This window comes from Pseudomonas sp. PLMAX, from assembly GCF_046042685.1.
In the GTDB taxonomy this organism is placed as follows: domain Bacteria; phylum Pseudomonadota; class Gammaproteobacteria; order Pseudomonadales; family Pseudomonadaceae; genus Aquipseudomonas; species Aquipseudomonas putida_AE.
Genome location: NZ_CP064949.1, coordinates 5,987,470 through 6,044,605 on the forward strand (window position 1 = coordinate 5,987,470; position 57,136 = coordinate 6,044,605).

At 61.0% G+C, this 57,136-nt stretch carries 51 protein-coding genes and 1 pseudogene (2 of these 52 running past the window's edge); 25 read left to right on the plus strand and 27 right to left on the minus strand.

Annotated features, from left to right (window positions below; all coding sequences use genetic code 11):
- Positions 1-308, minus strand: the beginning of a protein-coding gene (purU, locus tag DKB71_RS27270; RefSeq protein WP_323626967.1) for a formyltetrahydrofolate deformylase. Its footprint begins 541 nt before the window's first position; only the first 308 of its 849 coding nucleotides appear in the window; the start codon lies at positions 306-308; its stop codon lies beyond the left edge, outside the window.
- A gap of 349 nt (positions 309-657) precedes the next feature.
- On the opposite strand from purU, the gene mvaT reads away from it, so the two are divergent.
- Complete coding sequence (gene mvaT, locus DKB71_RS27275; RefSeq protein WP_008058684.1) at positions 658-1,035, plus strand: histone-like nucleoid-structuring protein MvaT; 378 nt, start codon at positions 658-660, stop codon at positions 1,033-1,035.
- Positions 1,036-1,130: 95 nt separating this feature from the next.
- On the opposite strand, the gene sbcB is transcribed toward mvaT, so the two are convergent.
- Positions 1,131-2,561, minus strand: coding sequence for an exodeoxyribonuclease I (gene sbcB, locus DKB71_RS27280; protein WP_408598622.1), 1,431 nt, complete (start codon positions 2,559-2,561; stop codon positions 1,131-1,133).
- 184 nt (positions 2,562-2,745) lie between these two features.
- On the opposite strand from sbcB, the gene DKB71_RS27285 reads away from it, so the two are divergent.
- The 6 genes and pseudogenes from DKB71_RS27285 to DKB71_RS27310 all read left to right on the plus strand — a co-directional run bounded on the left by DKB71_RS27285 (position 2,746) and on the right by DKB71_RS27310 (position 9,465).
- The gene (locus tag DKB71_RS27285; protein WP_274074342.1) at positions 2,746-3,471 is read left to right on the plus strand and encodes an RDD family protein; all 726 of its coding nucleotides are present in this window, start codon (positions 2,746-2,748) and stop codon (positions 3,469-3,471) included.
- Positions 3,468-4,445 (plus strand): stage II sporulation protein M, encoded by a 978-nt coding sequence (locus tag DKB71_RS27290; RefSeq protein ID WP_408598625.1) that lies wholly within the window; start codon positions 3,468-3,470, stop codon positions 4,443-4,445. Before DKB71_RS27285 ends, DKB71_RS27290 begins: the two co-directional genes overlap by 4 nt.
- A complete protein-coding gene (locus tag DKB71_RS27295) occupies positions 4,432-5,979 on the plus strand; it encodes a DUF4129 domain-containing protein (RefSeq protein WP_408598627.1) in 1,548 nt (515 codons plus the stop codon). Before DKB71_RS27290 ends, DKB71_RS27295 begins: the two co-directional genes overlap by 14 nt.
- Positions 5,976-7,139 carry a DUF4350 domain-containing protein gene (locus DKB71_RS27300; RefSeq protein WP_408598629.1) on the plus strand — a complete coding sequence of 388 codons (1,164 nt, stop codon included), beginning with the start codon at positions 5,976-5,978 and terminating at the stop codon, positions 7,137-7,139. The genes DKB71_RS27295 and DKB71_RS27300 overlap by 4 nt, the downstream gene beginning before the upstream one ends.
- The gene (locus DKB71_RS27305) at positions 7,136-8,137 is read left to right on the plus strand and encodes a MoxR family ATPase (RefSeq protein ID WP_323626972.1); all 1,002 of its coding nucleotides are present in this window, start codon (positions 7,136-7,138) and stop codon (positions 8,135-8,137) included. Before DKB71_RS27300 ends, DKB71_RS27305 begins: the two co-directional genes overlap by 4 nt.
- A pseudogene (locus DKB71_RS27310) lies at positions 8,134-9,465 on the plus strand (DUF58 domain-containing protein). Before DKB71_RS27305 ends, DKB71_RS27310 begins: the two are co-directional and overlap by 4 nt.
- Positions 9,466-9,505: 40 nt before the next feature.
- Here DKB71_RS27310 and DKB71_RS27315 read toward each other — a convergent pair.
- Positions 9,506-9,865, minus strand: coding sequence for a PilZ domain-containing protein (locus tag DKB71_RS27315; protein WP_408598631.1), 360 nt, complete (start codon positions 9,863-9,865; stop codon positions 9,506-9,508).
- Positions 9,866-10,105: 240 nt separating this feature from the next.
- A complete protein-coding gene (locus DKB71_RS27320; protein ID WP_408598633.1) occupies positions 10,106-10,480 on the minus strand; it encodes a tetratricopeptide repeat protein in 375 nt (124 codons plus the stop codon).
- Between the two features lie 172 nt (positions 10,481-10,652).
- On the opposite strand from DKB71_RS27320, the gene pyk reads away from it, so the two are divergent.
- Together pyk and DKB71_RS27330 are read left to right on the plus strand one after the other, a co-directional pair.
- The gene (gene pyk / locus DKB71_RS27325) at positions 10,653-12,104 is read left to right on the plus strand and encodes a pyruvate kinase (protein ID WP_274074334.1); all 1,452 of its coding nucleotides are present in this window, start codon (positions 10,653-10,655) and stop codon (positions 12,102-12,104) included.
- A 238-nt stretch (positions 12,105-12,342) separates the two neighbouring features.
- Complete coding sequence (locus tag DKB71_RS27330; RefSeq protein WP_408598635.1) at positions 12,343-13,725, plus strand: hypothetical protein; 1,383 nt, start codon at positions 12,343-12,345, stop codon at positions 13,723-13,725.
- 199 nt (positions 13,726-13,924) lie between these two features.
- On the opposite strand, the gene DKB71_RS27335 is transcribed toward DKB71_RS27330, so the two are convergent.
- Together DKB71_RS27335 and DKB71_RS27340 are read right to left on the minus strand one after the other, a co-directional pair.
- Entirely contained in the window at positions 13,925-14,860 is a 936-nt protein-coding gene (locus DKB71_RS27335) for an iron-sulfur-binding ferredoxin reductase (RefSeq protein ID WP_408598637.1), read from the minus strand.
- On the minus strand, positions 14,853-15,959 hold the full coding sequence (locus DKB71_RS27340; protein ID WP_408598639.1) for a GGDEF domain-containing protein: 1,107 nt from the start codon (positions 15,957-15,959) through the stop codon (positions 14,853-14,855). The genes DKB71_RS27335 and DKB71_RS27340 overlap by 8 nt, the downstream gene beginning before the upstream one ends.
- 311 nt (positions 15,960-16,270) lie before the next feature.
- Here DKB71_RS27340 and DKB71_RS27345 point away from each other — a divergent pair, with 311 nt between their 5' ends.
- From DKB71_RS27345 to DKB71_RS27370, 6 genes are all read left to right on the plus strand, one after another.
- Positions 16,271-17,794 (plus strand): fumarate hydratase, encoded by a 1,524-nt coding sequence (locus DKB71_RS27345; RefSeq protein ID WP_008061943.1) that lies wholly within the window; start codon positions 16,271-16,273, stop codon positions 17,792-17,794.
- 135 nt (positions 17,795-17,929) lie between these two features.
- Positions 17,930-19,696, plus strand: coding sequence for an ATP-binding protein (locus DKB71_RS27350; protein WP_408598642.1), 1,767 nt, complete (start codon positions 17,930-17,932; stop codon positions 19,694-19,696).
- Positions 19,690-21,015: a sigma-54-dependent transcriptional regulator gene (locus DKB71_RS27355; RefSeq protein ID WP_408598644.1), complete on the plus strand. Its 1,326-nt coding sequence runs from the start codon at positions 19,690-19,692 to the stop codon at positions 21,013-21,015. The genes DKB71_RS27350 and DKB71_RS27355 overlap by 7 nt, the downstream gene beginning before the upstream one ends.
- A 307-nt stretch (positions 21,016-21,322) precedes the next feature.
- On the plus strand, positions 21,323-22,642 hold the full coding sequence (locus tag DKB71_RS27360; protein WP_274074327.1) for an MFS transporter: 1,320 nt from the start codon (positions 21,323-21,325) through the stop codon (positions 22,640-22,642).
- Positions 22,643-22,961: 319 nt separating this feature from the next.
- Positions 22,962-23,177 (plus strand): hypothetical protein, encoded by a 216-nt coding sequence (locus tag DKB71_RS27365; protein WP_323626980.1) that lies wholly within the window; start codon positions 22,962-22,964, stop codon positions 23,175-23,177.
- A 252-nt stretch (positions 23,178-23,429) separates the two neighbouring features.
- Entirely contained in the window at positions 23,430-24,059 is a 630-nt protein-coding gene (locus tag DKB71_RS27370) for a flavin reductase family protein (protein WP_323607838.1), read from the plus strand.
- Here DKB71_RS27370 and DKB71_RS27375 read toward each other — a convergent pair whose 3' ends face one another.
- Entirely contained in the window at positions 24,060-24,290 is a 231-nt protein-coding gene (locus DKB71_RS27375) for a hypothetical protein (RefSeq protein WP_323626982.1), read from the minus strand. It abuts the gene before it with no gap.
- Between the two features lie 41 nt (positions 24,291-24,331).
- Positions 24,332-24,685: an antibiotic biosynthesis monooxygenase family protein gene (locus DKB71_RS27380; protein WP_274074323.1), complete on the minus strand. Its 354-nt coding sequence runs from the start codon at positions 24,683-24,685 to the stop codon at positions 24,332-24,334.
- Positions 24,686-25,089: 404 nt separating this feature from the next.
- Here DKB71_RS27380 and DKB71_RS27385 point away from each other — a divergent pair, with 404 nt between their 5' ends.
- Positions 25,090-26,019: an AraC family transcriptional regulator gene (locus DKB71_RS27385; protein WP_274074322.1), complete on the plus strand. Its 930-nt coding sequence runs from the start codon at positions 25,090-25,092 to the stop codon at positions 26,017-26,019.
- A 103-nt stretch (positions 26,020-26,122) separates the two neighbouring features.
- Here the strand turns inward: DKB71_RS27385 and DKB71_RS27390 are convergent, their stop codons facing one another.
- The 6 genes from DKB71_RS27390 to DKB71_RS27415 form a co-directional block, all read right to left on the minus strand.
- The gene (locus tag DKB71_RS27390; protein ID WP_274074321.1) at positions 26,123-27,178 is read right to left on the minus strand and encodes an ABC transporter ATP-binding protein; all 1,056 of its coding nucleotides are present in this window, start codon (positions 27,176-27,178) and stop codon (positions 26,123-26,125) included.
- 16 nt (positions 27,179-27,194) lie between these two features.
- Positions 27,195-28,043: an ABC transporter permease gene (locus DKB71_RS27395; RefSeq protein ID WP_007986104.1), complete on the minus strand. Its 849-nt coding sequence runs from the start codon at positions 28,041-28,043 to the stop codon at positions 27,195-27,197.
- Complete coding sequence (locus tag DKB71_RS27400; protein ID WP_323626984.1) at positions 28,040-28,948, minus strand: ABC transporter permease; 909 nt, start codon at positions 28,946-28,948, stop codon at positions 28,040-28,042. The genes DKB71_RS27395 and DKB71_RS27400 overlap by 4 nt, the downstream gene beginning before the upstream one ends.
- Before the next feature lie 193 nt (positions 28,949-29,141).
- On the minus strand, positions 29,142-30,245 hold the full coding sequence (locus tag DKB71_RS27405; protein WP_274074319.1) for an extracellular solute-binding protein: 1,104 nt from the start codon (positions 30,243-30,245) through the stop codon (positions 29,142-29,144).
- A 218-nt stretch (positions 30,246-30,463) separates the two neighbouring features.
- The gene (locus DKB71_RS27410) at positions 30,464-31,912 is read right to left on the minus strand and encodes an aldehyde dehydrogenase family protein (RefSeq protein ID WP_408598649.1); all 1,449 of its coding nucleotides are present in this window, start codon (positions 31,910-31,912) and stop codon (positions 30,464-30,466) included.
- Positions 31,909-33,546, minus strand: coding sequence for a 5-guanidino-2-oxopentanoate decarboxylase (locus DKB71_RS27415; protein WP_408598651.1), 1,638 nt, complete (start codon positions 33,544-33,546; stop codon positions 31,909-31,911). Before DKB71_RS27415 ends, DKB71_RS27410 begins: the two co-directional genes overlap by 4 nt.
- A gap of 159 nt (positions 33,547-33,705) precedes the next feature.
- On the opposite strand from DKB71_RS27415, the gene DKB71_RS27420 reads away from it, so the two are divergent.
- Positions 33,706-34,587: a LysR substrate-binding domain-containing protein gene (locus tag DKB71_RS27420; protein ID WP_323626987.1), complete on the plus strand. Its 882-nt coding sequence runs from the start codon at positions 33,706-33,708 to the stop codon at positions 34,585-34,587.
- A 103-nt stretch (positions 34,588-34,690) separates the two neighbouring features.
- Here the strand turns inward: DKB71_RS27420 and DKB71_RS27425 are convergent, their stop codons facing one another.
- The gene (locus DKB71_RS27425; RefSeq protein ID WP_408598654.1) at positions 34,691-35,569 is read right to left on the minus strand and encodes an MBL fold metallo-hydrolase; all 879 of its coding nucleotides are present in this window, start codon (positions 35,567-35,569) and stop codon (positions 34,691-34,693) included.
- 113 nt (positions 35,570-35,682) lie between these two features.
- On the opposite strand from DKB71_RS27425, the gene DKB71_RS27430 reads away from it, so the two are divergent.
- Both DKB71_RS27430 and DKB71_RS27435 read left to right on the plus strand, forming a co-directional pair.
- Entirely contained in the window at positions 35,683-36,588 is a 906-nt protein-coding gene (locus tag DKB71_RS27430) for a LysR family transcriptional regulator (RefSeq protein ID WP_408598656.1), read from the plus strand.
- Between the two features lie 207 nt (positions 36,589-36,795).
- The gene (locus DKB71_RS27435; protein WP_162837843.1) at positions 36,796-36,972 is read left to right on the plus strand and encodes a hypothetical protein; all 177 of its coding nucleotides are present in this window, start codon (positions 36,796-36,798) and stop codon (positions 36,970-36,972) included.
- An 8-nt stretch (positions 36,973-36,980) separates the two neighbouring features.
- On the opposite strand, the gene DKB71_RS27440 is transcribed toward DKB71_RS27435, so the two are convergent.
- Complete coding sequence (locus DKB71_RS27440; protein WP_408598658.1) at positions 36,981-37,877, minus strand: helix-turn-helix domain-containing protein; 897 nt, start codon at positions 37,875-37,877, stop codon at positions 36,981-36,983.
- 181 nt (positions 37,878-38,058) lie between these two features.
- On the opposite strand from DKB71_RS27440, the gene pobA reads away from it, so the two are divergent.
- The gene (gene pobA, locus DKB71_RS27445; protein WP_408598660.1) at positions 38,059-39,252 is read left to right on the plus strand and encodes a 4-hydroxybenzoate 3-monooxygenase; all 1,194 of its coding nucleotides are present in this window, start codon (positions 38,059-38,061) and stop codon (positions 39,250-39,252) included.
- A gap of 77 nt (positions 39,253-39,329) precedes the next feature.
- Positions 39,330-40,847: an MDR family MFS transporter gene (locus DKB71_RS27450; RefSeq protein ID WP_408598662.1), complete on the plus strand. Its 1,518-nt coding sequence runs from the start codon at positions 39,330-39,332 to the stop codon at positions 40,845-40,847.
- Between the two features lie 96 nt (positions 40,848-40,943).
- On the opposite strand, the gene DKB71_RS27455 is transcribed toward DKB71_RS27450, so the two are convergent.
- The 4 genes from DKB71_RS27455 to DKB71_RS27470 form a co-directional block, all read right to left on the minus strand.
- Positions 40,944-41,792, minus strand: coding sequence for a cache domain-containing protein (locus DKB71_RS27455; RefSeq protein WP_274074383.1), 849 nt, complete (start codon positions 41,790-41,792; stop codon positions 40,944-40,946).
- 100 nt (positions 41,793-41,892) lie between these two features.
- Entirely contained in the window at positions 41,893-42,765 is an 873-nt protein-coding gene (locus DKB71_RS27460; protein WP_323626991.1) for an ATPase, read from the minus strand.
- 108 nt (positions 42,766-42,873) lie between these two features.
- Complete coding sequence (locus DKB71_RS27465; protein WP_323626992.1) at positions 42,874-43,866, minus strand: NAD-dependent epimerase/dehydratase family protein; 993 nt, start codon at positions 43,864-43,866, stop codon at positions 42,874-42,876.
- A gap of 96 nt (positions 43,867-43,962) precedes the next feature.
- Complete coding sequence (locus tag DKB71_RS27470; protein ID WP_274074309.1) at positions 43,963-44,862, minus strand: LysR family transcriptional regulator ArgP; 900 nt, start codon at positions 44,860-44,862, stop codon at positions 43,963-43,965.
- 96 nt (positions 44,863-44,958) lie between these two features.
- Here DKB71_RS27470 and DKB71_RS27475 point away from each other — a divergent pair, with 96 nt between their 5' ends.
- From DKB71_RS27475 to DKB71_RS27485, 3 genes are all read left to right on the plus strand, one after another.
- On the plus strand, positions 44,959-45,360 hold the full coding sequence (locus DKB71_RS27475) for an ACT domain-containing protein (RefSeq protein ID WP_274074308.1): 402 nt from the start codon (positions 44,959-44,961) through the stop codon (positions 45,358-45,360).
- 5 nt (positions 45,361-45,365) lie between these two features.
- A complete protein-coding gene (locus DKB71_RS27480; RefSeq protein ID WP_274074307.1) occupies positions 45,366-45,968 on the plus strand; it encodes a LysE/ArgO family amino acid transporter in 603 nt (200 codons plus the stop codon).
- Positions 45,969-46,145: 177 nt separating this feature from the next.
- A complete protein-coding gene (locus DKB71_RS27485; RefSeq protein ID WP_274074306.1) occupies positions 46,146-46,742 on the plus strand; it encodes a superoxide dismutase in 597 nt (198 codons plus the stop codon).
- Positions 46,743-46,858: 116 nt separating this feature from the next.
- Here the strand turns inward: DKB71_RS27485 and DKB71_RS27490 are convergent, their stop codons facing one another.
- Together DKB71_RS27490 and purL are read right to left on the minus strand one after the other, a co-directional pair.
- On the minus strand, positions 46,859-47,170 hold the full coding sequence (locus DKB71_RS27490) for an NGG1p interacting factor NIF3 (protein ID WP_408598666.1): 312 nt from the start codon (positions 47,168-47,170) through the stop codon (positions 46,859-46,861).
- Positions 47,171-47,175: 5 nt separating this feature from the next.
- The gene (purL, locus tag DKB71_RS27495; protein ID WP_408598668.1) at positions 47,176-51,072 is read right to left on the minus strand and encodes a phosphoribosylformylglycinamidine synthase; all 3,897 of its coding nucleotides are present in this window, start codon (positions 51,070-51,072) and stop codon (positions 47,176-47,178) included.
- Positions 51,073-51,357: 285 nt separating this feature from the next.
- Between purL and mltF the strand changes: the two genes are divergently transcribed.
- Positions 51,358-52,818: a membrane-bound lytic murein transglycosylase MltF gene (gene mltF / locus DKB71_RS27500; RefSeq protein ID WP_323607851.1), complete on the plus strand. Its 1,461-nt coding sequence runs from the start codon at positions 51,358-51,360 to the stop codon at positions 52,816-52,818.
- Between the two features lie 125 nt (positions 52,819-52,943).
- Here mltF and pdxJ read toward each other — a convergent pair whose 3' ends face one another.
- From pdxJ to lepB, 5 genes are all read right to left on the minus strand, one after another.
- A complete protein-coding gene (pdxJ, locus tag DKB71_RS27505) occupies positions 52,944-53,690 on the minus strand; it encodes a pyridoxine 5'-phosphate synthase (RefSeq protein WP_223458629.1) in 747 nt (248 codons plus the stop codon).
- 49 nt (positions 53,691-53,739) lie between these two features.
- Positions 53,740-54,423 (minus strand): DNA repair protein RecO, encoded by a 684-nt coding sequence (gene recO, locus DKB71_RS27510; RefSeq protein ID WP_408598671.1) that lies wholly within the window; start codon positions 54,421-54,423, stop codon positions 53,740-53,742.
- A gap of 172 nt (positions 54,424-54,595) precedes the next feature.
- Complete coding sequence (gene era / locus DKB71_RS27515) at positions 54,596-55,498, minus strand: GTPase Era (protein ID WP_020799458.1); 903 nt, start codon at positions 55,496-55,498, stop codon at positions 54,596-54,598.
- Positions 55,491-56,180 (minus strand): ribonuclease III, encoded by a 690-nt coding sequence (rnc, locus tag DKB71_RS27520; protein WP_018927089.1) that lies wholly within the window; start codon positions 56,178-56,180, stop codon positions 55,491-55,493. Before rnc ends, era begins: the two co-directional genes overlap by 8 nt.
- A gap of 184 nt (positions 56,181-56,364) precedes the next feature.
- Positions 56,365-57,136 carry the 3' portion of a signal peptidase I gene (lepB, locus tag DKB71_RS27525; RefSeq protein WP_180205237.1) on the minus strand. The gene runs 83 nt beyond the window's last position, so only the last 772 of its 855 coding nucleotides appear in the window; its start codon lies off the right edge, out of view; it ends in the stop codon at positions 56,365-56,367.

Sequence of the window (57,136 nt, forward strand, 5' to 3'; positions counted from 1 at the left end):
AAGTCGGCGAGGCAGTGAGACTCGCGGCTGGCCATCAGCACCACGCGCTTCTTCTGCTCGGTATCGGTGATACGCCAGTCCATCGAGAATTCTTCGGCAATCGGCGCAAAGGCCTCGCGCAAGGCCTCGATACCGAAAGGCAGCGAGTCGGCACGAATTTCGTGACGCATGAAGAACCAGCCACTCAGATTGTCCGAGTGGTGGCTCGCTTCAGTGATCCAGCCGTTGTGTGACGCCAGAAAGTTACTGACTTTGGCAACGATGCCGACGCGGTCCGGGCAAGAAATCACCAGCCGAAAAGTGCGCATGAGGGGGAAACTCCAGAACTTCGCAAAGTCGGCCATTCTAACGATTGCGCAGCAAATCTGCAGTATTGATCACGTGTTGCCTTGGCCGTTGCCTTGGCCGATGGCTTGCGCCAGGGTTCCCACGCCACCGGGTTGACGCCCGCCACACTGTACTTGGCCCATCGACAAGCAGCGGTTTGTAAATAGGTGTAGCACAAGCATTGAACTATTTAACTGCGTATCCAATGCGTACTGACTTCACTGGATTTTAATTAAATAAACTCCAGTTTAATGTTTACTTGATGATACACCCTGACTATTATTGCCGCACTGTCACCTGCCATCCAGCGTTCTACATAAGGTAGTAATCATGTCCTTGATCAACGAATACCGTGCCACCGAAGAAGCTATCAAAGAGCTGCAAGCCCGTTTGAAGAACCTGTCCCAAGACGACAAACTGCAGACCGAGCTGGAATTCGAAGGCAAACTGCGCACCCTGATGGGCGAATATTCCAAGTCCCTGCGCGACATCATCGCGCTGCTGGATCCAGAAGCCAAAACCAAAGCCCCACGTGGCGGCGCAGTAAAAACTACCGGCACCAAGCGTGCCCGCAAAGTTAAACAATACAAAAACCCGCACAACGGCGAAGTCATCGAAACCAAAGGTGGCAACCACAAGACTCTGAAAGAGTGGAAAGCCAAGTGGGGCGGCGACGTGGTTGAAGGCTGGGCTACCCTGCTGGGCTGATCCTGCGCGCTTGCCGCGAATCGATTGCGAAAAAAAACGCCAGCCTGCGCTGGCGTTTTTTATGCCCGGCATTTAACCCTTGGACATTTTCGATTTCAAAGATTCAAACGTTTGCGTAAAACCTGAACATATTCCTGCCAATCATTGAGCACCGCCTGCTGCATCGATGTCGCTGTAAGGGCCAATTGGGCTGCGGCCTCTACGAAACTATCCAGCGTATTGGGCGCGCCGTATTCAGGCGCTGACAAACGTTTCTGGCAGAATATTCGCCAGCGTTCCTGCTCATCGAGACTCAAGGTATCGGGAAAGTTACGTGCTCGATATCGAAACAACAGCTCGGGCAAACGTTCATCATCGAAAGGCCATTGCTGTTGTGCCAATTGCAGCGGATCGGCTGTTCTGACTTGCTCGCAGAGACGCCGATCACGGTCGCCGATAAATCCGTCGTATAACTGTTGTTCCGGATCCTCGCTCAAGGAGAAATCTTCACGGGCATAAATCGCCAGAACTTTAGCTTGCCAATCTTGCTGCGCGTCACTTAGTCGCAGTGCTCGTGCCCGGTAAAGCGCAACATCCATTCCCAGGCGCAGCTGATCTTCCGGACGAAGTACCGATAAAGGCGCCACCACGGGGCATTTATTGACGTGGATAAGCTTGAGCGGTACTGGCAACTCCCCCTCTGCCAGGTCTTCGTGACGGGTATACAAGCGCTGACGCAAGGTTTCGGCATCGAGATCGAGCAAGCCCTGCGGGTCGAGGTGCAGGTCGCAGACGATCAGTGCGTTCTTGTTGCGCGGGTGCCAGGCCAGGGGCAACACCACGCCGACATAGTTGCGCGCCGCAGAAAAGCGTCCCGACACATGCACCATGGGCTGCAGCAGCCGTACCTGGTCCAATACCTTTTGCTTGCTGCGAAGCTGAAATAACCACTCATACAATTTCAGCTGTTTTTCCCGGATCAGCCGCGCCAGGGCGATCGTGGCGCGAACGTCCGACAGCGCTTCGTGGGCATTGCCATGATCGATGCCGTTGGCGGCGGTCAGGCGCTCAAGCTTGAGCGTCACCCGCCCCTCAGCGTCCGTCGGCCAGACAAGGCCATCGGGGCGCAAGGCATAGGCCGCGCGCACGACGTCGATCAGGTCCCAGCGGCTGTTACCGCCCTGCCATTCCCGCGCATAAGGGTCGAAAAAATTTCGGTACAGGCTGTAGCGGGTCATCTCATCGTCGAAGCGCAACGTGTTGTAGCCCGCGCCGCACGTACCTGGCGCGGCCAGTTGGGCATGGACCCGGGTCATGAAGTCGGCTTCGCTCAACCCGTGCTCGGCCAGTTGGGCGGGCGTGATGCCAGTAATTGCGCAAGCCGCGGGATGCGGCAGGATGTCGTCGCTGGGCCGGCAGAAGAGGTTGACCGGCTCGTCGATTTCATTGAGGTCGAAGTCAGTACGCAGCCCCGCCATTTGCAGCGGGCGGTCGCAACGGGGATTGATGCCCGTCGTTTCGTAGTCGTACCAGAAGATGGAAGTCACGGGCTATTCCTGAACTGAAGATTGGCCAAGTCTAGGCGTTCCCGTCCCGCTCCGGCCAGCAATCCTGCCATTCAATCATCCCCGGTTACTCAATGTGCAATACATAGTTATGTCGTTTTGACCGGCGAGGCTGCTAGCATCCGGTACAGAGACAAACCGATCAGGCCACACCATCAGGTTGCCCATGCTCGACGTCACAGCACTGCCACGGAAAGCAACGCTGCCCCCGCCACTGGACACGCGGTATCAGGTCGAAACGCCCGAAGGCATCGACTTGCCACTGCGCCCGGCTGGGTTGATGGTGCGCGCCCTGGCATTTTCCATCGACCTGGTCCTGCGCGGGTTGATCCTGGGCCTGTTGTTCATCGTCCTGGCGATGCTCGGAAAACTCGGTGCCGGCCTGGTTTCGATCCTGCTGTTCGGCGTGAGCTGGTGGTACATGGTGCTGTTCGAAGTCTTCAACCAGGGCTGTTCGCCGGGCAAACAATGGATGGGCTTGCGCGTCATCCAGGACGATGGCACGCCTGTTGGCTGGTCCGCGTCACTGTTGCGTAACCTGCTGCGATTTGTCGACATGTTGCCGTTCGGCTACTTCCTCGGCGCCATCAGTTGCCTGCAACACCCCAACTTCAAGCGCCTCGGTGACCTGGCCGCCGGTACACTGGTGATCTACCGCGAACAACTGCTCACCCGCCCGCAACTGCCCCCCGCGCAACCCCGTCGCCCGCCCTTTGCCCTGACACTGTCCGAGCAACGCGCCATCCTCGGGTTCGCCGAACGCCAGGCCGGACTGTCCGACGCCCGGGTCAACGAGTTGGCAACGATCCTCGCGCGCCCCTTGCAGGTTACGCCACCCCGGGCCGTCGCCGAACTCAACGGCATCGCCCACGGCTTGTTGGGTCCGGCATGAAACAAAGCCTTTTCGAACATCGGCACATGGCCGAATGGGAGCAGTTTTCCCTCATGCTGGACAGGCTGGAGCGTGGCAGGAAAGCCGATGGGGCCGTTCAATTTCCAGCCGATTATCGGCGCATGTGCCATCACCTGGCGCTGGCCCGCGAGCGTGGTTACAGCAGCTTCCTGATCGACTCGTTGCAGCAACAGGTGTTGCGCGGACATCAACAACTTTATCGGCATCGCAGCCAGCTCGGAGCCAATGCGCTGGGTTTCATCCTGGCCGGCTTCCCGCGGCTGGTACGCGAACAATGGCGCTTCGTGCTCGCCGCCAGCCTGCTGTTTTTCGGTAGCCTGATTGCGTTTGCAGGGCTGGTGTATCTGTTTCCGGACCTGGTCTATAACCTGATACCGGCCGACCGGGTCAGCGACATGCAAAGCATGTACGACCCCGAGGCCGGTCACCTGGGGCGCTCGATGGAGCGGGCGGCCAGTGAAGACTGGGCGATGTTCGGCTACTACATCATGCACAACATCGGGATCGCCTTTCAGACGTTCGCCAGCGGCTTGCTGTTTGGCCTGGGCAGCGCGTTTTTCCTGGTCTTCAACGGCTTGATGATCGGCGCGGTGGCCGGGCACCTGACGCATATTGGCTATGGCCAAACCTTCTGGTCATTCGTGGTGGGGCACGGTGCCTTTGAACTGACGGCCATTGCCCTGGCGGGTGCCGCCGGCCTGCAACTGGGCTGGGCGTTGATCGCACCGGGCCCCCTGCCCCGTGGCGAAGCCTTGCGCCTGGCGGCCCGCAAAAGCGTGCTGCTGATTTGCGGCGTGATGCTGTTTCTGCTGATTGCGGCATTTATCGAAGCCTACTGGTCTTCGATGACGGCCCCGGCGCCCCTGACCAAGTACCTGGTCGGTGCGGCCCTCTGGGTGCTGGTGGCGGTTTACCTGTTATTCGCCGGAAGGACCCGCCATGCGCCTGAGTGACACCACCGTGGTCATTCGCCCCAGACCCACCTTCGAAGCCATGGACCTCGGCGTGCTGCTGAGCCAGCGCCACCGACGCCTGCTGATGACCAGTTGGGCGATTGTCACCTTGCCGGTTTTCGCCTTGCTGACATGGTTGCTGTGGGATTCGCCGACACTCGCCGTGTTCATCTTCTGGTGGCTGAAGCCGGCCTTCGAACGCTTGCCGCTGTACATCCTCTCCAAAGCCATCTTTGGCGAAACGCCCACCCTCAAACAGGCACTTTACCAATGGCCACGGTTGCTCAAGCCGCAACTGCTGGCCAGCCTGACCTGGCGCCGCCTGAGCCTGAGCCGCAGCTTCCTGCTGCCCGTGTTGCAGCTCGAAGGCCTGGGCGCAGAGGCACGCCAGCAACGATTGCAAGTGTTGTTGCAGCGCGACGCCGGCGCGGCACGCTGGCTGACCGTGATCGGTGTGCTCCTGGAAAGCGCGTTATGGATTGGCTTGATGGTGCTGTTCTACCTGCTGCTGCCACCACAGGTCGCACTCGACTGGAGCTGGCAGTCGCTGATCAGCGCCGCGACGCAGGATTGGCACTGGCTGGAGCACCTGTCCAACGGCTTCTACGCCCTGGTGCTGGTGGTGTGGGAACCGGTCTACGTGGCCGCAGGCTTCAGCCTGTATCTGAACCGGCGCACCGCGCTCGAGGCCTGGGATATCGAGCTGGTGTTTCGCCGACTGTCCCAGCGTTTGAGCGGCACAACCCTTGCCCTGTTGCTGGCAGTGTCCTTGCTGTTGCCCATCGCACCCACTGTCCTGGCGGTCGAACAGGCCCCGGCGGCGCCAGACAGCCCGCGCCTGCTGGAGCAATCCCTGACCAGCCAGGCGTCCCGGGACAGCATCAAGGCGATCCTCGATCAGCCACCATTCAAGAACCGGGAAACCGTCACCCGCTATCGATTCGGCGAAAACCAGGCCGGCGACGAAAGCGCGGACGACGACAACATGCCTCAATGGCTAAAGAGGCTGCTGCAGATGTTTGACCAGCAGCACTTCGGCGCCTTGGCCACGCTGATCGAAGTCACGCTGTGGGCCGTGCTGCTCAGCGCCATCGGAGCATTGATCTGGTACTACCGTGAGTGGTTGCAGGCGTTCGTCAGCCGACGCCCGCGCCCCGTCGAAAAAGCCCCACGCGCGCTTCCTGCGCAGGCCTTCGGCCTGGACCTTGACCGCGAAACCCTCCCGCCCGACATCGCGGCCAGTGCCGAAAACCTCTGGCAGAGCAACCCGCGCGCAGCCCTTGGCTTGCTTTATCGCGCCCTGCTCAGCCGCTTGTTGCACGACTTCGACCTCCCGCTCAAAGCCGCCGACACCGAAGGCCAGGTCCTGGAACGCATCGAGCAACTGCAGCAACCGGCCCTGTTGGCCTTCAGCAAAGACCTGACCGCGCACTGGCAAAACATGGCCTACGGGCACCAACTGCCGCCCGCCCATGCGCAGCGCCAACTGTGTGACGCCTGGCGTGGTGTATTTGGCCCGGGAGCCGCCCGTTGAACCGGCGCACCTGGCCGATCATCGGCGTAGTGAGCGCTGCGCTGCTGGGCGCGCTGATGATTTATCTGTACCTGAAGGCAACGCCCTACCCGGTCGAAATCGACCACGGCCCGGCGCCGGAGGCCCAGGCTAATCCCTATCTGGCCGCCGAGCATTTCCTGCGCAAACAGGGCTTGAGTGTCAGCCATGCCAACAGCCTCGATATCCTGCCGAGCCTCACGCCAAAGCATCACAGCCTGTTGTTGCTCGGTGACCGCTACAACATGACGCCCAGGCAGATCGATCAGGTGCTGGACTGGACCCGGGCCGGCGGGCGCCTGCTGTTCGTTGCACAGTCGTTATGGGATGAACAGACCGGGCAAAGCAATGACCTTTTGCTGGATCGGGTGCAACTGCAGCAATCGCTGAGCAAAGACCTCAAGGACCCGCCACCCGGTACGCCTGGCGACCCCTTCGCGCAATTGACCAAACTCTATCTGGAAAATGAGGACGCACCGGCCTACGCCGGCTTCGATACCGCGTTCCATCTCGAAGATCCGAAGAACCTCGCCCAGGCCTGGGCCAACAGTGGCAAGGCCACCCATATGATGCAGCTGAACCACGGACTCGGTTCGATCATCGTGGTGACCGACGCCGATCTGTGGAAAACCCCGGCGATCGATCAATACGACAATGCCTGGCTGCTCTGGTACCTGACTGTCGATACCGCTGTGACCCTGCTGTTCAACACAGAACACGACAGCCTGTCTACATTGCTGCTGCGCCATTTCCCCCAGGCGCTGGTCGCCTTGACCGCCCTGGTCGGACTGGCTTTCTGGCACTTCGGCGTGCGCCAGGGCCCTCTGCAGCAACCACAACCGAAAGCCCGGCACCAATGGCAGGAACATCTGCGCGCCAGCGCCGATTTCATGCTGCGCCACAATGGCCAGGACAGCCTGCTGCAAGCCTTGCGGCAAGACATACTGTGTCGTGTGAGACATCGCCATCCTGGCTACGAACGACTCGATGCCACCGAACAATGGCGGGTGCTCGCCCGCCTGGGCGGGCAACCCGAGAGCACCGTCAGCCAAGCCATGAGCCCGCGGCCGAAGCAGCGGCTTTCCAGTGCTGAATTCAGCCGCCAGGTCGCCCGTCTGCAAATTTTGAGGAATGCGTTATGAGTCAACCGACCGAGCCCGATGCAATCAACCACGCCACTGCGCAACGCCAGCGCGCCAGCCAGCTGGCCCAGGCCGTGCGCCATGAATTGCAAAAAGCCGTGATCGGACAGGACACGGTCATCGACGACGTGCTGACCGCGCTGCTTGCCGGCGGCCACGTATTGCTCGAAGGTGTGCCGGGCCTGGGCAAGACGTTGCTGGTCAGGGCGCTGGCCCGCTGTTTCGGCGGCGAGTTCGCGCGTATCCAGTTCACCCCGGACCTGATGCCCAGCGATGTTACCGGGCATGCGGTGTACGACTTACAGACCGAGCAATTCAAACTGCGCAAAGGTCCGTTGTTCACCAACCTGTTGCTGGCCGACGAGATCAACCGCGCCCCGGCAAAAACCCAGGCTGCATTGCTCGAAGCCATGCAGGAACGCCAGGTCACCCTCGAAGGCCGCGCCCTGCCGATCGCGCAACCGTTCATGGTGCTCGCCACGCAAAATCCCATCGAACAGGAAGGCACTTACCCGCTACCGGAAGCCGAACTCGATCGCTTCATGCTCAAGGTGCGCATGGACTACCCCGACGCCGAGCAGGAGCTGGACATGGTGCGTCAGGTCAGCCGCTCGACCCGCGCCGACATGCTCGATGTGCAACCGCTGCGCACCGTGCTGCAAGCCAAGGACGTGCTGGTCCTGCAACGCATAACCAGTCATTTGCCGTTGGACGAACAAGTCCTCGATTACGCCGTGCGCCTGGCCCGAACCACCCGCAGCTGGCCCGGCCTGACCCTCGGCGCCGGGCCTCGTGCGTCGATCGCGCTGGTACGCTGCGCACGGGCACGAGCCTTGTTGCGCGGCGGCGAGTTCGTGATACCAGATGACATAAAAGGCTGCGCTCTGGCGGTGTTGCGCCATCGCGTGCGCATCGCGCCGGAGTTGGATATCGAAGGGCTGGACGTCGATCACGTGCTGCAGCAACTGCTCGATCAAGTACCGGCGCCACGGCTGTGAAACCTTCGCGCCTGCTGCTGATCTGGCTCGCGATCCTGCTGGTCATCGGCATCGTGCCGGGCACATTGCGGGCGCTGGACATGGCTGTTCCCCCAACGCTGTTCTCGATCAACTGGGGCTTGCTGCTGGCGCTACTGGCCCTGGCCATAATCGACGCGATCCGCCTGCAACGCCTGCCCTCCCCCCGCGTACAACGACAAATGCCCGGCAGCCTGGCCCTCGGCCGCTAGAGCGAAGTACGACTGCAAGTCGAGCACGACTTTGCCCTGCCACTGAACATCCAGATCCATGACCACGTACCCGATGGCCTGAGCTTCGAGAACCTGCCCCTGTCGGTCGAACTGCAACCCGGCCAGCACAGCCACGTCGGCTATCGCCTGCGACCCCTCAAGCGCGGTCACTTCACCTTCGATCACTGCGAAATCAACCTGCCGAGCCCACTGGGCCTGTGGTCCGGCAAGCGCCTGCTGCACGTGACGGACAGCACCCGCGTCTACCCGGACTTCGCCCGACTCTACGGCGGCCAACTGCTGGCGGTGGACAACTGGCTCAGCCAACTCGGCGTGCGCCAGCGCCAACGACGTGGCCTGGGCCTGGAGTTTCATCAGCTACGGGAATTTCGCGAAGGCGACAGCCTTCGCCAGATCGACTGGAAGGCCACCGCGCGCCAACGCACACCGATTGCCCGGGAGTACCAGGACGAGCGTGATCAACAGATCATCTTCATGCTCGATTGCGGTCGACGCATGCGCAGCCAGGACGGTGAGTTGGCGCATTTCGATCACGCGCTCAACGCCTGCCTGTTGCTGAGCTACGTAGCGCTGCGTCAGGGGGATGCAGTGGGCCTCAGCACCTTTGCCAGCGATCACCCGCGCCACCTCGCCCCGGTGAAAGGCGCTGGCCAGCTCAACGTGCTGCTCAACACGGTCTACGACCTGAACAGCACCCAACACAACGCCGATTATCAAGCGGCTGCCACCCAGCTACTGGCTCGGCAGAAACGCCGGGCGCTGGTGCTGCTGATGACCAACCTGCGCGATGAAGACGATGAAGAACTGCTGACGGCCGTCAAGCGATTGAGCAAACAGCATCAGGTGCTGGTCGCCAGCTTGCGGGAAAGTGTCCTCGAGACTACACGCCTGTTGCCGGTGCAAACCTTGTCGGAGGCACTGAGCTATTGCGGGACCGTTGAATACCTGAATTCACGCGCAGCACTCCATGAGCGTTTGAACGCCCATGGAGTACAGGTAGTGGACATGCAACCCGAGGCGTTGGGGCCAGCATTGGTCACGCGTTACCTGAACTGGAAAAAAGCAGGAATGATTTAGAGGTCTCCCTGTTCCAGAACACAGCAAACTGTTTGCTGTATCAGGCCGAAGCCGGCAACGGCTGAAAACTGAAGTATCGCTTCAATGCCTGCACCAACTGGCCATACTCCGGCGGTGCCCGTTGCAGGCTGAACCCGGCGTCGTAATGGTGGGGGGTTTCGTCCTCGTGGCACCACAGGCAACACGCCTGCAAATCGATGACTTGCATACCCCCGTCGCTCGCGGGGATTTTCAGGCGCAAACCGAAATCGGCACCGATCATCATCGGCAACTGACTGACGAGCATCAGCCCGTCTGCGGAGACGTTGCCCAGGAAGCCGATCGGCTTGTCGGTGACGCTGTTGAACACTTTCAGAAAATACGGCAGTTGATGCCGCTCGATACGGCGGTCAGTGAACATGCGCAATTCGCCCAGCAAGGCCCTTAAGCAGGGCCGCACTAATGCTTCGGAACGGTCCTGCCTGCGGTTGAATCAGACATGGGCGCGCTCTCCCCGCTCCTGGTGCGACAGTCCATGAACCGCTGCCGCTTACTCCTGCCGATCACGGGTGTTACGTCGGTCTGGAGGCGAGGCTCCAAACCGCTTTATTCGACTATAGCTCACCGTCGTCGCTGAGCCAGCGCTGAATGGGTAACGTAATCAGAAGCGGGTAGGACGCACCGCCGCCGCACTGCGCAGCGGATAGTGACCCAGCGCCTGCAAGGTTTCCAGGCGCGCCTGGGCGCGGTAGGCATATTCGCTTTGCGGGTACGACGCGATGATGAACTGGTAGGTTTGCGCCGCATCGACAAACAGCTTCTGCCGTTCCAGGCACAGACCGCGCAGCATCGACACTTCCGGCCACACATTAGGCCGCGCGCGGCTGGCGCGTTCGACCTTGGACAGCTCGAGCGTCACCTGCTCGCAATTGCCCCGGTCATAGGCGCTGTAGGCAAGGTTCAAATGGTGGTTCATCGACCAACGGGTGCAGCCCACGACACTGAGGGCAAGGACGGCTATGAGCACGAATCGCATGGGAGTTCTCCTGACTTGAGCTCTGTATCGACCCATTGGCGCAAATCTTCAGGCGACCGGTCAGCAAAAGTGTTCAGTTCAACAAACAAACGAATAAGTAGTGCACATGAACAATGACTACACCCCAAGAGCATAGTAGCCTCACTCAGCGCTTGAACTCAGGAGTCTTTGCATGTCCGTCCGTCGTACCAAAATCGTCGCCACCCTTGGCCCGGCCAGTAACTCGCCGGAAGTCCTCGAACAACTGATCCTGGCTGGCCTGGACGTCGCCCGCCTGAACTTCTCCCACGGCACCCCCGACGAGCACAAGGCTCGCGCTAAGCTGGTGCGTGACCTGGCAGCCAAGCACGGCCGCTTCGTTGCCCTGCTGGGTGACCTGCAAGGCCCGAAAATCCGTATCGCCAAATTCGCCAATAAGAAGATTGAGCTGAAGATCGGTGATCAATTCACCTTTTCCACCAGCCATCCCCTGACCGAAGGCAACCAGCAAGTGGTCGGCATCGACTACCCGGACCTGGTCAAGGACTGCGGCGTGGGCGACGAACTGTTGCTCGACGACGGTCGCGTGGTGATGCGCGTCGACACCGCCACAGGCACCGAACTGAACTGCACCGTGACCATCGGCGGCCCGCTGTCCGACCATAAAGGCATCAACCGTCGCGGTGGCGGCCTGACCGCTCCGGCCCTGACTGAAAAAGACAAGGCTGACATCAAGCTCGCCGCGGAAATGGAAGTCGACTACCTCGCGGTGTCCTTCCCGCGTGACGCCGCGGACATGGAATACGCCCGTCAACTGCGCGACGAAGCCGGCGGCACTGCCTGGCTGGTAGCGAAGATCGAACGCGCCGAAGCCGTGGCCGACGACGAAACCCTCGACGGCCTGATCAAGGCGTCCGACGCCGTGATGGTGGCCCGTGGCGACCTCGGTGTGGAAATCGGCGACGCCGAGCTGGTGGGCATCCAGAAGAAGATCATTCTGCACGCACGCCGCCACAACAAGGCCGTGATCGTGGCGACCCAGATGATGGAGTCGATGATCCAGAACCCGATGCCGACCCGCGCCGAAGTGTCCGACGTAGCCAACGCCGTGCTCGACTACACCGACGCCGTGATGCTCTCGGCCGAAAGTGCTGCCGGCCTGTACCCGCTGGAAGCCGTGCAGGCGATGGCGCGCATCTGCGTCGGCGCTGAAAAGCACCCGACCAGCAAGACCTCCAGCCACCGCATCGGCAAGGAATTTACCCGCTGCGACGAGAGCATTGCGCTGGCGACCATGTACACCGCCAACCACTTCCCGGGCGTCAAAGCGATCATCGCCCTGACCGAAAGTGGCTACACCCCGCTGATCATGTCGCGTATCCGTTCCTCGGTGCCGATCTACGCGTTCACCCCACACCGCGAAGCCCAGGCCCGCGCGGCAATGTTCCGTGGCGTGTACACCATCCCGTTCGACCCGGCTTCTCTGGCGCCGAACGAAGTCAGCCAGAAGGCGATCGACGAGCTGGTCAAGCGCGGCGTCGTACAGAAAGGCGACTGGGTCATCCTGACCAAGGGCGACAGTTACCACACCACCGGCGGCACCAATGGCATGAAGATCCTGCACGTTGGCGATCCAATGGTCTGAGTGACACGCTGAAAACCAAAAGCCCTGCCATGTGAATGGCGGGGCTTTTTTGTGCCTGAAACTTCGCCATCAGAAAGTTTTTTTATCTCAAAATAATCGCCAAACCTGTCAACTCTGACAGTTGTTCATTTCCCCCCGCCCCCGTCTCATAGAGAGCAGCAGCCCCGTACTGTTTTTGCGGAACGGGCAGAGGATGCGAGTGCAAACGCATTCGCCCATTACATCAAGGGAAAGTGCAATGACCACGGAAAAAATACATGCTTCGACTCTATCAGGCGAACTGGACCCCATTTTTGGTGAAAATGGTTTGGTCGTCCTCCGTTCACCAAACCCCGATTTCCCAAACTGGTCCTCACGGGTTGTCGCTGTAGGTCCTGACAATATGATCTACATCGCGGGAGTTCTATATGATGATGTCAACGGAATGCTCTACGCGCTGACACGCCTGAATGAAGCTGGCTCTATCGACACCAGCTTTGGCAAACAGGGTTTCTTCTACGATTTTTTTTACGGATCCGCTAGCTCCAGCTTCTACGCCGAACAGATTGCATTTGTGAATGGCAGAGTTCTGCTGACGGGAACGCTGTTTTACCGTGTAGGCGGCGTGAGTGAGCGGGAAAAGGCCGCCGTTCGTTTTCTACCCAATGGCACCATTGATGAAAAATTTGGCGAACAAGGAAAAGTCATTATCCCGGTTCCTAAAACGACTGCTGATTTACACGCCGTATCCGCGTACAACGAAAAATGTCTTGAAATCGAAAAGTCAAGATGTGTTTCATCCGATTCTTTGAGCAAGCTTGCGTCCTACGCGCTCGAAACTTCGCCAATTACCGACGATCGCATCATATTGCTTCATGATTCTGGCTCCTTCGCCTCGATTGATACCTGGATCATCTGCTTGACTCCAAGCGGGGAACTTGACCTTTCATTCAATGAATCGGGTTTTGTCCGTGTCAGACATGACATGTTTAACTTCTTGCAACTGATTAGCCTGATCGTCGACGATGCGGGCAACTACATCAGTGCCGGCCACGCCAAAACAGGTTACTTCAATCCCCCTGAAGCAGTTGTTCTAGTAAAACACAGCAGAGACGGCAAACTGGATAAATCCTTTCAACGAGACGGATTTCTGCTTGCAAACGATGAAAACCCACTCAATTACTGGGAGCTTGCCAGCACAGTAAAACAACCCAACAATCGCATTCTGTGCACAGGTTCAAGGCATTCAAGACACGACACTGCGATCTCCGGATTTTTAATGAGTCTGGAAGCTGACGGCTCGAACAATATCCAGTTCAACGGTGGAAAACCGGTATTCATGAACATAAATTCATCCAGTACGTATTTGTACACTGCTGACTTCCTGCCTGACGGAAGCTTCGTGACTACCGGACTTTTAGAAAAATCCCGTAAAGAAAGTCGTTACGCTATCTCGCGTTTCTTTTACAACGGCGTTCATGACAAGGACTATAACAACGGGGTGGGCTGGCTTGACTATAAAGAAGCGGTAAACATTGGTTTGTATTCTTCAGCCATTAAAGACAACAAGGCCTTTTTTGCGGTGGAATTTAAAGAAGAAACTGTAGTCATCCGCGCAGTAGCAAAAGGACTGATGCCCTGAAAAACAAAAGCCCTGCCATGTGAATGGCGGGGCTTTTTGATTTTTGATCCGGAAGATGTGTTGCCTGGGGAGGCCTCATCGCGGGCAAGCCCGCGAAGAGGCTTGTCAGGGCGGTTCAGTCGTAGCGTCAGCAGGCCGCGTTCGCGTTCAATCTGGATGGCATCGGGCATGGAAGGTCTCGCATCTGAAAAATCAGCGCTCAACCGCGGGGCAGGAAGACGTCGGCCAACAGTTGGTTGCGTGGCAGCCCCGCCAGGTACAGGCGCCGGGCAAAGGCGTCGACGCTGTCGGGGGATCCGCAGAGCAAGGCCTGGGTTTGTCGCGAAACAAGCCGCAGTTGCGCCAAAGCCGCGGGCAACTGGGTCGGTGTCCACAGCTCGATGCTGAGGTTCGGACGGCTGGCGGCCATGGCTTGCAGAGGTTTGGCCAGATAATGCTCGTTGGCATCATGGGCCAGGTGGATGACCCGAATGGCGCCCCGATGATCCTGGCGCAAGGCTTCTCGCAAGACGCCGAACAACGGTCCCAACCCGGTGCCGGCCGCCATCAGCCACAGCGGTCGGTCGTGCCAGTCCGGGTCGTAATGCAAGGCTCCGCCACGCAATTCGCCGAGACGGATCGGGTCACCAATCTTCAATTGACGCGCGGCATCACTGAATTCGCCGGGTTGGCGACAATCAAGGTGAAACTCCAGAAAACGGTCTTCTTCCGGCAGGCTGGCCAAGGAATACGGCCGCGCCACATTGCCCGCCCACAACACCAGATGCTGCCCGGCGCTGTAGCGCAACGGGCGTTGTGGCGTCAGGCGCAGGCGCAAAACGCTACTGCTCAACCAATCGGCCGCAGCGACCTCGGCCGGACGGCCGTCCTCTTGCGGGTCGAAGGTGTGCACTTGCAAATCTTCAATCACCTGGCACTGGCAGGCCAGGCGCCAGCCTTGCTGGCGCTGCTCTGCGCTCAGGGCATCGGGGCGGCTGTCGCTCGGTAATCCTTGCACACACTGCACCAGGCAGGCATGACAACTGCCGGCGCGGCAGCTGTAGGGTACCGGCACGCCGTTCTGATTCAGGGCATCAAGCAGATTGGTGCCGGTTGCCACCGACCATTGGCGATCGCCCACGCGTAATTCAGGCATCGACGTTTTCCCACGCCGCCGCGCAACGATTGCGGCCGTCACGCTTGGCGCGATACAGCGCCTGGTCCGCCCGCTGCAAGGCCTCGTCAAGATCATCGCCCATGTCCAGCAGAGTCATGCCCGCGGACAGACTGAGACTACCGACCTTCAAGCCGATCAGCTCGACATCGATGAAGGCGAGGCGCAGCCGCTCGCAACAGGCCGTCAAGCGCTCGGCATCGCAATCGGGCAGCAACACCACGAACTCTTCTCCGCCATAGCGTGCCAGGACATCGCCGTCGCGCAGGCAGGCCGACGCCACGCCGGCAAACGCCTGCAGCACCTGATCCCCAGCCGCATGGCCATAAATGTCGTTGATCCGTTTGAAGTGATCGAGGTCGATCAGCGCCAGGCCATGCACCACGCCGGCGTCCATGGCTTTGAGTTCGCGCGAAGCCAGGCGCAGGAAATGCCGGCGATTGAACAATCCGGTCAACTCGTCGGTGGCCACCAGGTCCTCGAGCTGACGCATCATCCCGCGCAAAGTGTCCTGGTGCGCCTGCAGGGCGAAGCGGCGTTGACGCATGCGCAAGCGCGAGGCCTGGACGTAGCGGGCGTACAGTTCCAGCCAGACCAGCACGATAAACAGCACGCACACCTGCACCACCGCCAACGCCGGATCGGCCAGCTGAAAGTGGTAACCCTCCCACAGGGTGATCGCGCTGAAACTGAAAAACACCAGCAGCGCGCACCGCGCAAATGCACGGCGCGACAGATGAAACAGCCCGAACAGCAGAATCAGCACGTAGAACACCAGGAACGTGCCGCGCGCCTCATCCAGATTGGCAATCAACCAGGTTTGCCAGCCAAGCCCCAGCAGCACCTGCGCCTCGGTCAGGCTGGGATCGGAAAAACGCAGGTTGCAGCCGCTGTAGAACACCACGAACAACGCCGCCTGGCTGATGACCACCAGAGCGCTGCCAACGGCGACATTGGCCAGCGGTTCATCGTAATGGCCGGTGAAAAACGCCAGCCACAGCAGCAACAAAGCCAGGGCATAAGTGCCGGCCGCGAGGGCAAACCGTTTGAGTAACAGGCGCTGGATGGCGTTATGGGTCAATCGTTGACTCACCCTATGAAAGGAGACTGACAGAGCGTCCTACTCTACAGACCGATAACCACTTTAATGGTGCGGCCGATAAATGACCATTCAATTTTCGGGCTGACCCGATTCGGGGATCGGGTTCGACCATGCGACCAAGGTTTGACCACCGGCGCGTGTACCCGCCAGCAAGGCGCGTTATACTGCCGCGCCTTTTTAGCGTCGCGCCAGCAGCCCCGGCGTGCCTTGAAAGGTGCTTGCAACCGACCGATGCACCCAAGCTGCAAGCACCTTATTGAATGTTCCCGTCTTTTAGAGGAGCGCGACTCATGACCGTGATCAAGCAAGACGACCTGATTCAGAGCGTTGCCGACGCCCTGCAGTTCATTTCCTACTACCACCCCGTGGATTTCATCCAGGCGATGCACGAAGCCTACCTGCGCGAAGAATCGCCAGCGGCCCGTGATTCGATGGCGCAGATCCTGATCAACTCGCGCATGTGCGCCACCGGCCACCGCCCGATCTGCCAGGACACCGGCATCGTCACCGTGTTCGTCCGCGTGGGCATGGACGTGCGTTGGGATGGCGCCACCATGGGCCTGGACGACATGATCAACGAAGGCGTGCGTCGCGCCTACAACCTGCCGGAAAACGTCCTGCGTGCTTCGATCCTCGCCGACCCGGCGGGTGCTCGCAAGAACACCAAGGACAACACCCCGGCCGTTATCCACTACTCCATCGTTCCGGGTAATACCGTGGAAGTGGACGTGGCGGCCAAGGGCGGCGGTTCCGAGAACAAGTCGAAAATGGCCATGCTCAACCCGTCCGACTCGATCGTCGACTGGGTGCTCAAGACCGTTCCGACCATGGGCGCCGGCTGGTGCCCACCGGGCATGCTCGGCATCGGCATCGGCGGCACCGCCGAGAAAGCCGCTGTCATGGCGAAAGAAGTGTTGATGGAATCCATCGACATCCACGAGCTGAAGGCCCGTGGCCCGCAGAACCGCATCGAAGAAATGCGCCTGGAGCTGTTCGAGAAGGTCAACCAGCTGGGCATCGGCGCCCAGGGCCTCGGTGGCCTGACCACCGTGCTCGACGTGAAGATCATGGATTACCCGACCCACGCCGCTTCGTTGCCGGTGTGCATGATCCCGAACTGCGCCGCCACCCGTCACGCCCACTTCGTGCTCGACGGTTCCGGCCCGGCTTCGCTGGAAGCGCCACCGCTGGACGCCTACCCGGAAATCGTCTGGGAAGCCGGCCCGTCGGCCCGTCGCGTCAACCTCGACACCCTGACCCCGGAAGAAGTGCAGAGCTGGAAGCCGGGCGAAACCGTCCTGCTCAACGGCAAGATGCTCACCGGTCGCGACGCAGCGCACAAGCGCATGGTCGAGATGCTGAACAAGGGTGAAACCCTGCCGGTGGACCTCAAGGGTCGCTTTATCTATTACGTCGGCCCGGTCGATCCGGTGCGCGAAGAAGTGGTTGGCCCGGCTGGCCCGACCACCGCAACGCGGATGGACAAGTTCACCCGTCAGATCCTCGAGCAAACCGGCCTGCTGGGCATGATCGGCAAATCCGAGCGCGGCCCGACCGCTATCGACGCGATCAAGGACCACAAGGCCGTTTACCTGATGGCAGTGGGCGGCGCGGCTTACCTGGTAGCGCAAGCGATCAAGAAATCCCGCGTTGTCGCTTTCGCCGAACTGGGCATGGAAGCGATCTACGAGTTCGACGTGAAAGACATGCCGGTGACCGTTGCGGTCGACAGCAAGGGCGAGTCCGTACACATCACCGGTCCTGCCATCTGGCAGCAAAAGATCAGTGAAAGCCTGGCGGTAGAAGTGCAGTAAGCGCTTCGGCTGCCTGAAAAAGGCGACAGGGGATTCAACCCCTGTCGCCTTTTTTATTACCTGCACAAGGCGTGGGAATACCGAAGAGGGCCATGTTATGGTGCGCCCCCTCCGTACACCTGTGTAATGCCCAGCATGTTTGAGTCCTCTCGCCCTTTGCGCCTGGCGCTGTATACCCTGTTGATCATCGCCGGCGCCGCCCTCGCTGCGACCCTGGCCGTTCGTCAAACGGTGCGCCAGTCATTGGTCGATGACGCTGCCCGTGCCAATCAGCAACTGGCGCTTTACGCCACTTCCCTGCACACCCTGATCGAACGCTACCGCGCCCTGCCCTCGGTGCTGGCACTCGACCCGCAGTTGCGCGACGCACTCAAAGGCCCGGTGAGCCCCGAGCTGGCGCAGGAATTGAACCGCAAACTGGAAAAAATCAACGGCGCCGCCGAATCCTCGACCCTGGAGCTGCTGGATCGCACGGGCCTGGCCGTGGCGGCGAGCAACTGGCGCTTGCCCAGCAGCTACGTCGGCCACAACTATGGTTTTCGTCCCTACTTCAGCCAGACCCGCACCCAGGGCACCGGGCGTTTTTACGCCGTTGGGGTCACCAGTGGCATTCCTGGCTATTTCCTCTCCAGCGCCGTAACCAACGACGATGGCCAGTTCCTCGGGGCCATGGTGGTGAAACTGGAGTTTCCCGAGCTGGAACGCGAATGGCGCCAGGGTAGCGACACCCTGCTGGTCAGCGATGCCCGCGGGATTATCTTCATCGCCAACCAGTCGGGCTGGCGCTATCGGTACCTGAAACCGCTGAGCGACAGCGATCACGCCGAACTCAAGGTCACCCGCCAATACGACAAGCAGCCGCTGACGCCGCTTCAATACCAATCGTTGCTCCGCTTCGACGAGAACAGCGACCTGGCACGGGTCGATGGCCCCGACGGCCCTGCCGATTACCTATGGGAATCCCTGCCCCTGGCCGCCGAAGGCTGGACTCTGCACCTGCTGCGCCGCCCGCAGGTTGCCTTCGAAGACAGCCGCAACGCCGCACTCGCTGCGGCGGGTATCTGGCTGACGCTGGTGTTTTTGCTGCTGTTTCTCACCCAGCGCTGGCGCCTGGCCAAACTGCGCCAACGCAGCCGCGAAGAACTCGAACAGCTGGTAGAAGAGCGCACCCGCGACCTGCGCACCGCCCAGGAAGGCCTGGTGCAATCGGCCAAGCTCGCGGCCCTCGGCCAGATGTCAGCGGCGCTGGCCCATGAGATCAACCAGCCGTTGACCGCCCAGCGCATGCAGTTGGCGACCTTGCGCCTGTTACTGGATCACGGTCGCGTCGACGACGCCTACAAGGCGCTCAAGCCGGTGGATGACATGCTCACGCGCATGGCCGCCCTCACCGGCCACCTGAAGACTTTTGCCCGCAAAAGCCCCAGTGGCTTGCGCGAACGCCTGGACCTGGCAGCGGTGGTGGACCAGTCCCTTGAGCTGCTCGACACGCGTTTGCGCGATGAGCAGGTCAGCACCGTGCTGCACCTGACACGCCCGGCCTGGGTGCGGGGCGATGCGATTCGCCTGGAACAGGTACTGATCAACTTGCTGCGCAATGCCCTGGATGCGATGCAGGACAAACCCTGCAAACGCCTGGAAATCCGCCTCGAAGCCGACGAGCAATTGTGGCGCCTGAGCGTCATCGACAACGGCAGTGGCATCGCCGAGGAAAACCTGGCGAAAGTGTTTGACCCGTTTTTCACCACCAAACCGGTGGGTGATGGCCTGGGCATCGGTCTGGCCGTATCCTTCGCCATCGTTCACGAATCGGGCGGACGCCTGAGCGCTGATAATCACGACAACGGCGCGGTGTTCACCCTCACCCTGCCCATCGACGTGGAGGCTCATGACCCATGCTGAATTCAGTGATGGTGGTCGACGACGAAAGCAGCATTCGCAGCGCCGTCGAGCAATGGCTGAGCCTGTCGGGTTTCGAGGTGCAGCTGTTCAGCCGCGCCGACGAGTGCCTGGCGCAGTTGCCCAGGCATTTTCCCGGGGTGATTCTCAGCGACGTGCGCATGCCCGGCATGAGCGGCCTGGAACTGCTGGCCGAAGTACAGCGCCGCGATGCCGACTTGCCGGTGATTCTGCTGACGGGCCACGGCGACGTGCCGATGGCTGTCGACGCGATGCGCGATGGCGCCTACGACTTCCTGGAAAAACCCTTCAGCCCCGAAACCCTGCTCGGCAGCTTGCGCCGGGCGCTGGACAAGCGCCGGCTGGTCCTGGAAAACCGTGCCCTGCACGAACAGGCCGACAACCGCGCCAAACTTGACGCCACCTTGCTTGGCGTCTCCCGTGGCTTGCAGACTTTGCGCCGGCAGGTGCTCGACCTGGCGGCGCTGCCGGTCAACGTGTTGATCCGCGGCGAAACCGGTAGTGGCAAGGAGCTGGTTGCCCGTTGCCTGCACGACTTCGGCCCGCGCGCCGACAAACCCTTCGTCGCCTTGAACTGCGCGGCCATCCCCGAACAACTGTTCGAGGCCGAGCTGTTCGGCCATGAAAGCGGCGCATTCACCGGCGCCCAGGGCAAGCGCATCGGCAAGCTCGAATACGCCGATGGCGGCACGCTGTTTCTCGATGAAATCGAAAGCATGCCCCTGGCGCAGCAGGTGAAATTGTTGCGGGTGCTGCAGGAGCAAAAACTCGAGCGATTGGGTTCGAACCAGAGCATTCGCGTGGATCTGCGGATCATTGCCGCGACCAAACCGGACTTGCTGGAGGAAGCGCGGGCCGGACGTTTTCGCGAGGACCTGGCTTACCGCTTGAACGTCGCCGAGCTGCGCCTGCCGCCGTTGCGCGATCGCCGCGAAGACATTCCATTGTTGTACGAGACTTTTGCCCGGAGTGCCGCCGAACGCCTGGGTCGCTCCTTTGCGCCGTTGAGCGGGCCGCAGTTGAGTCATCTGCTGAGTCACGACTGGCCGGGCAATGTGCGTGAGCTGGCGAATGTGGCCGAGCGCCAGGTGTTGGGGCTTGGCGAGCCCGTGCCGGCGGGCATCGAGCCTGGGCAGTCACTGGCGGCGCAGCAGGAGGCGTTTGAAGCGCAGTGCCTGCGCGCAGCGTTGACCCGGCACAAGGGCGATGTGAAAGCGGTGCTCGAAGAGCTGCAACTGCCGCGCCGGACTTTCAATGAAAAGATGCAGCGGCATGGATTGAGCCGGGAGATGTTTTTGTAGTGACTGTGCAGGCCTCTTCGCGAGCAAGCCCGCTCCCACAATGACCGAGCCGGTCGCGAATTTTGCGTACGACACCCGCCACTGTGGGAGCGGGCTTGCCCGCGAAGAGGCCAGTTCAGGCAACACACCTGCCAGCACCTAAGCAGTTTTCCGCTCAAGCCCAGCCTTTCATGAGCGGATTTCCGCTCATCGACTCCCCTAAACCCCTCTAAACCGCCCCTCTCCCCGTTGGCACAGCTCCTGCTATAGCCCCCGCAGGCTGCGTTTAATCGCGCTCCACAAAAACAATTAAACGAAGGATCCTTCAATGGATAACTCCAACGCCCTGCCACTTGGGTCGGCTGCCGCGCCGGCCAAAGCAAGAACCACCGCCAGTCGCATCAAATCGATCTTCAGCGGTTCCGTTGGCAACATGGTCGAGTGGTATGACTGGTACGTCTATGCCGCCTTCTCCCTGTACTTCGCCAAGACCTTTTTCCCCAAAGGCGACACCACCGCACAACTGCTGAACACCGCTGCGATTTTCGCCGTGGGCTTCCTGATGCGTCCGATCGGGGGTTGGCTGATGGGCCTGTACGCCGACAAAGTCGGGCGCAAAAAGGCGCTGATGGCCTCGGTGTACCTGATGTGCTTCGGCTCGCTGTTGATCGCCCTGAGCCCGGGTTATGAAATCATCGGCATCGGCGCGCCGATCCTGCTGGTGTTCGCCCGTCTGCTGCAGGGCCTGTCGGTCGGTGGCGAATACGGCACCTCCGCCACCTACCTCAGCGAGATGGCGACCAAGGAACGTCGCGGTTTCTACTCCAGCTTCCAGTACGTGACCCTGATCTCCGGCCAGCTCATCGCCTTGGCCGTGCTGATCATCCTGCAAAACGTACTGACCACCGAAGAGCTATATGCCTGGGGCTGGCGTATCCCGTTCGCCATCGGCGCGCTGTGTGCCGTGGTCGCGCTGTACCTGCGTCGCGGCATGGAAGAAACCGAGTCGTTTACCAAGAAGGAAAAGGCCAAGGAAAGCGCGATGCGCACCCTGATGCGCCATCCGAAGGAACTGATGACCGTGGTCGGCCTGACAATGGGCGGTACGCTGGCGTTCTACACCTACACCACCTACATGCAGAAATACCTGGTGAACACCGTCGGCATGAGCATCTCCGACTCCACCACCATTTCCGCCGCCACGCTGTTCCTGTTCATGTGCCTGCAACCGATCATCGGCGGGCTGTCCGATAAAATCGGTCGCCGGCCGATCCTGATCGCCTTCGGTATTCTGGGGACGCTGTTCACCGTGCCGATCCTCACCACCCTGCACACCATCCAGACCTGGTGGGGCGCGTTCTTCCTGATCATGGCGGCGCTGATCATCGTCAGCGGCTACACCTCGATCAACGCGGTGGTGAAGGCCGAACTGTTCCCGACAGAAATCCGCGCCCTGGGCGTAGGCCTGCCGTATGCCCTGACCGTGTCGATCTTCGGCGGCACCGCTGAATACATCGCGCTGTGGTTCAAGAGCATCGGCATGGAAACCGGGTACTACTGGTATGTCACCGCGTGTATCGCCGTGTCGTTGCTGGTGTACATCACCATGAAAGACACCCGCAAGCATTCGCGGATCCTCACGGACTAAGTCCAGGCGCGTTTGACAAAAAGGGGCAGACCGTCGGGGTCTGCCCCTTTTTTGTTTTTCCTGCGCTACACGAATAATCCTTCACTGCCGTGGGAGGCGGATTAATCACGAGTTAATGCGCTCCCCTCATCCTGAACCTGCCTGATCGATTACCTGTGATGCGCTCATTCAGACCTTGAAAGCGAAAACGCCTGCTGGCCTTAACATCAATTTAATCGATTGTTTTTAGCATAGTTTTGCGCTTTTTAATCAGTTTAATTGGCGTAGCATAAAACCCATGCCCAAGACACAAAACGCCAAAGAACCTGGAGAAATGAAGATGAAAACCAAACTGTTCCTCGCCATCGCCCTGTCCGTATTGGCCGCCAACACCTTCGCCGCCGATGGTTACGACCGCACAGGCTCCGCCGTTGCCGCCGATGGTTATGACCGCACTGGCTCCGCTACCGTCGCTGCAGACGGCTACGACCGCACTGGCGGCGCTACCGTCGCTGAAGATGGCTACGACCGTACTGGCGGCGCTACCGTCAGCTGATTCACTCAGCGGCACCACAGCCCGGCTTCGGCCGGGCTTAGTCATTTCTGTGGCACCGAAAATCTGCGGGCAAACCATAGAACCTGTGGGAGCGGGCTTGCTCGCGAATGCGGTTTTACATTCAACATTCCTGTTGCATGACACACCGCTTTCGCGAGCAAGCCCGCTCCCACATTGTCTGAGTCCGTACTGGAAAAATGTCGGCGGTCCTTGCACCATGTCCGCCTCCCGCAAGTGCCAGGAATTCCCGCCATGCCCGACGACATCCACTATTACGAACCCGCCAACGGCCACGGCCTGCCCCACGATCCCTTCAATGCGATCGTCGGCCCGCGTCCCATCGGCTGGATTTCCTCACAGGATGCCGAAGGCCGCTTGAACCTGGCGCCCTACAGCTTTTTCAACGCCTTCAACTACATTCCGCCGATCATTGGTTTTTCCAGCGTCGGGCGCAAAGACAGCCTGAACAACATCGAACAGACCGGCGAATTCGCCTGGAACCTGGCCACCCGGCCATTGGCCGAGCGGATGAACCAGAGCAGTGCCATGGTCGAGCCCCAGGTCAACGAGTTCGAGCTGGCAGGCCTGGGTACCGTCGCCTCGAAAGTCATTCAGGTGCCACGGGTCGCCGAAAGCCCGGTGTCCTTCGAGTGCAAGGTCACGCAGATCATTCAGTTGCAGCGGGCCGATGGCAATGTGGTGCCGAGCTGGCTGATTCTCGGCGAAGTGGTCGCCGTGCATATCGCCAAGTGGCTGTTGAAGGATGGCGTGTACGACACCGCCGCGGCAGAACCGATTCTGCGCGGCGGCGGGCCGGCGGACTATTTCCAGCTGGGGCCTGAGGCGTTGTTCAAGATGTATCGCCCGGGGGCGGTGAAGTAATTACCAGAGCAGATCGGTGTCTTCCTTCACATCCTTGAGGCGGGTCAGCTCCTTGGCCGCCGCCAGGTCAGCCTCATTGGCCGTCTTGAAGGTCTGGCCTTCCAGCACTTTGTGAAAACGCGGGGCGCCGGAACCACCCAGCGCTTTGACGGCGATAGCGGCGTGGTAACCACCCTCACCCGGTACTACGGCGGAAACAGCTTCGAAGTGTTCAAAGGCTTTACGTGCCATGTCGCGAATCCTGGCTGGTTGAGAATGCCGCCATTAAACCCTCAACCGGCCAGTTTGTGTATATCTGCCCCGGACTGTCGCAAGGCCTGCGCCGCCGACACATCCTTGAAGGTGTGAAAATCCAGGCTGTTGACCACCAGTTCCTGCACCAGCTCGGCAAAAACCTCCATCGCCGGGGTGCTGAAATAGGCGGTCATGGCCTGCTGGTTGACCCAGAAACCAGACACCAGCCACAACTCGGGGTCGCATAACGAATGCTGCAAGGCAAAGTTCAGGCAACCGGGTGCAGCGCGGGACGGCTCGATCAGCGCGCTCAGGCGCACACCCAGCTCTTGGGAACGCCCGGCGCGCGCTCGGACAAAGGCCATATGACTGACGGGGATCTGCTTGGACATGTTCAACCCTCCCGGGGAGTCGCGTGGCAGCCAGGGGCGGGCTGCGACAGGATCAAAGGTTAAAGGCCTCTGCGCCTGCGTCGTTAGTCGATTCCTGCTGGCGCGTTGCACAATCCTGCGAACGTGCATCAGTCACCTGTAACAATGCGTAAAACAATGTCGGGGTTGTACCCTGTAGGAGCTGCCGCAGGCTGCGATCTTTTGATCTTAAAAACAAAATCAAAAGATCGCAGCCTGCGGCAGCTCCTACAGGGGTTTGGCTGTGTGTCGGGACGCTGGGTAGGCGAAGGGATGAAGACACTCCGTGCAGAATCAGGCAAGCATCAGGCAGGATGTGTCTACCGCTGCTGCTTGCACAAACTTATGCTCTAGCCATCACCCAAGTCTTGCCGAGGATGCCTTGCATGTCGTCGTTCGATCAATTTCAAGCCCCGCTTGACACCGACATGGAAAAGCAGCGCGCGGAACTGGCGGCGATCATCCGTCGCAACACCGCCGAAGATGGCAGTTATGCCACTGCCATCGGCTCGCTGTTCATGTCGCGCCACAGCCAGTCCCACGAGTTCGCTCCGGTGCTCGCTCAACCGGCGCTGTGCATCATGGCCCAGGGGCGCAAGGAAGTTCAGCTGGCCAACGAGTACTTCAATTACGACCCGCTGAACTACCTGGTGGTCTCGGTCTCGATGCCGCTGAGCGGGCGGGTGATCGATGTTTCGGCCGAGGAACCGATCCTGGCCTTGCGCCTGGACATCGACCCGACGGAAATCACCGCGCTGATCGCCGACGCCGGCCCCCTTGGCGTACCCACCCGGCCGACCGGGCGCGGGTTGTATGTCGAACAGCTCGACAGCGCCATGCTCGACGCCGTGCTGCGCCTGGCGCGGTTGCTCGACACACCCAAAGACATCGCCATGCTCGCGCCGCTGATTCGCCGGGAAATTCTCTATCGGTTGTTGCGCAGCAAGCAGGGGCACCGGCTGTACGAAATCGCCATTGCCAATAGTCAGAGCCATCGCATCAGCCAGGCGATCAAGTGGCTCAACGGCAACTATGAGCAGCCGTTGCGCATCGATGATCTGGCAAAGGAAGTGAACCTGAGCGTGTCGACCTTGCATCACCGCTTCAAGGCGATGACGGCGATGAGTCCGTTGCAGTATCAGAAACAGTTGCGCTTGCAGGAAGCGCGGCGGCTGATGCTGGCCGAAGGATTGGAGGCTTCGGCGGCGGGATATCGAGTGGGGTATGAAAGCCCTTCTCAGTTCAGCCGGGAGTACAGTCGGTTGTTCGGGGCACCGCCGTTGCGGGATCTGGCGCGGTTGCGGTTGTCGGTTTGATCCGGCATTCGCGGTGCCGTGACCGGCGCCTTCGCTGGCAAGCCAGCGCCTACAAGGGATCGCTGTAACCTGTAGGAGCTGGCTTGCCAGCGAAGGGGGCCTGTCAGGCGCCCAGTACCCGGCAAGCCTCGACCGGCAACGTCACCGACACCGGATGCCCAACGCTCAAGCCAAAGCCCTGGCACGGCGTACTCAACGCCGTAAACGACACCCCGGAACACTCCACCGTAGTCTCGATGGTCGCGCCAATATCCCGCACGAACGTCACCTTGCCCAGCAAGCGGTTGCCCGCCGTGGCCTGCGGCGCCGACAGTTGCAGGTCTTCCGGACGAATCAGCATCTTCACTTTTTCCCCCACCACAATGCTGCTGCAGATCGGCACTTGCAGTGCATCACCGCCCGGCAGGCTGACCTTGCCATTGCCGAGCGCCGTGGCCGGGAAGATGTTGCCCGAACCGATGAAGTCCGCGACGAATTCGTTGGCCGGGTGCCGGTAGATCTCGATCGGCGTACCCACCTGCTGCACCTTGTGCTCGCCCAACACCACGACAATATCGGCCATGGTCATGGCTTCGCGCTGGTCGTGAGTGACCATGATGGTGGTGATGTTCAGGCGCTGTTGCAGCTGACGGATCTCCACCTGCATCGACTCGCGCAGCTTGGCGTCCAGCGCCGACAGCGGTTCGTCGAGCAAGAGGATTTTCGGGTGATTGGCAATCGCCCGGGCAATCGCCACGCGCTGACGCTGGCCGCCGGACAGTTTCGCCACCGGCCGATCGATCATCGGTTGCAGCTGGATCAGTTCCAGCAACTCCACCACCCGCGCCTGCTGATCAGCCTTGCTGACCCCGCGCAGTTTCAGTGGATAAGCAATATTTTCGCCCACGGTCATGTGCGGGAACAGCGCCAGGGACTGGAACACCATGCCGAAATTACGCAGGTGCGCCGGGGTGTGGCCGATGTCCTCGCCGTCCAGGCGAATCTCGCCACCGCTCAGGGTTTCCAGCCCGGCGATCATCCGCAGCAAAGTGGTTTTGCCGCAACCCGAGGGGCCGAGGAAACACACCAGTTTGCCCTCGGGCAAATGCAGGTTTACATCCTTTACCGCGCAGGCCGAGCCGTAATGTTTCTCGACGTTTTCCAGAATCAGACCAGACATAAATCACCTCAAGAAATCAGAACGAAACGCCACCTTCACCGACCAGCTTCTCCAGCGCCCAGATCAGGACGAAGTCGATCAGCACGATCAGCACGGCAAACGAAAATACAGTGGGGTCGAGCGAAGACACGGTGCGGCTGTACATCCAGATCGGCACGGTCATGACGTCGATGGTGTAGAGAAAATAGGTCACGGTGAACTCGTTGAACGAGACGATGAACGCCAGCAGCATGCCCGCCAGGATCCCCGACTTCATCAACGGCACCACCACGTCGACAATCGCCCGCAGCGGTGAAGCGCCAAGCATTTGCGCGGCCTCCTCGACTTCGCTGCCGATCGAGAGCATGGCCGCCGTGCAGTTCTTCACCACGAACGGCAAGGCCAGGATCACATGGGCAATCACCAGGCGCGAGGTGGTCATCTGGAACGGCAGGCTGTCGAACACCAGCAGCAACGCCAGCCCCAACACCACCATCGGGAACACCAGGGGCAGCGACATCAGTTGCAGGGCCACGGCCTTGCCACGGAACTCACAACGGGTCAGGGCATAGGCTGCCGGCACTGCGATGATGGTCGCAAAAACCATGGTCAGGCACGACACCATCAGGCTGGTGGTCATGGCCTTGCCCAGGCTCAGCACATCGCTGGCATCGGGCGAGACGAAGGTGTGCCAGGCGGCCTTGTACCATTGCAGGCTGTAGCTGCTCGGCGGGAAGTCGAGGTTCGACGCGCCGCTGAACGACATCACGATCATGGTCAGGATCGGCAACACCGCCAGCAGCAGGATGAAGCCCGAGAGGATGCCGGCGAACTTGCCGGTTTCGCCCGGCAGTAGCCCATAGCGTTTCTTGGTCAGGGTGCTCATTGCGAAGCCTCCAGCATGCGCCGACGGCGGCCAGTGATGTATTCGGACAGGGTCATGATCGCGAGGGTGGTGACGATCAGCACCACGCCTGCGGCGGAGGCGGCGGGCCAGTTCATCAGTGGGGCGATCTGGTCATGCACCATCACCGCCAGCATCGGCACGCGGCGGCCACCGAGCAGCAACGGCACCACGAAACTGCTGGCGTTGTAGGCGAACACCAGCGTCGCGCCGGTGATGATCCCCGGCAGGCTCATCGGCAACACCACCTGGCGGAACACCTGGAAGCGACTGGCGCCCAGGGTCGCGGCGGCCTCTTCGTACGTACGGGCGACGCCGCGCATGGCACTGGCGATCGGCAGCACGGCCAGCGGGAAGGCGGTTTGCACCAGGCCCATCAGTACGCCGTTCTGGTTGTACAACAGCATGATCGGGCGCTTGATCAGGCCCAGGCCCATCAGTGCCTGGTTGAGCATGCCGCCGGGGCCGAGGATGACCAGCCAGCCGTAGCTTTGCAGCAGCAGGTTGACCAGCAATGGCAACAACACCGCGGCGAGGAAGATCCGGCGCACAAACGGAGAGGTCAGCCGCGACATGGTGTAGGCCACCGGGATCGCCAGCACCACCGCGATCACCGCGCTGATCAGCGCCAGGCGCAGGGTCAGCATCAGGGATTTGAGGTAGTAGGGTTCGAGCAATTGGGCGTAGCTGGCCAGGCTGAACCCGGACCATTCCGCGCCCTTGGTGCCCACGCTCATCCGCAGCACCAGCAGGCTGGCGGCAATCAGCACGCCCAGGAACAGCATCGACGGGGTGAGGAAAAACCAGGCGCGGGCCGTCGGCGAAACGCCCCGACTCGGGCGCGACTCAGCGGCGCTGACCGAATGGGTCAAAGGTTGGTGTTCCATAGCAAAGGTCTCGTCAATGGAAAGCAGCTGAAGAACACGTCCTTCAAAACCACCGTGAACCCTGTGGGAGCGGGCTTGCTCGCGAAAGCGGCCTGTCAGTCACATGTATGTTGAATGTGCTGACGCATTCGCGAGCAAGCCCGCTCCCACATTGGATTTGTGGTGTTCCAAAGAGCCGGTGTTCGTCACTCGATCAGGAAGAAAAGATTTCCGTGTAACGACGAATCCATTGGTCATGCACGGTGGCCAGGAAGGCGTTGTCGTGCATGATCGCCTTCTCGGCAATCTGCTCCGGCGTGAGAATGAACGGGCTCTTGCGCGCTTCGGCGGAGATGATCGCCTTGGCGTTGACCGGGCCGTTGTAGATGTCTTCAGCCATCTTGCCCTGCACCAGCGGGTCCAGGGAGTGGTTGATGAAGGCGTAGGTCAGGTCGGTGTCGCCCGGACGATTCTTCGGCATCACCGAGAGCATCAGGTCGGTGTAGAAACCTTCCTTCATGCCGAAGGTGGCGCCCAGGCCGTAGGCCGGATCGCGGATCTGTTTCGGGAAGAATGCCGGGGCGTACAGGCCGCCCATGTCCAGGGAACCGGTGCGGAACAGCTCGGCGATCTGGTTCGGGTTTTCGCCCAGGGTCACTACGCGGTCTTTCAGCTCGGCGAGTTTCTTGAAGCCCGGCTCGATGTTGTGCTCGTCACCACCGGCCAGTTTGGCGGCGATGATGATCAGGTCCATGGCCTCGGTCCAGTTCGGCGGCGGCAGGAAGATGTTCGGCGACAGGTCGGCGTCCCACAGGGCGGCGTAGCTGTCCGGCGCTTGCTGGATGGTGCGGGTGCTGTAGACCAGGCTGTTGCACCAGAGCAGGTAACCGATACCGTGGCCATTGGCGCCGGTACGGTATTTTTCCGGTACGTCGACCAGGTTGGGAATGCGGTTGAGGTCGGGTTTTTCCAGCAGGTTGGCGGCGGCCAGGCCTTCGGCGCCGACGCCGGCCAGGGTGATGATGTCGTACTGCGGACGATCACCGCCGGCCTTGAGTTTGGCGACCATTTCCGAAGTACTGCCGGTGCGGTCGGCGATGACCTTGCAGCCGTACTTGTCTTCGAAGGTCGCGGCGATGTTGCGCAGGGCAGCCAGGCCGGTGTCGTCGGACCAGGTCAACAGGCGCAGGGTCTTGCCTTGAAAGCGGGTGTCGCTGGCATTGGCCTTGACGAACGGCAGGCTCATGGCCGCCGCGGCAACCGAGGCTACGCCCACGGTCTTGATGAATTGACGTCTGTTCAGATCATGCTCGCCCATTACGGACTCCCTTTGTTTTTGTAGGTATAAGGCAGGTCGAAACTGTTGCATCCGCGCGGCTGGAGCAGCAGGTTACCCCTCGTATTTGCGGGGCTTGGCTGAACCAGTGAGTTCATCCTGAGGTGGTGCAAAACACCTGACTATCGATAAAAAATCATCGAAGCCATGACGCCGACGCATGCCTCGCCATGAGGCATGCGTTCACCGTTTTCGTGCCATCAGACGGCGCGAATCACGTGTTTGATTTCCTGGAAAGCCTGCAAGCCCCACGGCCCCAATTCACGGCCGATGCTGCTCTGCTTGTAGCCACCCCAGGCGGTCTGCGGGAAGATCACTTGCGGCGCGTTGATCCACACAAGCCCCGCCTGCAAAGCGTTGGCGACGCGGTCCGCCGCCTCGGCATTGCGCGTGACCACGCTGGCGACCAGGCCGAACTGGCTGTCGTTGGCCAGGGCAATCGCTTCGGCCTCCGAGGCGAAACGGCGCACGCAGATCACCGGGCCGAAAATCTCTTCACACCACAGCGCACTGTCGAGGGGCACGTCGGTGAAAACCGTCGGCTGCAAAAAATACCCGCGCGGCAGATCCGCCGGACGATTACCGCCGCAAACCAGCTTGGCGCCCGCACTCAAACCACGATCGATGTGGCCGAGCACGCGCTGGTATTGCGCCTGATTGACCAGCGCGCCCATTTCCACGTTCGGGTCGAACGGGTCGGCCACGCGAATGGCTTCGGCGCGGGCCTTCACCCGGGTGAGGAATTCATCGGCCAGTTCATCGGCAACCAACACGCGGCTGGTGGCGGAGCACATCTGCCCGGCGTTGAAGAAACCGCCACCGCAGGCCACGTCCACCGCCAGGTCGAGGTCGGCATCGGCCAGCACCAGCAAGGAGGATTTACCGCCCAGTTCCAGGCTCACGCCTTTGACGGTTTCCGCGGCACGCTGCATGACCTGCACGCCGACCGCGTTGCTGCCGGTGAACGATACCTTGGCGATACGCGGGTCCGCCGACAGCGGTGCGCCAACGGCCAGGCCGGTGCCGCACACCAGGTTGAACACACCGGCAGGCAAGCCGGCCTGGGCAATGATGGTCGCCAGTTCCAGCTCCGGCAGCGGCGTCACTTCAGATGGCTTGAGCACTACACAGCAACCGGCGGCCAGGGCCGGAGCGAGCTTCCACGCGGTGGTGACCATCGGGAAGTTCCACGGCACGATCAGGCCGACCACACCGCACGGCTCGCGGCGCAGGCGCGCACTGAAGTCGTCAGTCGGCAGTTCGACCGGGCTGTCCTGTTTCGCGTCCAGCCCTTCGGCCAGACCTGCGTAATACTCGAACGTGGCGATCACGTCATCGACGTCGATGGCCGCTTCGAACAATGGCTTGCCGTTGTTGCTCGACTGCAAATGCATGAGTTTTTCGCGACCGGCCTGCACACCTGCCGCAATCGCTCGCAGGATCGCACCGCGCTCGGCACCGCTGGTTTGCGACCAGGCGGCGAAGGCCTTGCTTGCCGCGCCCACGGCCAGGTCTACGGCGCGTTCGTCACCGCCATTCACCGTGGTCAACAGCGCTTCGGTGGCCGGGTTGATCACGCGCAAGTGTTCGTCGCCCGCCGACCATTGGCCGTTGATGTACAGGCCATCCAGGGTGGTTGGAAAACTCATTTCGACACCGCCTTGGTCCACTCGGCCTGATCGATTTCAATCAGCGTCGGCCCCTGGCGATCGGTGGCGACACGCAATGCCGTACGCAGTTGTTCGACGCCATTGACCGCCTCGGCCGCGCAACCCAGGGCCTTGGCCACACCGATGAAGTCCGGGGTGTAGATGTCCACGCCGACCGGTTCGATATCCCGGTTGACCATGTACTTCTTGATCTCTTCGTAGCCCTGGTTATTCCACAGCAGCACGATCACCGGGGTGCGCGCTTCCACGGCGCTGGCCAGTTCCGGCAGGGTGAATTGCAGGCCGCCGTCGCCGATCAGGCACACCACTGGAGGACGTGCGCCGCCTTCGACGGTGCCGCCCAACCAGGCGCCAATCGCCGCCGGCAAGGCGTAACCCAGGGTGCCGTAACCGGTCGACGAGTTGAACCAGCGACGCGGGCGCTCGGGGTTGAACGTCAGGTTGCCGGTGTACACCGGTTGGGTCGAATCGCCGACGAATACCGCGTTCGGCAGTTCGTGCAGGACGGTTTCCAGGAAGCGGGTCTGGGCCAGGGTCGGTGCATCCCAGGTTGCGGCCAATTCTTCACGCAAGCGGGCGGCGCGCACCTGGCCCCAATCGTTGCGACGTTCGGCCAGCGGCTTGTGCGACAGGGCGCTGAGCAAGGCCTGGGCGGCGTTGCGCGAGTCGGCGACCAGAGCCACGTGTGGCGGGTAGTTGCGTACGGTCTGGTCTGGATCGATATCGATGCGCAGCAGCTTGCCAGGGATCTCGAAACCACCGGCGAAGGTGACATCGTAGTCGGTCTCGGCCAGTTCGGTACCGATGGCCAGGACCACATCGGCCTCGGCGACCAGTGCGCGAGTGGCGACCAGACTCTGGGTCGAACCGATCAGCAACGGGTGAGCGGAGTGCAGCATGCCCTTGGCGTTGATGGTCAGCGCGACGGGCGCGTCCAGCAGCTCAGCCAGTTCGGTCAGCTCGGCGGCGGCATCGATGGCACCGCCACCGGCGAGGATCAACGGCCGCTTGGCACCCGCCAACAGATCGGTCATGCGCGAAACGGCGGACGGCGAAGCGCCGGCGCGGTCGATCTGTACCGGCAGGCTGGCGAGCAGGTCGTCGGCTTCTTCAACCAGCACGTCCAGCGGAATTTCGATGTGCACCGGACGCGGGCGACCGGCCTGGAACAGCGCGAAGGCACGGGCCAAAACCCCCGGCAATTCCGACGCCGACATCAGGGTATGGGAGAACGCCGCCACGCCACCGACCAGTGCGCTCTGGTTCGGCAGCTCATGGAGTTTGCCGCGACCACCGCCCAACTGGTTGCGGGTCTGTACGCTGGAGATCACCAGCATCGGGATCGAGTCGGCATAGGCCTGGCCCATCGCCGTGGTGATGTTGGTCATGCCAGGGCCGGTAATGATGAAGCACACACCCGGCTTGCCGCTGGTGCGGGCATAGCCGTCGGCCATGAAGCCGGCGCCCTGTTCGTGACGCGGGGTGACGTGGTTGATGCTCGAACGGGCCAGCCCGCGATACAGCTCCACGGTATGCACCCCGGGAATGCCGAACACCTGCTCGACCCCGTAACCTTCGAGTAACTTGACCAATACTTCGCCGCACGTCGCCATGTGATTGCCCTTCTTGTTCGTTTGAGACGCCGGGCCTGCGCAGTGTTTATGATGGATTGGCAGGTCCAGGGATGGCCTCATTGGAACGGGCGACACGTAGCCGCAACAATGGATAAAAAGTCATACTAGCCATGTCCTCACGTCATACCTTGGATCCCAATGAAACGATTGCCTCCCCTGCCGGCGCTGCACACTTTTCTGATTACCGCGCAGTGCTGCAACTTCACCCGGGCCGCCGAGCAACTGCACATCACCCAGGGCGCTGTGAGCAGGCAGATCGCCGGGCTGGAAGATCACCTGGGTTATGAACTGTTCATTCGCCAGGCCCGAGGCCTGGACCTGACCGCCGAGGGACGCGAGTGGTTGCCACGGGTCCAGCAGATTTTCGGCCTGATCGACGAAGCCGTTGAGCAGATCGGCGAGAAGCGCGAAACCCTGCAACTCAAGGCCCCGACCTGTGTCATGCGCTGGCTGTTGCCACGGCTGTTGCAGTGGCAAAAAGAACGCCCGGACGTGCCGGTCGAGCTGACCACCACGGTCAAGCACGGGGTGGATTTTCATCTCGAACAATTCGACGCAGCGGTGATGTATGGCGCGTCGCCGGACGACTCGCTGGTGGCGCAAAAACTCTTCGACGAGCAACTGACACCGGTGTGTTCGCGGCCCATGCTCGAAGGCCCCCTGGCCCTGCAGTCACCGACCGATCTGCAACAACACCTGCTGCTGCACCCCACCCGCGACGAACGGGACTGGAAGGCCTGGTTGAAAGCCGCGGACGTACAGTTGAGCAATGTCGGCAAGGGCCAGCATTTCGAAACCCTGGACCTGGCGATGTCGATGGCGTCCCAGGGGACAGGCGTGGCGATCGGTGACTGGTCGCTGATCGGCGACGACCTGAATGCCGGGCGGCTGGTCATGCCTTTCGAATTGAAGGTGAAAACCGGGCTGGCGTATTACCTGGTGTTCCCGGAAAAACCCGGACCTTCAGCGAAGTTGCGTGAATTGATGGGATGGTTGGTAGAACAGGCCCAAAGTCGCTGACCTCCCCTGTAGGAGCTGCCGCAGGCTGCGATCTTTGACTTTGCTTTTAAAAAAACAAGATCAAAGATCGCAGCCTGCGGCAGCTCCTACAAGGTACCGCGGGTTACCACTTCATTTCGCCCTTGGCGACCTTGGCGCTCAGCTCCAGGGAGCTTTCCTCACCCAATGCCGGGTAGCGCTTTTTCATCGCTGCAATCAGGGCCGCCGAATCCTTGGCCTTCGCAGTTTCTTCGTCGAAGGCCTTGATGTAATCAGCGGTGAACTGCACGCCGGCCAGGGAACGGGCGATGTCGCCGAGGTAGTGACCCGGCACGATGGTTTTCGGCTTCAGGCTTTCGATCGAGTGCAGCGTCGCCAACCAGTCGGCGTGGGACTGCGGGGTCTGGGTGTCGGCCATCCACACATGGATGTTCTCTGCCACGACCACGCCACCGACCACGGCCTTGATCGATGGAATCCACACGAAACTGCGATCCGGTTGCTTGCCCGCAAGACCGACCACCTGCAGTTTCTGCCCTTCGAGCATCAGGCTGTCGCCCTTGAGCACATCCGGCACGACGGTTCTGGCCGGCACATCGGCGCCCATTTTCGGGCCCCAGAACGCCAATTTGCCGTCGACGGTTTGCTTGATGTGATCAACGGTCGGCTGCGATGCGAGCACTTTGGCCTTGGGGAATGCAGCGGTCAGGGTATCGAGGCCGAAGTAGTAGTCCGGGTCGCCGTGGCTGATGTAGATGGTGGTCAGTTGCTTGCCGCTGGCGCGGATTTTTTCCACCACCTGTTCGGCCTGGGATTTGCCGAACTGGGCGTCCACCAGGATCGCCTCCTTCTCGCCGCTGACCAGCACCGAAGTCACCGGGAAAATCGCTTTTTCGCCGGGGTTGTACACATCCAGGGTCAGTGTCGACGCGGCTGCGTGTGTGGCAAAACCGAGGGCAGTGGTCGCCAGCAAAATGCGCTTCAGGGTGGTGAAACCGATCATCTGTTGCTCCGTTGTTTGATGGCCAAGGTTGGCCGATAACAGAGCTTAATTGCCTGGTTCAGTACAAAAAATGCGATGCTTGAACATAGTTTGTTTCTGAAATCGGGCAAATCATGGATCGTCTGCAAGCAATGAGGGTGTTCGTCACAGTGGTCGATCTCGGCAGCCAGTCGGCTGCGGCCGATCATCTGGAGCTTTCAAGGCCGGTGGTTTCGCGCTATCTGGCGGAACTGGAAGACTGGGTCGGCGCACGCCTGATGCACCGCACCACGCGCAAATTGAGCCTGACCGCCGCCGGCAGCGAAATACTTCCCCGCTGCCGGCAGATGCTCGACCTGTCCACGGACATGCAGGCCGCCGTCAGCGTATCGGACGATGCACCCCGTGGCCTGCTGCGCATCAGCGTCAGCACTTCGTTCGGCCAGGCGCAACTGGCCGATGCCATGGCGGCCTACGTCAAGCGCTACCCGGGTGTCAGCATCGACATGCAGATGCTCGATCGCACGGTGAACCTGGTGGATGAGCGCATCGACCTGGCGATTCGCACCAGCAATGACCTGGACCCGAACCTGATCGCCCGTCGGTTGACGGTATGTCGCTCGCTGATCTGCGCCGCTCCCGCCTACCTGCGCGAACACCCGGCACCCCAGCGGATCGAGGACCTGAGCCAGCACAATTGCCTGACGCACTCGTACTTCGGCAAAAGCTTGTGGCACTTTGAATTCGGGGGAGAACAGGTTTCGGTGCCCGTGCAAGGCAACATCAGCGCCAACGAAGCCAGTACCCTGCTGCGCGCCACCCTGGCCGGCGCCGGCGTGGCCATGTTGCCCACCTATCAGGCCGGCGTGCACATCCACAGCGGTGAGCTGGTCCGTCTGCTGCCCCAGGCCGAGCCAAGGCAGATGAACGTGTACGCGGTGTATGCCTCACGCAAGCACATGCCGGCGGCGCTGCGCAGCTTGCTGGATTTTCTGGTGGCGAGGTTTCCCGAAGAACCGGAGTGGGATGTTGGCCTGTAACCGGTCCGAAATGTGCGAGCGGGCTTGCTCGCGAAGAGGTCGGTACATCCGACGCAAATTTTGCGCATGAATGACCGCTTTCGCGAGCAAGCCCGCTCCCACAGGGGGTTCATCAGTGTTCTGAATACGGCGCTATTGCTGGCAACTCCCCGCCCCTGACCTATGCTCAAGGTAATACCCAAGGGTATTCGTTCAGAGGTCTACGCCATGAACATCAAAACAAGAAGGTACCTCGCCATCTTCATCACCTGCGCGGTCACGCTCGGCCTGTATGGCGCCGCCGCCTGGCGCGTCGAGCAGCTGCGCAACCTGCCCCGGGAATACGCCAGCTGCAATTTCGAGCGCTGCATTCCCCACAACGCGACCCTTAACGCCCTGCGGTAACCAGAGAGTCAGGCCTCGTTGTCCTGATCGGCCTTCAAGCGGTCGCGGAACGCCTTTGGCGAGATTCCCACCCGGCGTCGGAACAGGCGCGTGAAGTTGGTCGGATCAGAGAACCCCAACACGTCGGACATTTCATAGATGGTCATGCTGGTGTACGTCAGCAGGCGCTTGGCCTCCAGCAATTGCCGTTCGTGCATGATCTGCAACGCCGGTTGCCCCGCCAGCTCACGGCAGGTGCCATTGAGGTGCGAAACCGAAATCCCCAGGCGATGGGCCAGGTCCTCGACCTTGACGTGCTGGCGATAGGTCTCCTCCACCAGCTGGATGTAGCCATTGAGGTATTCCCGCGCCCGCTGCGGTCGTTGACTGGCCGACCGGCGCTGGATCACCTGGCGGCTGACCCACACCATGATCACGCTGACCAGCGAATGCATGAGCATTTCCCGCGCCGGTTGATGGCTGGTGTATTCGTTCTGCAACGCGCAAAACAGACTGTTCAAGTACTCGGAGTCCTGTCCCGCCGGGTAGCTCTCGGCCTGGGCCAGGGCATTCACCGAATGCCCCAGTTGCCCCTGAAGATGCGTGATCAGCGGCGCCGCGAGGGTCACCACGAAGCCCTCGACATCTTCACTGAAGCGGAAGCCATGCACCGACAGCGGCGGCAGGATCTGGATCGCCGCTTCAGTCAGTTGCGTACGTTTGCCTTCGATTTCAAGCTCTGCCTGACCTTTGAATACGAAGAGCAACTGACATAAATCGGCGTGACGGTGGGGTTTGATTTCCCATTGATGTTCGCGACTGCGTTTGGAAATGGTTTCACAGTGCAGCAAGTCCGGAGTCGGCCAATCCAGGCTTTCCCCGTAGAGCTTGAACACCGGAATCGAAGGCAGGTCAGGCTTGTTCATCACTTCAATCCAGGTTTCGGAATGGACGACGGGCGATAATCGCACCGATTGGCAGAATGTACAGCTATCCGCTCAGTTTTCACCTTCAATTGACAGACCCGCAAGGGAAAAATGCAAGCACTCGATCCATAAAAATCATTCACCGACCCCCGTCGCGTGTAGCTTGCGAGTCATAAAAACAATGAAAACGCTAAAAACCCAAGTTGCCATTATTGGTGCCGGTCCGTCCGGTTTGCTCCTCGGTCAGTTGTTGCACAACGCCGGCATCGACACCGTCATTGTCGAGCGTCAGGCTCCGGACTACGTGCTCGGGCGAATCCGTGCCGGGGTACTCGAACAAGGCATGGTAGAGCTGTTGCGCCAGGCCGGTGTGAGTCAGCGCATGGACGCCGAAGGGCTGGTCCACGGTGGCTTCGAACTGGCGCTGGATGGCCGTCAGGTGCACATCGATATGCAGGCCCTGACCGGTGGCAAAACGGTGATGATCTACGGTCAGACCGAAGTCACCCGCGACCTGATGGCCGCTCGTCAGGTCGCCGGTGCACAGACGATTTACCAGGCCGCCAATGTCGTTCCCCACGGCATGAAAACCGATGAAGCGTTCGTGACCTTCGAAAAGGACGGCGAAAGCTGGCGTCTCGATTGTGACTACATTGCCGGTTGCGACGGCTTCCATGGCGTGGCGCGCCAATCGATTCCCGCCGAATGCCTGAAGGTCTTCGAACGGGTCTACCCGTTCGGCTGGCTGGGGATCCTGGCCGATACCCCGCCTGTCCATGAAGAGCTGGTGTACGCCCGCCACGAGCGCGGTTTTGCCTTGTGCAGCATGCGTTCGGCAACCCGCACCCGTTATTACCTGCAAGTACCGGCGGACGAAAAGGTCGAGGCCTGGTCCGACCAACGCTTCTGGGATGAACTCAAGACCCGCCTGCCGCAAGCGTTGGCGGACAAGCTGGTGACCGGTCCGTCCATCGAGAAGAGCATCGCGCCGTTGCGCAGTTTCGTGGTCGAACCGATGCAGTACGGGCGCATGTTCCTCGTCGGCGACGCAGCGCACATTGTCCCGCCCACCGGGGCCAAGGGCCTGAACCTGGCGGCCAGCGATGTCAGCACGCTGTTCAATATCCTGCTCAAGGTCTATCGCGAAGGCCGTGTCGATCTGCTGGAGAAATACTCCGAGGTCTGCCTGCGCCGGGTGTGGAAAGCCGAGCGGTTTTCCTGGTGGATGACCTCGATGCTGCACCGCTTCGACGATCACGACGCCTTCAGCCAGCGCATTGCCGAATCGGAGCTGGACTACTTTGTCGATTCCGAAGCGGGTCGCAAGACCATCGCGGAAAATTACGTCGGTCTTCCCTATGAGGCTATCGAATAGCTTGCTATCGACTTAAACTGGCGAGCATCCCGCTCGCCTTGCCTCTGGCGGGTGAAATCACTGCCGCAGGTTTACCCGTGACCACTCTCCACCAGCCTGACTTGCCCAAACCGGCCATACGCAGCGTGCTGATCGCGCTGATGCTGGCAATTTTCCTCGGTGCGCTTGACCAGACCATCGTTGCCGTGTCGATGCCGGCCATTTCCGCGCAGTTCAAGGACGTCAGCCTGCTGGCCTGGGTGATTTCCGGCTACATGGTGGCGATGACGGTGGCGGTGCCGATCTACGGCAAACTGGGCGACCTGTACGGCCGGCGCAAACTGATGCTGTTCGGCATGGGCCTGTTCACCCTGGCGTCAGTGTTCTGCGGCATGGCCCAGAGCATGGAGCAGCTGGTGCTTGCGCGGATTCTCCAGGGTATCGGTGCCGGTGGCATGATCTCGGTCAGCCAGGCGATCATCGGTGACATCGTGCCGCCCCGCGAGCGTGGCCGCTATCAGGGCTACTTCAGCAGCATGTATGCAGTGGCCAGCGTCGCCGGCCCGGTGCTGGGCGGGTACATGACCGAATACCTGTCCTGGCGCTGGGTATTCCTGATCAATCTGCCGCTGGGCCTGGGCGCGTGGCTGGTGGCCAATCGCACGCTGGTGGGCTTGCCGATTCCGCAACGCAAGCCGGTGATCGATTACCTCGGCACGCTGTTGATGATCATCGGGCTGACAGCCTTGTTGCTGGGCATTACCGAATTCGGCCAGGGCCATTCCTGGCGCAGTGTCGAAGTATTGGGATTGCTGGCTTGCGCGGCGGCCGTGCTGGGCTTGTTCGTGCTGCATGAACGACGGGCGGCGGAGCCATTGTTGCCCATGCACCTCTTCGCCAACCGCAATGCCATCCTGTGCTGGTGCACGATTTTCTTCACCAGCTTCCAGGCCATCTCGATGATCGTGCTGATGCCATTGCGGTTCCAGAGTGTCACCGGTGCCGGTGCAGACGCCGCCGCCCTGCACCTGCTGCCGCTGGCCATAGGCTTGCCGATCGGCGCTTATTTCGCCGGCCGCCGTACCTCCATCACCGGTCGCTACAAGCCGATGATCCTGGGCGGTGCCCTGCTCATGCCGCTGTCGATTCTGGGCATGGCGTTCAGCCCGCCCCAGGCCTTCTGGTTGAGCAGCCTGTTCATGCTGCTCTGCGGGATCGCCTCGGGCATGCAGTTTCCCACCTCGCTGGTCGGCACGCAGAACTCGGTGCAACAGCGGGACATCGGCGTCGCCACCAGCACCACCAACCTGTTCCGCTCATTGGGCGGTGCGGTGGGCGTGGCCTTGATGTCGGCGCTGTTGCTGGCGTTGCTGCAAGATTCGAGCTTCGCCCATCTGGCCGGCGCTTCGCTGCTGGCCGAGGGTCATTCGGGGAATGTTTTGCTGGACGGCCTGAACGCCACGCCGGGGGAGGCACAAAATGCCTTGCGCGCTGAATTGCTGCTGACGTTCCGGCATTTGCTGATGATCAGCGCGTCGGTATCGCTGCTGGGGCTGGCGGCGGCGATCGCCATGCCGAACATGTTGTTGCGCGGACGCGAGGATAAAGTCCTGTAGGAGCCCGGCTTGCCGGCGAACCAGACGCTGCGGTGTGTCTGTAATACCGCGTTATCGTTGTTCGCCGGCAAGCCGGGCTCCTACAGGTCTGCGATCTCAAGGGCTGTAATACCCCACAGCCACCAGGAAATGCCCGACCTTTTTCAGGTAGGCATGCTTGTTCTCGACCTTCCCGGTCACCGGGTTTTTCCAGCGGTACTCATACTCGCCGTAATCCTGTTTCGCGATCAACGCCAGCATCGGTTCACCCACCGGCTTGCCATCCGGATCCTTGATCATGCTGAAATCAGTGTTGATCAATCGCAGGTTAGTGCCATGGGCCACGTAGCGCCCGGTATTGATGTCGACGACAAAGACATACAGGTCATCCTGCAGATATCCGCCCTTCAGGGAGTTGATCGCCGCCAGGGTGCCCTTCTCGTCCTTGGCCAGGTCGGTCGCCGCCTTGTTCAGCAAGGCCATGGCCTGTTCCGCCGAGGCCCGGGGCAGGTAGTAGCCGACCGCGAGAATGCGCTGGCCGACGCGCTGATAGTAGACATGCTTGCGCTCGACCTTGCCGTCGGACCAGTTCTGCCAACGGTATTCCGCTTGCTGGATGCCATTGCCCTCGGGCGTTTTCAGCGCCTCCTTGAAGGCCTTCTGCAGATCCGGCCCGAGCACATCCGACACATCGCGGCCAATCAGCGCCGCCGAGGGCCCGCCGCTGGCGAGCATCACACCCTGGGTATCGACCACGAAGACATACCGGTCCTGATCGACGAACTCGCCCTGGCGGCTGAACGCGGCGAAGGCCTTGTCGCCATTGTCGTGGTAGTAGGCCAGGGCCTTTTCCAGCAAGGCGATGGCGGCCTGGCTGTCAGCCTTTTCCGTCTCAGCCGCTTGAACCTGGCCCAGGCACATCAGCAGCATGCCGCATAACCAGGCCAACTTGTGCACAACTCCCATGGCGCGTCCCTCGTTCTTTTTTGGTGTTTCAAGAGCGTAGACGGCAATGGCGTGGGTGCGGGAGGGATTCATTCCCGGCGAACCGGGAATGAACCAGGGCTTACTGGCGAGTGCGCAACTGCTGCTGCAGGTACTGGATCTGCGCTTGCAGGGAGTTGATGGTCCGGGTGACCTGGCTGCGGAACGCATCGAACTCCGCCAGGTTGGCGCTTTGAGAAGCGCCCGAACGGTTGTCCTGCTGGCTTTTGAGGACAACGATGTCCTGCTCCAGACGGTCGATGGCGGCGCCTGGATTGCCCTGTTTCTTCAGCGCCGTGATGTCAGCCCCCAGGCTTTTAAGCTGCGCATCGAATTTTTCGGTGTCCGCCGGGGTGTCCTTCAGGGTGGTCAGTTCAGCGCTCAAGGCTTTGACCTGCGCCTGCAATTGCGTATCGGCATTCTGCTGCTCGGTGTACTGGGCGCTCATCTGGGCCAGGCGCTTGTCGAGCTCGCTGGTTTGCGCGGTCATCTGCGCCAGGCGCTTGTCCAGGTCCGAGGCCTGGCCGGCGACGCCCAGCTGTTGTTTGCCCTGGTCCTGCAACTGGTTTTCCAGCTGTTTGATTTGCAGTTTCAGCGCTTCGCTGTCGCTGGTGACGTTAGTCTGGCTGGCGACCACCTTGCCGGAAATATCCTGCAGGCGCCCCGCCGCTTCTTCACTGATACGCGCAAAGCTTTCCTGGGTCGCCACCAGCTGTTGCTCCATCAGCGAAATCTGCTGGAAGCTCCACCAGGCAAGGCCCGCGAAGGCAAAGAACAAGGCGCCGACCAGGGCCCACAACGGCCCTGTGCTCGCCGCCTTGACCCTGACCGCGGGCGGTGTGCGCGAATGCACGGTGGTGCGGGTGGTCTTCGGGTAATCATCGTCATCGAGGATGTCTGCACGCAGGCTCGGTACATCGTCGAAGTCATCGTGGGCATCGTTACGCATGGACATTGAGTCAACCTTTGTGAAACACGGTGATGGCTTGATGCGGCGCAGTATAACCCCCCATGGGCGCATCGATTGACCCCGGACCCGAACCTCGGTTCAGTGCGGCAGGTATCAGCGAAGGTCCTGGGCCTTCCACCAGGCGCAGAATTCATCGAGCGCCGTCCAGAGACTGACCTTGGGGTCGTAGTCCAGATAATGCCGGGCGCGGCTGATATCCAGGGTGAAATTCTTCTTCATGACCTGCATGCCCAGGCGCGACAGGGTCGGTTCGGGACGTCCCGGCCACAGCTTGCAGAACCCCTCGTTGAGCGCCGCGACGCTGTAGCCCAGGCCGTAGGAACGGTAGCGCGTCACCTGTGGGACTTCCATCCTGCGCATGACGTAATTGACCACGTCCCACAACGGGATCGGCGTTCCGTTGCTGATGTTGTACACCTTGCCCAGGGCTGAACCGCTGGCCAGCAAACTGCTGAGCAAGGCTTCATTGAGGTTTTGCACACTGGTGAAATCGACCTTGTTCAAGCCGTTGCCGATGATCGCCAGGCGCCCCTTGCGCTGCATGTTCAGCAGCCGCGGGAAGATGCTCATGTCACCGGCACCGGTGACGAAACGCGGACGCAGCGCCAGGGTTTCCAGGCCAAACTCCTGGGCACCGAAGACTTTCTGCTCAGCCAGGTACTTGGTCGCCGCGTACGGGTGCTTGAAGCGTTTGGGCACTTGTTCTTCGGTCAGCCCCAGGTGATCGCGGCCATCGAAATAGATCGACGGCGACGACAGATGCACCAGGCGCCGCACCCGCTGCTTCAGGCAGGCTTCGACCACGTTTTCGGTGACCTGGACGTTGCCCAGGTGAAAGTCCTGATAACGCCCCCACAATCCAACGGCACCGGCGCAATGCACCACGGCCTCAACCCCGGAACACAGGTCGTGGGCCAGGATCGGATCGCTCAAGTCGCCCTGGACGAACTCGGCGCCACGGCGCACCAGGTGCTCGACACTTTCGGCCCGGCGACCGTTGACCCGCACGTCCAGGCCCTGCTCCAGGGCGAATCGCGCAAAGCGCCCGCCAATGAAGCCGCTTGCGCCGGTGACCAGAATTTTCATGAAGTATTCCTTCGGATACAGCTGCGAGATTCAAGCTTCAAGCTGTAAGTTAAATATGATGCGCAGGTTGTTCTCTTGCCGCTTGCAGCTTGGCGCTCAAATCTGCCCGAAGGGCACTAGACATTGCCTCGACGCCTGCACCAATTGCTCGGTCAACAACCCCAGCAACTGACCGCCATTGCGCCAATGATGCCAGTACAGCGGCACGTCGATCGGTTTATCTGGCAACAACTCCAGCAAAATGCCGCGTTCCAGCTGCTCGCGCACCTGCAGTTCCGGCACCAGGCCCCAGCCCAGTCCGGCCTCGGTGAGGCGAATGAACCCTTCGGACGAGGGGCACAGGTGGTGTTCGAAACCGCCATCGACGCCCAGGGACGCCAGGTAGCGATGCTGCAGGAAGTCGTCCGGGCCGAAGACCAGCGCCGGGGTTCGGGCCAACTGATCGGCACGCACGCCGTGAGGAAAGTGTCGCGCAATGAACGCTGGGCTGGCCAGGGCCCGATAGCGCATGGCGCCGAGCAATACGCTGCGCGCACCGGCTACCGGGCGCTCGCTGGCACACAGACACGCCGCGACTTCGCCGGCGCGCATGCGCTTGAGGCCGACGGTCTGGTCTTCGACCACCAGGTCCATCAACAGGTGTTGCTCTGCGCAAAAATCCCCTACCGCCCGGGCCCACCAGGTCGCCAGGCTGTCGGCATTCAGGGCGATCCGCAGGCGTTCGGGCAGGCCCTCCTCGTCCAGCGCCGGCACCAGCGTCTGCAAATCCCGCTCAAGCAGGCGCACCTGCTGCACGTGGTTGAGCAAACGCCGACCGATCTCGGTCGGTGACGGCGGCGTACCCCGCACCAGCACCGGTTGACCGACCCGCGCCTCGAGCAGTTTGATCCGCTGGGAAATGGCCGATTGCGACAACCCCAACACCTGGGCCGCCCGTTCGAAACCAGCCTGCTCGACCACCGCGGCCAGGGCAGAAAGCAATTTATAGTCGAACATCAGTTTTCCTAATGAGCGATCAGCAATATTGGTTTTTCTTATACAGGCTCGTACTGGAGAATGGCTAGCAAGAACTCTCCAACAAGGACCACCGATATGGCTGGTGAAACTTCATTGGCAACGCTGCTGCGCAGCATGAGCCCGCAACTCAACGCCGGCGACTACGTGTTCTGCACCCTGGGTGACGGCCAGTTGCCTGCGGGACTGGACATCGTCGGCAGCTTTCGCGAGCAGGAAGGCCTGACCGTGATTCTCGAACGTTCCCAGGCTGAACAGGCCGGTTTCAGCTACGACTACGTCGCCGCGTGGATCACCCTGAACGTGCATTCGGCCCTCGAAGCTGTCGGCCTCACCGCGGCGTTCGCCACGGCCCTGGGCCAGGCAAGCATCAGCTGCAATGTGATCGCCGGTTATTACCACGACCATTTGTTCGTCGGCCAGGCCGACGCCGAGCGCGCCATGCAAGTGTTGCGCGACCTGGCAGCCAACGCGGAGTAAAAGCCATGTGGCAAAGTTATGTGAACGGGCTGTTGGTGGCCTTCGGCCTGATCATGGCGATCGGCACGCAGAATGCGTTTGTGCTGGCACAAAGCCTGCGCCGCGAACATCACCTGCCGGTGGCGGCACTCTGCGTGGCCTGCGACGCCTTGCTGGTGGCCGCCGGTGTATTTGGCCTGGCGACGGTGCTGGCACAGAACCCCACCCTGTTGGCCATCGCCCGTTGGGGTGGCGCGGCGTTTCTGTTGTGGTACGGCAGTCAGGCGTTGCGCCGCGCCTGCTCGAAACAGAGCCTGCAACAAGGTGAAAACCAGACCGTGCGTTCGCTGCGCGCGGTAATGCTCAGTGCCCTGGCGGTGACCCTGCTCAATCCCCACGTCTATCTGGACACCGTTTTGCTGATCGGCTCCCTCGGCGCCCAGCAAACAGAGCCCGGCGCTTACGTGGTAGGCGCGGCGAGTGCTTCATTGCTGTGGTTCTTCACCCTGGCGCTGGGTGCGGCGTGGCTCGCGCCATGGCTGGCTCGCCCGAGCACTTGGCGGATTCTTGATCTGTTGGTGGCCGTGATGATGTTTGCCGTAGCACTGCAGCTGATCACCGCTGGTTGAATTATTCCAAACGGCTCTGGAACCTCTATTCCACACAGTTGTTGCGTGGTTATGCCGCCACCCCGGTGCTATGATCCGAATCCCTGCGCCGCAAAGAGTACAAACTCCCCGGCGCTTGTTTGGCCGCCCGTGATCGGCCTTGCGCTCACCGCAACAGACCTGATTAGGAGAATTATCATGGCTTTCGAATTGCCGCCACTGCCGTACGCACACGATGCCCTGCAGCCGCACATCTCCAAGGAAACCCTGGAGTTTCACCACGACAAGCACCACAACACCTACGTCGTGAACCTGAACAACCTGGTGCCAGGCACCGAGTTCGAAGGCAAGACCCTGGAAGAAATCGTCAAGACTTCCTCGGGCGGCATCTTCAACAACGCCGCTCAAGTGTGGAACCACACTTTCTACTGGAACTGCCTGGCGCCAAACGCTGGCGGTCAACCAACCGGCGCGCTGGCTGAGGCCATCAACGCGGCCTTCGGTTCGTTCGACAAGTTCAAGGAAGAGTTCAGCAAGACTTCCATCGGCACCTTCGGCTCCGGCTGGGGCTGGCTGGTGAAAAAGGCTGACGGTTCCCTGGGCCTGGCCAGCACCATCGGTGCCGGCAACCCGCTGACCAGCGGCGACACCCCGCTGCTGACCTGCGACGTCTGGGAACACGCTTACTACATCGACTACCGCAACCTGCGTCCGAAATACGTCGAAGCGTTCTGGAACCTGGTGAACTGGAAATTCGTGGCTGAGCAGTTCGAAGGCAAAACCTTCACCGCTTAAGCTCGACGCCCCAAAAAAACCCGGCTTTCATGCCGGGTTTTTTGTGGGTGCAGAAAATGAAGACAATAAAAAACCCGCTGACGAATCAGCGGGTTTTTTATTTGGCAGCCACAGGATCAGAAATCCTCCAACCGCCACACTTCATAAGCCGGCGTCTCATAGGGGTGACTCTGTTTCAGAGCCGCCACCACCGAGCCAATCAACTCATCGGCCACCACAAGCTCGACCTTCCATTCCTCGACCCGCTCGACCTGCCCGGCCTCGCCAATGAACGGCGCACTGCCGTCCAGTGGACGAAACTGGCCCTGGCCCAACACCTGCCAGGCGCAGTGATCGTAAGCGCCGATCCGCCCGCCACCGGCAGTGAATACGGAGCTCTTGACCACTTCGACATGACTGTCGGGTACAAAGAAAGCGAGCTTGTACACAGCTATCAGTTAACCCAGACGCGGGCATTACGGAACATACGCATCCAAGGCGCGTCTTCGTTCCAGTCTTCCGAACGCCACGAGTTCTGCACGGCACGGAACACACGCTCCGGGTGCGGCATCATGATGGTCACGCGACCGTCGCGGCTGGTCAAACCGGTGATCCCGCGCGGCGAGCCGTTCGGGTTGGCCGGGTAGCTTTCGGTGACCTTGCCGTGGTTGTCGACGAAACGCATCGCCACGCAACCGGACAGATCGGCTTCCAGCAACGCTTCTTCGCTGGCGAACTCGGCATGGCCTTCACCGTGGGCGATGGCGATCGGCATGCGCGAACCGGCCATGCCCTGCAGGAAGATCGAGTTCGACTCCTGGATCTGCACCATGGCCACACGGGCTTCAAACTGCTCGGAACGGTTACGCACGAAGTGCGGCCAGAACTCGCTGCCCGGGATCAGCTCGTGCAGGTTGGACATCATCTGGCAACCGTTGCACACGCCGAGGGTGAAGCTGTCGTTACGCTCGAAGAAGCCCTGGAACGCATCGCGGGCACGGCTGTTGAACAACGCCGACTTGGCCCAGCCTTCACCGGCACCCAGTACGTCGCCGTAGGAGAAACCGCCGCACGCCACCAGGCCCTTGAACTCGTTCAGGTCGACACGGCCGGCGAGGATGTCGCTCATGTGCACGTCGATCGCGTTGAAACCGGCGCGGTCGAACGCGGCCGCCATTTCCACCTGACCGTTGACGCCCTGCTCACGCAGCACGGCAACCTGTGGGCGGATGCCTTTCTTGATGTAAGGCGCGGCGATGTCCTGGTTGACGTCGTAGCTCAGCTTGACGCTCAGGCCCGGGTTGTCTTCTTCCAGCAGCACGTCGAACTCTTGATCGGCGCAGTCGGCGTTGTCGCGCAGACGCTGGATCTGGTAGCTGGTCTCGGCCCACTGGCGTTGCAGCAGACGACGCTGGCCTTCGAACACGGTGTCACCGTTGAAGGTGATGTTGATCTGGCCATTGTTGATCGGCTGACCGATCACCGACACGCACTCGCCCAGGCCGGCAGCGCTGAACTGCGCGAGGATGTCCGCGGTAGCGTCCTGGCGAACCTGGATCACGGCGCCCAGTTCTTCGTTGAACAGGATCGCGGCGATGTCGGCGGACGTTTCCGCCAGGCCGTCGAGGTTCAGGCTCAGGCCGCAGTGACCGGCGAACGCCATCTCGACCACGCTGGTCAACAGACCACCGTCGGAACGGTCGTGGTAGGCCAGCAGGTGACCGTCGGCGTTGAGGCCCTGGATCACCGCAAAGAAGGCCTTCAGGTCTTCGGCGTCGTCGACGTCCGGCGCCTGCTTGCCGAGCTTGCCGTGAACCTGCGCGAGGATCGAGGCGCCCATGCGGTTCTGGCCACGGCCCAGGTCGATCAGGATCAGGTCGGTGGTGCCCTTGTCCATGCGCAGTTGCGGGGTCAGGGTCTGACGGATGTCAGTCACTGGCGCGAAACCGGTCACGATCAGGGACATTGGCGAAGTCACGGACTTGTCCACGCCTTCATCGTTCCAGCGCGTGGCCATGGACATCGAGTCCTTGCCCACCGGAATGGTGATGCCCAGCTCAGGGCACAGTTCCATGCCGACCGCTTTCACGGTGTCGTACAGACGTGCGTCTTCGCCCGGGTGACCGGCGGCGGACATCCAGTTCGCCGACAGCTTGATGTCGGAGATCTTGCCGATGCGCGAGGCTGCGATGTTGGTCAGGGTTTCGCCGATGGCCATGCGGCCCGACGCCGGAGCGTCCAGCAGTGCCAGCGGAGTGCGCTCGCCCATCGCCATGGCTTCACCGGTGTAGACGTCGAAGCTGGTGGCGGTGACGGCAACGTCGGCCACTGGAACCTGCCACGGGCCGACCATCTGGTCACGGGCCACGAGGCCGGTGATGGTGCGGTCGCCGATGGTGATCAGGAAGCTCTTGCTGGCCACAGCCGGGTGATGCAGGACGCGCTCGACGCACTCGCCGATGTCCAGGGTCGACGGATCGAAATCGTCGCCCAGCTCGTTTTCACGTACCACCGAACGGTGCATGCGCGGGGCTTTGCCCAGCAGCACTTCGAGCGGCATGTCCACCGGGCTGTTGCCGAAGTGGCTATCCGTAACAGTAAGCTGCGGCTCGGCAGTGGCTTCGCCGACGACGGCAAACGGGCAACGCTCACGTTCGCAGATGGCCTTGAAGCGCTCGAAGTCGGCCGGGCCGACTGCCAGCACGTAGCGTTCCTGGGATTCGTTACTCCAGATTTCGTGCGGGGCCATGCCCGGCTCGTCGTTTGGAATGTTGCGCAGTTCGAAACGGCCACCGCGGTCGCCGTCGTTGACCAGTTCCGGGAAGGCGTTGGACAGACCGCCCGCACCCACGTCGTGGATGAAGCTGATCGGGTTCTTGTCGCCCAGCTGCCAGCAACGGTCGATGACTTCCTGGCAACGACGCTCCATCTCAGGGTTTTCGCGCTGTACGGAAGCGAAGTCCAGGTCCGCCGAGCTGGTGCCGGTGGCCATGGAGGAAGCCGCGCCACCGCCCAGGCCAATCAGCATCGCCGGGCCGCCGAGCACGATCAGCTTGGAGCCGACGACGATCTCGCCTTTCTTGACGTGTTCTTCACGGATGTTGCCCATGCCGCCAGCCAGCATGATCGGCTTGTGGTAACCGCGCACTTCATCGCCGTGCGGGGTGCTGATCGACTGTTCGAAAGTACGGAAGTAACCGGTCAGCGCCGGACGACCGAATTCGTTGTTGAACGCAGCGCCGCCCAGCGGGCCTTCGATCATGATGTCCAGCGCGGTCACGATGCGCTCGGGCTTGCCGTACGGCACTTCCCACGGCTGTTCGAAGCCAGGGATCTGCAGGTTGGACACGGTGAAGCCGGTCAGGCCAGCCTTCGGCTTGGCGCCACGACCGGTCGCGCCTTCGTCGCGGATCTCGCCACCGGAACCGGTGGATGCGCCCGGGAACGGGGCAATCGCGGTCGGGTGGTTGTGGGTCTCGACTTTCATCAGGATGTGCACCGGTTCCTGCACCGCGCCGTACTGGCGGGTTTCAGGGTCCGGGAAGAAACGCCCGGCCACGGAACCGACGATCACCGAAGCGTTGTCCTTGTATGCCGACAGAACGCCTTCGCTGTGCATCACGTAGGTGTTCTTGATCATGCCGAACAGGCTTTTTTCCTGGCTCTCGCCGTCGATGTCCCAACTGGCGTTGAAAATCTTGTGACGGCAGTGCTCGGAGTTGGCCTGGGCGAACATCATCAGTTCGATGTCGTGCGGGTTGCGCTTCAAACCGACGAAAGCGTTGACCAGGTAGTCGATCTCGTCTTCGGCCAAGGCCAGGCCCAGCTCGGTGTTGGCTTTTTCCAGTGCGGCGCGGCCGCCACCCAACACGTCGATCGCGGTCAGGGGCTTGGGTTCGGCGTGGCTGAACAGGCCGGCGGCCTGTTCCAGGTTGCCCAGGACGATCTGGGTCATGCGGTCGTGCAGTGCATCGGCAATCAGCTGGGCGTCAGCATCGCTGAACTGGCCGGCGACGTAGAAGGCAATGCCGCGCTCCAGGCGCTGGATCTTGCCCAGGCCGCAGTTGCGAGCGATGTCGCTGGCCTTGCTCGACCACGGCGAGATGGTGCCGAAACGCGGCAACACCAGGAACAGACGACCGGTCGGTTCCTGGACCGGAACACTTGGACCGTACTTCAGAAGGCGCGCCAGCACCTGCTGTTCGTCGCCGGTCAGGACGCCGGTAACTTCGGCGAAGTGAGCGAATTCAGCATACAGGCCGCTGACAGCCGGAACCTTCTGGCTCAGTTGCTCAAGGAGCTTGCTGTGGCGAAAGGCAGAAAGGGCAGGAGCGCCGCGCAGGATCAACATCTTCGGGACAGCCTCGGGAAGGGGTGTGCTTTGAGGCCGTGCATTCTAGCCTAAACAGCCCGCGACAGCACCCGAAACGCTACGCACGGTTGCACTCGAGTGCCGATCTGTGTTTCTGCCCCGAGAGTCAGGATAACCGGGCGTGTGGCGACAGCTTATTTTTACTGTATCAAAATGCACAAAAGGTCCATTCCTGCGGGCTTTCGGCCGGTTTTTCGATCGCTAGCAGATAGGCCCTTCGCTGTCGAGATATGGCGCCCGTGGTCCTTTGCGTATACTGCGCAGATGTTTTCCCCAACGGCTTTGCGTCCGCGGTACGCCAAATGGCTGATCGCAACCGGACTCTTCCTGATGCTCAGTGGCTGTGTTGATAAACCCAACACACTGGAGCGCGTAAAGGAGGATGGTGTGCTGCGGGTGGTTACCCGGAACAGCCCCGCCACCTACTTTCAGGATCGCAACGGTGAAACCGGCTTCGAATACGAGCTGGTGAAGCGCTTCGCCGACGATCTGGGGGTCGAGCTCAAGATCGAGACGGCCGACAACCTCGACGACCTGTTCGACCAGGTGGGCAAGCCCAATGGCCCGGTACTGGCGGCCGCCGGCCTGGTCAGCAGTGAAGCGCGCAAGAAGCAGGTGCGGTTTTCCCACTCCTACCTGGAAGTCACGCCGCAGATCATCTACCGCAACGGCAAGTCGCGCCCTACCGACGCCAAGGATCTGGTCGGCAAGAAGATCATGGTGCTCAAGGGCAGCACCCACGCCGAACAGCTCGCACAGCTGAAACAGAAATTTCCCGGCATCGAATACGAAGAATCCGACGCGGTCGAGGTCGTGGATCTCCTGCGCATGGTCGACGAAGGCCAGATCGATCTGACACTGGTCGACTCCAATGAAGTGGCGATGAACCAGGTGTACTTCACCAACATCCGGGTCGCCTTCGACCTGGGGGATGCCAGCAACCAGAGCTGGGCCGTGGCCCCGGGTGACGACAACAGCCTGCTCAACGAGATCAACGAGTACCTCGACAAGGTCAAGAAGAACGGCACCCTGCAACGCCTCAAGGACCGTTACTACGGGCATGTCGATGTGCTCGGCTACATGGGCGCCACCACGTTTGCCCAGCACTTGCAGCAACGCCTGCCCAAGTACGAACAGCACTTCAAGGCGTACGCCAAGAAAGAGAAAGTCGATTGGCGCCTGCTGGCGGCGATCGGCTATCAGGAGTCCCTGTGGCAACCGACCGTGACCTCCAAGACCGGCGTGCGTGGCCTGATGATGCTGACCCAGAACACCGCGCAGGCCATGGGCGTGTCCAACCGCCTCGATCCGAAGCAGAGCATCATGGGCGGCGCCAAGTACCTGGCCTACATGAAAGAACAGTTGGACGATTCGATCCAGGAACCGGATCGCACCTGGTTTGCCCTGGCCGCCTACAACGTCGGCAGCGGTCACCTCGACGACGCCCGCAAGCTGGCCGCCAAGGAAGGGTTGAATCCGGACAAATGGCTGGACGTGAAAAAGATCCTGCCGCGCCTGTCCGAGAAGAAGTGGTACAGCAAGACCCGTTACGGCTACGCCCGTGGCGGCGAACCGGTGCATTTCGTGGCGAACATCCGTCGCTACTACGACATCCTGACCTGGGTCACGCAGCCGCAGCTTGAAGGTGATCAGGTCGCCGAGGGTAACTTGCATGTGCCCGGCATCGACAAGTCCAAGCCGTCCCAGGAACCTGCCCCCCTCTAAAACCTACCCCAATCAAAGGTGGGAGCGGGCTTGCTCGCGAAAGCGGAGTGTCAGCCAACAGAGATGTTGAATGACCAACCGTATTCGCGAGCAAGCCCGCTCCCACATTGGGTTTTGTGTTGGGTTTAAGCCTTGGCAGCAGCCGCTAGAATCAGCGCCTTCATCTCCGACACCGCCGACTTGAACCCCACAAACAACGCATGGGCCACCAGCGCATGCCCAATGTTCAATTCGTTGATGCCCTTGATCGCCGCCACCGCCTCGACGTTGTGATAATGCAGGCCGTGGCCGGCATTGACGATCAGGCCTTGAGTCAGGCCGAACGCTACGCCATCGGCGACGCGCTTGAGTTCTTCAGCCACTTCGGTCGGCGTCTCGGCATCGGCATAACGCCCGGTGTGCAGTTCGATGGCTGGCGCACCGACGCGACGCGAGGCCTCGATCTGCCGTTCGTCGGCATCGATGAACAGTGAAACTTCCGAACCGATCTTCGACAGGCGCTCCACCGCGGCCTTGATCCGCGCTTCCTGCCCCGCCACATCCAGCCCGCCTTCGGTCGTCAGTTCCTGTCGGGTTTCCGGCACCAGGCAAATATGCGCCGGGCGAATACGCTCGGCGAACTGCATCATTTCTTCGGTGACGCCCATTTCGAAGTTCATGCGGGTTTGCAGCACGTCCTTGAGCAGCAGCACGTCGCGCTCCTGGATGTGCCGGCGGTCTTCACGCAGGTGCACGGTGATGCCGTCGGCGCCCGCCTCTTCCGCATCCAGTGCCGCCTTGACCGGGTCCGGGTAGCGAGTGCCCCGGGCCTGACGCAGGGTGGCAACGTGGTCGATGTTTACGCCAAGAAGAATGCGGGTGCTGGTGGTCACGGAAGCGCTCCAGAATCAGAAAAAGTTCGGTGCACAGCATACGGGGAGACTACGGCTTGCGAAACAGCTCGCGACTGACCAGAGGCCGGCCACCCAGGTGAACGGCCAGTGCCTGGCGCATCAGACGCTTGGCCGCCGACAACGCACCCGGCGCGCTCCAGTCAGCTTCAGCCATGGCCAGCAGCTCCGTGCCATTGAACAGTCCGGGCTGCAGCAGATAGACCCGCTCCAGGCCCGCATCCACCTGCAAACGATAGAGGCCGTCTGGCGCAACGGGTTGGTCGTGGATATCGGTTATCAATGAAAAGCCGTAGCCCAGGTCATCCAGCAAACGCCATTCGAACGAACGCAGCAACGGCTCCAGCGCTCGACCTTCGGCCAGGGCGAGCAAAGTCGCCGCGTAGTGATCAAACACCGCAGGGAAAGGGTCTTCGGCGGGTAGCAGGCGAATCAACAGCTCATTGAGATAAAGCCCGCTGAACAGCGCCTCGCCGTTGAGCCAGGTGGCGATGCCGGCACTCTCCATGCGCCCGACGTTCTTCAGCTCGCCCCGCCCGCGAAACTCGACCTCCAACGGCACGAACGGGCGCGCCAACGTCCCGGCCTTGCCCCGCGCACTGCGCAATACCGCCCGCAGCCGACCTTGCGGCGTGAGGAAGTCCACCAGGGCGCTGCTCTCGCGGTAGGCGCGGGAGTGGAGGACGTAGGCGGGCTGGGGGATGGGTTGGGACATGGAGATCAGAGCTCTCAATGAATAAACGCAGTTTTACAAGCAACCCAAAACCAATGTGGGAGCGGGCTTGCTCGCGAAAGCGGTGTAACAGTCAACATCAATGCTGAATGTTACATCCTCTTCGCGAGCAAGCCCGCTCCCACAGGGTTTTGCTGTGTATCTGAAGCCCCAGTTACAGGTCGCCGTAACCCAGCGAACGCAAGGCGCGCTCGTCATCGGACCAGCCACCCTTCACCTTGACCCACAGGTTGAGCATGATCTTGGAGTCGAACAACAGCTCCATGTCCTTGCGCGCTTCGGTGCCGATGCGCTTGATGCGCTCGCCCTTGTCGCCAATGATGATCTTCTTCTGGCCATCACGCTCGACGAGGATCAGGGCATGGATGTGCAGGGTCTTGCCCTGCTGCTTGAACTCTTCGATTTCAACGGTGATCTGGTACGGCAGCTCGGCGCCCAGCTGGCGCATGATTTTCTCGCGTACCAGCTCGGCGGCGAGGAAACGGCTGCTGCGGTCGGTGATCTGGTCTTCCGGGAAGAAGTGATCGTTTTCCGGCAGATGATCAGCGATGACCTTTTCCAGCGCGTCGAGGTTGTGCCCGTGCTGCGCGGAAATCGGGATGATCTGCGCGTTCGGCAGCTGCTCCTGCAACCAGCTCAGGTGCGGCATCAGCTCGGCCTTGTCTTCGATGCGATCAGTCTTGTTCAGTGCCACGATCAGCGGGCCGGTCACGTACTGGACGCGCTCGAGGACCATCTGGTCTTCGTCGGTCCACTTGGTGCGATCGACCACGAAGATCACCACGTCGACGTCTTTCAACGCCGCCGAAGCGGTCTTGTTCATGTAGCGGTTCAGGGCCTTCTCGCCACCCTTGTGCATACCAGGGGTGTCGACGTAGATCGCCTGCACATCGCCCTCGGTCTTGATGCCGAGCATGTTGTGACGGGTGGTTTGCGGCTTGCGCGAGGTGATCGCCAGCTTCTGGCCGAGGATGTGGTTGAGCAACGTGGACTTGCCCACGTTCGGACGGCCGACGATGGCAACATAGCCACAGCGTGTTGCGTTTGTATCAGTCATTGCCATTCTCCACACCCAGGGCAATCAGTGCTGCGGCGGCCGCTACCTGTTCGGCAATACGACGGCTCACACCCTGACCTCGGCTTTTTTCATTCAATAGGATGATTTCACATTCGACGAAGAACGTCCGGCAATGCGGTTCACCCTGGATATCCACCACTTCGTAACGCGGCAGCTCGCAACCACGGGACTGCAGGAATTCCTGCAGGCGGGTCTTTGGATCTTTGTTGGTGTCGACCAGCGTCAGGCCTTCGAACTCTCCGGCCAGCCAGGCCAGCACGCGCTCGCGTGCCACTTCCATGCCAGCGTCCAGGTAGATCGCACCAATCAGCGCTTCCAGGGCATCGGCCAGGATCGACTCGCGACGGAAACCGCCGCTTTTCAATTCACCGGAGCCCAGGCGCAGGTATTCGCCCAGGTCGAAACCACGGGCCAGTACGGCCAGGGTCTCACCTTTGACCAGGCGTGCGCGCAAACGCGACAGCTGGCCTTCGCGGGCCAGCGGGAAGCGATCGAACAAGGCCTCGCCGGCGACGAAGTTGAGGATGGCATCACCGAGGAATTCCAGGCGCTCGTTGTTACGCCCGGCAAAACTGCGGTGAGTCAGGGCCAGGACCATCAGTTCCTGATCCTTGAAGGTGTAGCCGAGCTGACGCTCGAGACGGCTTAAGGAGACGCTCACGGTTTACCCACGCTGAGTTCGTGGTTGGATTCCACCGCCATCGCCGTGAGTCGGCGCAGGCTTGGGACAATTAACGCTGTGTTCAAAAATAACGTCCTGAATATCGTTGTTTTCATGCAACTGTCGCCGATTGTACCGACTCCAGAAATGCATTCGGCGCTGTGTTCAACAGCGCCGTGTTTGATTACTGGATCAGGCCAACCCGCGAGAAATTCGGCAGGTGACTGAGTTTGGGTTCCGGCCAGCTCATCCAGACTGCGAAGGCCTTGCCGACGATATTCTTGTCGGGAACCATGCCCAGCAGATCCTTGGGAATGGCTGGATCATCCCAGTAGCGACTGTCGTTGGAGTTGTCGCGGTTGTCGCCCATCATGAAGTAGTGCCCGGCGGGCACGGTCCATGTACGGTCCGGCGTTGCGCGGTAGCGGCTCATTTCCTTGCGGATCAGGTGCTCGGCGACACCGAGTTTTTCCTTGTAGAGCTCGGCGCTGCCCAGCGTGCCCGGCTCGGAACCGACCAGCTTTTCGGCAATCGACTCGCCGTTGACAAACAGGCGCTTGTCAGCGGTGTACCGCACCGTGTCGCCCGGCAGCCCCACTACACGCTTGATGTAGTTGACGTTCGGATCGCTCGGATAGCGGAACACCATCACATCGCCACGCTGTGGCTCACCGACTTCGATGACTTTCTTGTCGATCACCGGCAAGCGGATCCCGTAGGAAAACTTGCTCACCAGGATGAAGTCGCCGACGTCCAGGGTCGGTTTCATCGAGCCGGACGGGATCTGGAACGGTTCCACCAGGAACGAACGCAGCACCAGCACGATGAACAACACCGGGAAGAACGACTTGCCGTATTCAACCAGCAGCGGTTCCTTGCTCAGCTTCTCGACCACCACCCCGTCAGGCTGGCTGACGCTGCCCTGATAGGAAGCGATGGCGGCACGCCGACGCGGT

Excerpts from the sequence above, each read along its gene's own strand:
- DKB71_RS27395 (WP_007986104.1), bottom strand. The coding sequence starts at position 28,043 with ATGAGCACCCTGACCAAGAAACGCTATGGGCTACTGCCGGGCGAAACC.
- DKB71_RS27315 (WP_408598631.1), bottom strand. The coding sequence starts at position 9,865 with ATGTTCACTGACCGCCGTATCGAGCGGCATCAACTGCCGTATTTTCTG.
- DKB71_RS27305 (WP_323626972.1), top strand. The coding sequence starts at position 7,136 with ATGAGTCAACCGACCGAGCCCGATGCAATCAACCACGCCACTGCGCAA.
- DKB71_RS27415 (WP_408598651.1), bottom strand. The coding sequence starts at position 33,546 with ATGGCGACGTGCGGCGAAGTATTGGTCAAGTTACTCGAAGGTTACGGG.
- DKB71_RS27485 (WP_274074306.1), top strand. The coding sequence starts at position 46,146 with ATGGCTTTCGAATTGCCGCCACTGCCGTACGCACACGATGCCCTGCAG.
- DKB71_RS27405 (WP_274074319.1), bottom strand. The coding sequence starts at position 30,245 with ATGGGCGAGCATGATCTGAACAGACGTCAATTCATCAAGACCGTGGGC.
- DKB71_RS27285 (WP_274074342.1), top strand. The coding sequence starts at position 2,746 with ATGCTCGACGTCACAGCACTGCCACGGAAAGCAACGCTGCCCCCGCCA.
- DKB71_RS27455 (WP_274074383.1), bottom strand. The coding sequence starts at position 41,792 with ATGGGAGTTGTGCACAAGTTGGCCTGGTTATGCGGCATGCTGCTGATG.
- DKB71_RS27360 (WP_274074327.1), top strand. The coding sequence starts at position 21,323 with ATGGATAACTCCAACGCCCTGCCACTTGGGTCGGCTGCCGCGCCGGCC.
- DKB71_RS27290 (WP_408598625.1), top strand. The coding sequence starts at position 3,468 with ATGAAACAAAGCCTTTTCGAACATCGGCACATGGCCGAATGGGAGCAG.
- DKB71_RS27470 (WP_274074309.1), bottom strand. The coding sequence starts at position 44,862 with ATGTTCGACTATAAATTGCTTTCTGCCCTGGCCGCGGTGGTCGAGCAG.
- pyk (WP_274074334.1), top strand. The coding sequence starts at position 10,653 with ATGTCCGTCCGTCGTACCAAAATCGTCGCCACCCTTGGCCCGGCCAGT.
- DKB71_RS27385 (WP_274074322.1), top strand. The coding sequence starts at position 25,090 with ATGTCGTCGTTCGATCAATTTCAAGCCCCGCTTGACACCGACATGGAA.
- DKB71_RS27345 (WP_008061943.1), top strand. The coding sequence starts at position 16,271 with ATGACCGTGATCAAGCAAGACGACCTGATTCAGAGCGTTGCCGACGCC.
- DKB71_RS27335 (WP_408598637.1), bottom strand. The coding sequence starts at position 14,860 with ATGCCTGAATTACGCGTGGGCGATCGCCAATGGTCGGTGGCAACCGGC.
- DKB71_RS27355 (WP_408598644.1), top strand. The coding sequence starts at position 19,690 with ATGCTGAATTCAGTGATGGTGGTCGACGACGAAAGCAGCATTCGCAGC.
- DKB71_RS27295 (WP_408598627.1), top strand. The coding sequence starts at position 4,432 with ATGCGCCTGAGTGACACCACCGTGGTCATTCGCCCCAGACCCACCTTC.
- DKB71_RS27435 (WP_162837843.1), top strand. The coding sequence starts at position 36,796 with ATGAACATCAAAACAAGAAGGTACCTCGCCATCTTCATCACCTGCGCG.
- DKB71_RS27425 (WP_408598654.1), bottom strand. The coding sequence starts at position 35,569 with ATGATCGGTTTCACCACCCTGAAGCGCATTTTGCTGGCGACCACTGCC.
- DKB71_RS27410 (WP_408598649.1), bottom strand. The coding sequence starts at position 31,912 with ATGAGTTTTCCAACCACCCTGGATGGCCTGTACATCAACGGCCAATGG.
- era (WP_020799458.1), bottom strand. The coding sequence starts at position 55,498 with ATGACTGATACAAACGCAACACGCTGTGGCTATGTTGCCATCGTCGGC.
- DKB71_RS27370 (WP_323607838.1), top strand. The coding sequence starts at position 23,430 with ATGCCCGACGACATCCACTATTACGAACCCGCCAACGGCCACGGCCTG.
- DKB71_RS27480 (WP_274074307.1), top strand. The coding sequence starts at position 45,366 with ATGTGGCAAAGTTATGTGAACGGGCTGTTGGTGGCCTTCGGCCTGATC.
- DKB71_RS27380 (WP_274074323.1), bottom strand. The coding sequence starts at position 24,685 with ATGTCCAAGCAGATCCCCGTCAGTCATATGGCCTTTGTCCGAGCGCGC.
- DKB71_RS27330 (WP_408598635.1), top strand. The coding sequence starts at position 12,343 with ATGACCACGGAAAAAATACATGCTTCGACTCTATCAGGCGAACTGGAC.
- recO (WP_408598671.1), bottom strand. The coding sequence starts at position 54,423 with ATGTCCCAACCCATCCCCCAGCCCGCCTACGTCCTCCACTCCCGCGCC.
- purL (WP_408598668.1), bottom strand. The coding sequence starts at position 51,072 with ATGTTGATCCTGCGCGGCGCTCCTGCCCTTTCTGCCTTTCGCCACAGC.
- DKB71_RS27475 (WP_274074308.1), top strand. The coding sequence starts at position 44,959 with ATGGCTGGTGAAACTTCATTGGCAACGCTGCTGCGCAGCATGAGCCCG.
- DKB71_RS27390 (WP_274074321.1), bottom strand. The coding sequence starts at position 27,178 with ATGTCTGGTCTGATTCTGGAAAACGTCGAGAAACATTACGGCTCGGCC.
- DKB71_RS27365 (WP_323626980.1), top strand. The coding sequence starts at position 22,962 with ATGAAAACCAAACTGTTCCTCGCCATCGCCCTGTCCGTATTGGCCGCC.
- DKB71_RS27400 (WP_323626984.1), bottom strand. The coding sequence starts at position 28,948 with ATGGAACACCAACCTTTGACCCATTCGGTCAGCGCCGCTGAGTCGCGC.
- DKB71_RS27375 (WP_323626982.1), bottom strand. The coding sequence starts at position 24,290 with ATGGCACGTAAAGCCTTTGAACACTTCGAAGCTGTTTCCGCCGTAGTA.
- DKB71_RS27430 (WP_408598656.1), top strand. The coding sequence starts at position 35,683 with ATGGATCGTCTGCAAGCAATGAGGGTGTTCGTCACAGTGGTCGATCTC.
- DKB71_RS27420 (WP_323626987.1), top strand. The coding sequence starts at position 33,706 with ATGAAACGATTGCCTCCCCTGCCGGCGCTGCACACTTTTCTGATTACC.
- DKB71_RS27460 (WP_323626991.1), bottom strand. The coding sequence starts at position 42,765 with ATGTCCATGCGTAACGATGCCCACGATGACTTCGACGATGTACCGAGC.
- mvaT (WP_008058684.1), top strand. The coding sequence starts at position 658 with ATGTCCTTGATCAACGAATACCGTGCCACCGAAGAAGCTATCAAAGAG.
- DKB71_RS27350 (WP_408598642.1), top strand. The coding sequence starts at position 17,930 with ATGTTTGAGTCCTCTCGCCCTTTGCGCCTGGCGCTGTATACCCTGTTG.
- DKB71_RS27320 (WP_408598633.1), bottom strand. The coding sequence starts at position 10,480 with ATGCGATTCGTGCTCATAGCCGTCCTTGCCCTCAGTGTCGTGGGCTGC.
- pobA (WP_408598660.1), top strand. The coding sequence starts at position 38,059 with ATGAAAACGCTAAAAACCCAAGTTGCCATTATTGGTGCCGGTCCGTCC.
- mltF (WP_323607851.1), top strand. The coding sequence starts at position 51,358 with ATGTTTTCCCCAACGGCTTTGCGTCCGCGGTACGCCAAATGGCTGATC.
- DKB71_RS27465 (WP_323626992.1), bottom strand. The coding sequence starts at position 43,866 with ATGAAAATTCTGGTCACCGGCGCAAGCGGCTTCATTGGCGGGCGCTTT.
- DKB71_RS27440 (WP_408598658.1), bottom strand. The coding sequence starts at position 37,877 with ATGAACAAGCCTGACCTGCCTTCGATTCCGGTGTTCAAGCTCTACGGG.